Source organism: Sphingobacteriales bacterium (assembly GCA_016711285.1).
GTDB lineage: Bacteria > Bacteroidota > Bacteroidia > Chitinophagales > UBA2359 > JADJTG01.
In genome coordinates this window covers 692060-749730 of record JADJTG010000002.1, presented here as the reverse complement: position 1 = coordinate 749730, position 57671 = coordinate 692060, and the positions used below count along the sequence as shown (strand labels likewise).

Here is a 57671-nt window from a genome sequence, read left to right as displayed (position 1 = left end):
GAACAACCGTGCCGAATCACGGAACAACCGTGCCGAATCACGGAACAACCGTGCCGAATCACGGAACAACCGTGCCGAATCACGGAACAACCGTGCCGAACAACGGAACAACCGTGCCGAATCACGGAACAACCGTGCCGAATCACGGAACAACCGTACCGAATCACGGAACAACCGTACCGAATCACGGAACAACCGTACCGAATCACGGAACAACCGTGCCGAACAACGGAACAACCGTACTCACCTAATGTGATTGATTTTTAATAGTATGTAAGAAAATATCTCATCTACTTCCAATATAGTACCTGCCTGAGCTGCTTGTACTGTACTTTTAAATGGTGCTAATGCTTGGATTTTTTTAACCAATTATACACAGTTGTATGGCTAATCACAATCTTTGCGCTTATAGTGTTGTGTAGCACTTACATTGTTGCCATTTTTCACTATATTTATGCCGCTGCATTTATGATAACACTGTAGGTTTGACTTATTATTTGGTTTTTCTTTTTTTGCAAAAATACAAGGTTATCAACTAATTATTAGCACCGCCACTTTTAGTTTGCCAATACATAATCTACTACATATTGCATTTCTTCTAAGTTTTCAAACACGGAAGGAATGGTGTTTTTGCTCACAAAATAGCGGTAAATATCGCGTTGGCGGTTTTTGAGGTCTTGCGGTGTGCTCAGGTCGTACTCGTCCATAAACATTTTGAGGTAGTTGTAAGTATGCTTGAATTTTTCGTTGCTGATATGCCTCAATGCAGCAGACTCAACGACAACAGTATTGTTGCTTTTTTCGGTTTTTTCGGCAGTAGCAGGGGGCTTTGAAGTTTTTGTATGGCGTTGTTTTTCCACGCGCTCTATTTCATTCTGTATATCGTCAATAGACGGTGCAATGTAGCCTTTTGGAAATACAGCCGCCGGTAGTGGGGTTTCTACATTTTCGGTTTGGTACTGATTGATGGAAGAAGGCAGCGTTTCGTATTGTTGTTCATCATCATCGGTGGGGGAGGCTGCCGCCGAAAAATATGTTTCCTGCTGTTTTTCCTCTTTGCGGTTTCCTGTCTGATGATTTTTTGAAGTTTTATTTTCTTTAAAACGCAGTGCACTCAACTCTTCCAAAAGCTGTTTTTTAAAATTTTGTACAGCACTGTATCGCAGAGAGGAAGGATAAGATAATATTTTTACCAAATCTTCGGCAAGCGTATCTGCGGGTGAAATTTCATCGGTATGCACCAACAACAGCGGTAAGCCACTGCCACTGCGATAGCCCAATACAAAATATGCCGCTGCTCCCAAAGCACTGATGTCGCACAAGAGCAGGTCGTAAGATGCCAGCATATCGACACTGAGAGTTTGGTGCGGTTGCAACAGCACCGACTCCCACTGTGCTTCGCGGAGGGTTTCTGTAAGTATTGCCGAAACTTCATCGTTGTCGGCAGTATTGGCGGCTATCCATACCGCACACAAGGGTAATAATTTTTTTTTCTCGTTATTTGCCATCATTTCAATGGGCTTTCTCAGGTTTTTTATTGCTGTGAGTGCAAAATTATTTCAAGCAACAACGCACAAGTTATTGTTGCTATCTATCAATTATTGTTGCTCAATAAATCGCGCAACAAATCATCTATATTATCATCTTCATCGCTATGTTCTACCAATTTTACCGCTTCTTTTGGTTCCATATCGGCATATACAATTTTCAAAACACCAATGGCGTACTTGTCCACTGTCTGGATATTGGCGTGTATCAGGCAACGGATTACTTCTTCGTTCACAGCTCCGCCATCGGTATTCATGGTAGATTTATAGCGCAATTCGCCGTCTTCAAAATCCATTTCAAAATTACCAATAATCAAGCCATAGTTGGCGCGGGTAATAAATTCTGCCACTTCGTGCCGTTTGTTGGAAGGCACATTAAAAGGTAATAAAGCATAGCAGCGCAAAATATCACGGTCTTCTTGTACATGAATAATTACTTCTAACTTACAGTTGCGCATAGCTACGCCAAAACGCACCAACTCCCTGTCTTCGTCTAAACGAAATTGAAAATTAATAGATTTTAAATGACTGATAACCAAATCTAAAGTGTACGACATAATCTGAAATGGGTTTGACGAGTAAATTACAAGTTCAAAATAAACTAAAAGTAGGAAATGTTGTGCATTTTGGTAATTTTTTTTTTCACATCTTCATTTCTTTTATCTTTGCTGTCTTATATATGGCACGTTATTTAGCAATAGATTATGGAAAAAAAAGGAGCGGTATTGCTGTAAGCGACCCCCTTAAAATCATCGCAACAGGGCTTTGTACGGTGGATACTGCTGCGCTGATGGATTTTTTGAAAAGATACATACAACAGGAGGCTGTTGAATTGTTTGTGGTGGGTATGCCCACGCAATGGGACGACTCCGACACCCACGCCACACCTTTGGTGCGTGCTTTTATCCTTGATTTGCAACGCAATTTTCCCGATATTCCGGTAAAAACGGTGGACGAGTGGGGCACTTCGCGCGATGCCCTGCGCACCTTGGTACAGAGTGGCGTGCCAAAAATGAAACGCCGCAATAAGGCATTGCTCGACGAAGTAAGTGCCACTATTATTTTACATGAATATATGAGCCGCTGATGCGGCGAGTTTTGTGCTTTTCTTTTAAAAAAACGGCACATTATTCGTTTATTGCCCGCTTTCACGATATATTTGTATTTCCAATCAATAAAAAGCCGCCAGCTATCTTATGTTCAAACGTTACTTTTTTGCGATTTCGCTCGTTTGGAGTGTTTTCTGCGGTGCTGTATATGCCCAGCAAGACAGCCACTACACGGGCTATCAGTTCAATCCTTTGGTTATAAATCCTGCTTATGCGGGCAGTCGCGGTGTGCCGGGTGTGCTGGCGTATTATCGTCATCAGTGGGTCAATATCAATACTGCGCCGCAAACAGGGGCTTTGAGTTTTCAGATGCCGATGCGACAAGGAAAAATGGGAGTGGGCGCACATATAGAAAGCGACTGGATAGGCGTGCATAACCGCATTAGTCTTTTTGGCGATTATGCTTATCGGTTGCATTTTCAGCGCGGCACTTTGTCTTTGGGCTTGCAGGCGGGGCTGTTGTATTATCGCTCCAATTTCAGTCAGGTTGATATTATTGATAATCTTGACCCTGTGTATGCTCAAGACCAAACGCGCCTATTACCCAATTTCGGAACGGGCATTTATTATCATAATCGCCGCATGTTTTTGGGGCTTTCGGTGCCACATCTGCTCAATAATGACCTGAGCGAAGTAGATGCCCGCCAAAGTCGCCATTATTTTTTGAGCGGCGGCTATACTTTTGCTGTAGCCGACAATATTTTATTGCGTCCTACTTTTATGCTGAAATATGTAGCCAATGCGCCGCTTTCGGCTGATGTAGATTTGATGTTGATTTTGAAACAGCGTTTTTGGATAGGCGGTGCATATCGCTGGAAAGAGTCGGTAGATTTGCTGCTGCAATATCAAAGCAGCCCGAAATTGCGTTTTGGTTATGCTTATGATTATCCGCTCACACCCTTATCCAATATTTACGGCAGCCACGAAATATTTATAGGCTACGAGTGGGGTTTCAGTGAAGACCGTATCCTCACACCGCGCTATTTTTAATGCTCCGTAAATCGGTAGCCCACGCCGCGCACCGAATGAAAATACACCGGATTGCGCGGATCTTCTTCAAAATATTTGCGGAATGCCAGAATAAAATTGTCAATGGTGCGGGTAGAAGGAAACACATCGTAGCCCCACACATATTGCAAAATCTGCTCCCGCGATACTACCTCATTTTTGCGCTCAATGAGTAATTTTAGTAAGCGCACTTCTTTTTTTGTCAAATGCAGCGATTCTTGGTTGTAGGTGGTGGCTAAATAAGTGACAAAGTTGATGCTGTTGTTGCCGAAATGATACCACTGCAAAGTGTCGTCATCTTGTTTGTGGCGCAGGCTTCGTTTTGCCAATACTTTTACGCGCAACAATAATTCCTGCAAATTGAAGGGTTTGGTGAGATAATCATCTGCTCCTTTGCGCAAGCCCAATAATTTATCCTGTGTGCTGTCTTTGGCGGTGAGGAATAAAATAGGCATATCGGTATTTTCCAAACGGATTTTTTCACATACTTGCAAACCGTCAATTTCGGGCAGCATTATATCCAAAACCGCCAGATTAAAGCGTTGTTCATCAAAGGCTTTGAGTGCCTGCGTACCGGTGGTGGCACTCACTACTTCGTAGCCCTCCAATTCTAAGTTGAGTTTGATGAGTTCTAATAAAGAAGGCTCATCTTCTGCCAATAAAATCCGAATATCCATAAGTTTTAATATAAAAAGGCGTGAATAATATAATAATACAACAGTGTATATACAAAGTTTGGGCTAAAATGGCAAACTTTTTTCAATTCCTTCATATCTGAAAGAAATATGACAAAGTCATGATAAACAACAAATTTTACAGGTGTGGTTCTAACACAAAATGCGCCCAAGAACCTTGCATAGTCGGCAGTTGATTATTACGGAGGAGCATTTTAAGAAAAAGGCTGCGCTGTAACATCGTTGCTCCCAAACGCTCTAAATGGGCGGTGTGCATTTGGCAATCTACCATTGAAAATTGCTGTTCCTGTGCCCATTGTGCCAGCATAATAAAAGCGGCTTTTGAAGCATTAGACACCTTCGAAAACATAGACTCTCCAAAAAATGCCTTGCCCAAAGATACTCCATACAAGCCGCCCACCAATGCACCGCTATCCGCCAAGCGCACCTCCAAAGAGTGAGCATAGCCCAACTCGTGCAGCTTGCAATATGCTTCAATAATTTCTTCGCTAATCCAAGTGGAGTCGGAATATGCTCGCGGGGCTTGGCACAAACGTATTACCGTTTCAAAATCATTATCAAAAGAAAAAATAAATTGCCCGCGCCGCAGCACCTGCCGCATACTTTTGGAAATAAGCACTTGCGAAGGCAACAACACACAACGCGGGTCAGGACTCCACCACAAAATCGGCTCATCGGGATTGAACCAAGGAAAAACTCCCTTTTTGTAAGCCAATAGCAAGCGTTCTGTACTTAAATCTCCTCCTACGGCGAGCAGTCCGTCTGCTTCGGCATAGTGAGGTGGCGGAAAAGCAAGGCTTTCGTTGAGCAGAAATACGGGCATACAAGCTACGAAAAAAATATTTTTTATACAAAAGCCTTTAGCAATTCTTCTGCCTGTTTTCGTGCTTCAGCATCGCTTTGCTGATAATCGTCAAGTGTGGGCTGTGCTACAAAAGCAGTGCGTTGCAGGGTGTTTTCAATGAGGCGCGGAATATCCAAAAACGCAATTTCATCTTTCAAAAAAGCCGCTACCGCTATTTCATTGGCGGCATTGAGTACGCAAGGCGCATTGCCGCCTCTTTGCAGGGCTTCAAAAGCCAATGCCAAACAAGGAAAAGTAAAAGTATCGGGTGTTTCGAAAGTAAGTTGGGGGTATTGCATAAAATCAAAACGCGGAAAATCGCTTTTCAGTCGCTGCGGATATGACAGGGCATACTGAATGGGCAATTTCATATCGGGCAAACCCAATTGTGCTTTGATAGAGCCATCGGTGAATTGTACCAACGAATGTATGATAGATTGCGGGTGTACCACTACTTCTATCTGTGAAGCCGCTACATCAAACAGCCATTTGGCTTCTATCACCTCCAAACCTTTATTCATCAAAGTAGCCGAATCAATGGTGATTTTTGCACCCATATCCCAGTTGGGGTGGCGCAGGGCTTCGCGTTTGGTGACGTGGGCTAAGGTTTCGCGGCTTTTGCCCCGAAAAGGACCTCCCGATGCCGTGAGAATAATTTTTTCAATAGCATTGTCCGTTTCACCGGTCAGGCATTGAAAAATTGCCGAATGTTCAGAATCCACCGGATAAATGGAGCAGTTTTTTTCCTGTGCTAATTTGCTGATAAGTTCGCCTGCCACCACCAATGTTTCTTTATTGGCTAAAGCTATTTTTTTTCCACTTTGCAAAGCAGCCACCGTAGGCAACAAACCCGCAAAACCTACCATTGCCGTCAGCACACAATCAATAGTATCCATTTGTACGGCTTCGCTGATAGCTGCACTGCCCGCCCGCACTTGAACAGGTAGGTCGGCGAGGGCGTTTTTTAGCTGCTGATAGTATCTTTCGTCGCCAATTACCACCACTTTGGGTACAAATTGCCGTGCTTGGGCAATGAGCAAATCTGCATTGCGGTGCGCCGTGAGTAACTCTACACGAAAATGATCCTGCTGTGCTGCTATTACTTCTAAGGCTTGTGTGCCGATAGAACCGGTAGAACCCAAAATAGCAATACCCTGTGGGCGAGAAAGGGAAAATTTCATCATGTATTTTTTTAAGTTCAGTATAAAAAAACAGGATTTACCTTGTGTGTAAAGATATTTTTTGAAACAAAAGTGCTAAAAAATGTTGAAACAAAATAAAAAACGGCTGCTGCTCTGTAAGCCGGGTTCTGTACTACATTTTTTATAGGTATAAAAAACATAGCCCTTGTCATTTATCTGGAACAAACATCGCTGCTTGTTTCTATCAACCTACCCGTTGCGGCGTACATTGCTGCACAAATGCCGAGCCGACATCGCTCACATTGCAAGCCCGCAACTTATTTGGTCTTTCAACCCACAAGGTTTACCCCTGCATTGCGTTGCCGAAATGCAGCCTTTGTTGGTGCAAAGGTTTTCACCGGAATTGTATAAAAAAAATTACACAACACCACTATTTTCTGTGGCACTGGCTGTCTTATTTCTTTTACAAAAAATAAGCCCTCCCGTTAGGAGGTGTGGTGCTCTGTGTTGCCCGGACTTTCCTCCCTGCCAATAGCAGAGCGACAAGGCAAGCAACAGCCGTGAGCAGCAAATATAGCAGAAATTTTATTTGCGGTTTGTTTAGCACATAAAAAAAAGAAAGGCTGCCCACCATGAGCAGCCTTTCTTTTTGTGTTATTTGATGAAAAAATGCAAAAATTACATTTTTATCAAAGATGCCTTTGCTATCATTTTTATTCCGGCACTTTGTAACAAAAAGTAAGTACCTGTAGGCAAATCCTGCATAGGAACTATAATTTGTTGTGTTCCTGATGTTATATCATTTTTCCAAAGTTGCTTGCCCACTATATCATACAATGTCAAAGTGCCGATTTCATTCAAAGGATATATTTGTACTTTGCACACATCGCTCACCGGATTGGGCAAAACTTGTAAAGTAAGCGTATTATTAAATGATTCAATGCCTTGTATCGGTGTCACTTGTACCACTAAATTGGATATATTGGGTACTATGGCACTTAAATTCACCAATTCTAAATCATTTTGTTGGTAATTATTGGATTGTATCTCTAAATTATAAGAGCCTAGTGGCACATTACTAAAACTAAAAGCACCATTGGCATCGCTGGTAGTGGTGGCAACAGTTGTATCATTGCTCACCAAATTGATAGTGATATTGGCAACGGGTGTGTTGTTTTCTCCCAAAATACTGCCGCTGATATTACCGCTATTTACTGGTAAAGTGATGTTGAATACTTGACAACTTTGGTCGCTGCAACTACCTTGATTATTCAAAGCTGTTACGCAAACGGTGTATGTTCCCGAAACAGTATAAGTGTGAGTAGCAGTACTGCCAATATTACTTAGTGCAGTGCCATCGCCCCACATTACAAAAGTGCTGTCGGCATTAGCAGAATTATTTACGATTGTAACAGTAGCTCCGGTTACATTGGCTTGAAAAGCTGCTTCGCAATCCGGATTTCCGATAATAATTGTTTGGCAAGTGGTTTGCAAACAGCCATTGCCATTGCTGGCAGTAAGGCATACTTCGTATTCGCCGTCACCGGCAAAGGTATGTGAGGTATTGGCGGTGTTAGCGGTAACTCCGTCAGAAAAGACCCAAGTATAAGCAGTGGCATTGGTGGAAGTACTTGTAAAAGCAACGGTATTGCCGCTTACGTTGTAAGTGAAAGCGGCTGTGCAATCTTGCTGAGGGTTGCCGATGGTAATGTTATCACAATAGTTGGCAGTGCAACCGTTGTTGGCAACAATGCTTACACATACATTATATACTCCGTCTGTTGTATAGGTATGGGTAGGAATTTGGATATTCGCCGTATTTCCGTCACCAAACTCCCATAGCCATTGACTAATCTGAGAAGCAGAGGGTGATACAAATGTGGAAAATGAAATAGTATTATCGTTTAAAGAATAACTGTATTGCACAAAACATTGTGCTTGTGCAGCTACCCCGAATACAAAAAAGGTGCAGAGCAGAAGTATTAATTTTTTCATTGTATAAAAAATGTATGGTGTGTGTAGTTAATAAAATTTTCTTTTTGATAAAAATATTTTATGTTATTAAAGCAACAAAGATAATACAGATGCAATAAGTACAGAAAATAAATGCTGTTTTGAGCTGTATTTATACAAATTTTAACAACAAAATACTATTTTATGTCTTAATTATCTTATGTGTTTTTTTTAAATTTGGCATAAAAAAAAGTGTTGATACCAATAAGCCGTATAGCTTATAAAGTATCAACACTTGAGATTAGAAACTACGTTTAATATTTATGCTCGTATGTTCAAAAAATTAATTGGTCAATATCATCATTTTAGTATCTAATATTGTACCGTCTGCCACCAAACTGTAAAAATAAGTACCTGCCTGCAAAGCACCCGCATCTAAATGCAAAGAGCCTTCGCCGTTTTGAGCCAATGCCAATACTTTTACTACGCGACCTTGAATGTCCACTATCTGCAATTCGGCTTGGCGATAGGTGTCGGGGATATAATATTTAATAAGTGTATTTTGATGAAACGGATTGGGTATATTTTGCTGTAAAGCAGCAACACGTTGTATTGAATTTGAAGTGCCATCTTGCATTTTGTGTGCTGTATTTGCCTGCGACAACATTTGTTTGATTTGTTGAATTTCACTGCTCAATTGTTCATTTTGTTGTTTTAAAGTCGCAATTTCATGGTGCTGTCCATCAAGCATAGTTTGCTGCTCCTGAATAGCACGCACCAATACCGGTATCAAATCGGAATAATAAACACCCAAACGCTGAGAGGCTTGGCTTTCCCATGTTTTTTTATCTTCATTCCACGACCATTCTTTATCCTCTACCGCCTCTTTTACTACTTGTTGTACCTCTTGCGCTATCAAACCCACTTTTTTACCGATTTGTGGTTGTGCTTTCCATTCATACATCACAGGGCGCAAACGCAACACTTCTGCCAAACCATATTGCAGATCTTGTATGTTTTGTTTGTCTCGGGCATCAGAAGTGTTGATAGTGCCGTAAGCCGCCCATATCAAACTCCAACGATTGCTACTTGTACCCAAAGAGCGATTAGCATCAGTGCTGGGGGCTACCAGCCCGTTTACCGAAAATGTAGTAGAACCCAAAGCTTCAATTGTTACTGTAGAGCCGAGTTTGATTTTTCCATATACATGCAACAACTCGCTAGGGGTGTTAGTACCAATACCAACGTTACCGCTTTTAAGTATAGTAAGTGCATTTTTACGACTTGCAGAGGAAGTACCGCAACCAACAGTAAACAGGCGATCTTGGGTATTCCAATTGACGGTAGAGAAAGCATTGGCATAAACATTGTACCGACCTATTGCTACTTCATAAGCCGATTTTGCCACTAAATTGTGTCCGATAGTAGTGGCGTAAGCTCCTGTGGCTACGTTATAGCTTCCAATAGAGGCACTTGTATTGCCCGATGCCACACTTCCTTTCCCAAAAGCTATGGAAAAACTGCCCACATTGGCATCGTCCCACGAAGTACCCACTGCATAACCGCCGCGCAAAGCCCCTTTGCCGTCAATCCACATAAAACGTGTTCCACTTCCGGAGGCGGGCGTAGTGCCGCTTAGAGCCGTCAGTGTATCAGCGGCTCCTGTAGCCAACATAGAACTGTTGTAAATGGCGAAATCTTGGGCTTGGAGTGCAACAGGCAAAGCCACACCCAACATCATAGAGCATAGTAATTTTTTCATTGAAAAATTAAAGTTTAATAGTTTAAGTTAAAAAAATATGTGTACAAAAAGCGATATTTTTTTTAAAAACAATAATAAAACCGCCCGACTTATAACAAAATATTATATGCTTACTCCTTTAAAAAAGAGCAATAAAAACACTACAAGAACAAGGATTTGTTCTCTTAACAAAAGATATTAAATGTATTATTTACAATAAGCTTGGCGACTTATATAATATACTGATTTTATAACAGGTATCTATAATTAGATGTTTACAAAATTAAACTATTTTTAAATATAAAATATCAATTATGAGCCAATATATATAAAATTTTTTTCAAATATTTATAATTGTTTTATTTGAATATATTAATACATTAACAAATGTGTTATGTTTTAATTGATTTTGTGAATATTATAAAAGTACAAGCTCTGAATATCCGCAAAAAAAACTTAGCCCTTATAAATTTGCATACATATAGTTATAAAAATTTCAGCATAAAAAAATGAATATTGGTGCTTTTGATAAGGAGGGGCTATTTCTGTGGGATTGTAGATGTATCAATATATTTTTAAGATGAGAGATAAATTTTAAATGAACTCTTAAACTATAATGCTTGTATCTTTGTATAATATTTTTCAGTGAATTATTTTTTTAAATATGGCTAAAAATACCAGCAAAAAGTGGCTTTGGATCTTAAGTATATTAAGTATCTTGCTTTTGATAACAGGGCTTTGGGCTAAAAAACAAGGTTGGATTGGCAAAAAAATACTGACTAAAATCAGTGTAGAAACGGCTTCGCAGCGAACTATCATAGAAACAGTATCGGCGAGCGGCAAAATTTATCCTGAAATAGAAGTAAAAATTTCGCCTGATGTGTCGGGCGAAATTGTGGACTTGCTGATAGAAGAAGGCGACTCGGTGGCAGCAGGACAACTATTGGCGCGTGTGAAACCCGATATGTACAACAGTATGGTGGAGCAGGCACAGGCTACCGTCAATTCTTCGCAAGCCAATGCCTCGAACGCCGCCGCCCGTATCAAGCAGTTGGAAATACAAAAAGCACAGCAGGAGCGCGACCTCAAACGCCTCCAACAACTCTACGATGATCAGGTTATTGCGCGCACCGAACTGCAAACCGCCGAAACCGCTTTGCTCGCCACGCAAGCTGAAATAGAAGCCTCGAAAGATTTGGTGTCGGCGGCACGCTACAACACCGCCGGAGCCAGTGCCAACTTAAAAGAAGCAAAAAATAACCTGAGCAAAACCAATATTTACGCACCTATGTCGGGGATTATTTCGCGCTTAGATGTAGAAAAAGGGGAACGCGTGGTGGGTACTTCACAATTTCAGGGTACTGAGATGATGCGTATCGCCAATTTTAAAGTGATGGAAGTACGCGTAGATGTGAGCGAAAACGACATCGTGAAAGTAAAACTCGGCGATACCGCTATTGTAGAAGTAGATGCTTATATGAGTAAAAAATTCAAAGGTATCGTTACACAAATTATGAACGCTAATGCTTCTACGGCGGCGGCGGCGGCGGTTGCTTCCACTACCGATCAGGTTACTAACTACACCGTAAAAATACGGCTGATGAAAGACACTTATCAGGAATTGATGAATAAGGAATCTTCTTTTCCGTTTCGTCCGGGTATGTCGGCATCTGCCAAAATACAAACCAAAACACTGCGCAATATTCTCACTGTGCCTATTCAGAGCGTAGCCACCCGCGAAATAACAGACTCGTTGAAACAGCAACACTCAACAACAACACCCAACAAAGCAGATAATGAAGAGGATATGTTGGAGGTGGTATTTGTACATGACAACGGCAAAGTGTATCAGCGCGAAGTGAGCATCGGAATTCAGGACGAGCAATATATAGAAGTGCGGCAGGGGCTAAAAGCCGGAGAACAAGTTGTATCGGCTCCGTATAGTGCCATTACCAAAACCCTCAAAGACAGCACCGCTGTAGAAGTGGTAAAAAAAGAAGACCTCTTTAAAACAGGAGATGAAAATAAGGACGAAATAAAAGATGTGCCTGAATAAAAAGATGTTTTAATATTAGACTTCTTTCAAAAGTACTTTTAATTGGTATCTAAATAAAAATAATTATATTTCATAGCAGGTGCGTGATTATTAACAGACACTATCTCCGGCAGTGTTAATAATTGGTTGATAATATTGTATTTTTGCAAAAAAAAGAAAAATCATATAATAAGTCAAAACCTACCAGTGGCATGAATATAGTGAAAAATGGCAAAAATGTAAGTGATACACAACACTGTAAGTGCAAAGATTGTGATTAGCCATATAACTGTGTATAATTGGTTAAAAAAGAAGCCCAAGTATTCGCACCATTTAAAAACACAGTGCAAGCAGGTACTGTATTGAAAGTAGATGAGCGATATTTTTTTTATATACTATTAAAAATCGATTTTTTATAAAAAATAGTGACGCTTTCTTTAAACTTTTATCTTAATAAAGCATCTTACATAAGATTTCTTTCGTTTTCTTTAAAAAACGATATTTTTTAAAACGTATTCAATTTATAAAGCTATATTTTAAAAATCATTAAACAAATGAAAAAATTATTCTTTTTGTGTTTTTTCCTGATAATAGGTGCTGTAGCTGTACAAGCTCAAGAGAAAAAAACCTCTTTTTATGAAACCGACGAAGGCGAAATTATAGAAACCGCCAAACCTATTTTTAAATTCAATGAAGAAACTTTTAATTTCGGCGAACTAAAAGAAGGAGACCCTTACACGCACGAGTTTTTATTTACGAATATCGGTAATGAACCTTTGATTATCACCGATGTAAAAGCGAGTTGCGGCTGCACCACTCCCGACTGGACTAAAGAAGCAATTCCGGCGGGCGGCACAGGCATTATCAAAGCTACTTATAATACAAAAGGTCGCCCGGGCAAATTTACCAAAGCTATCACTGTCACTTCTAATGCCATCACGCCTACAAAACGCCTCTTTATTGAAGGAGATGTGATAACAGAACCGACAGCTCCCGCCGAACAAGCTCCTGTTGTGCCGGTAGTAGAACCCGAACACAAATAATTTTTTATAAAAGATATTTTTCCCGACCACCCGTTGAGCAATACCGCTCGGCGGGTGGTTTTTTTTGATATTGAAAACAGCATTTTTTATTAAATTTTTAATAGCCTCTCTCATAATTTGTTGTAGGTTTGCAGTCCGTTTATCGTTTTTTTTTGATAATGAATGAAAATAGTTTTATTACTCAACGGAAAAACAAGTGCCGCTTATTTGAGCGAAGGCATAGAAATGTACCGCCAACGCCTGCAACGCTACGGCTCTTTTGAAATACAGGTGCTGCCCGACATCAAAAATGCAAAAACTTTGTCGGTGGAAGAACTGAAACGCCGCGAAGATGCTCAAACCCTCGCAGCATTGGAAAGCACCGATTGGGTAGTTTTGTTAGATGAGCGCGGTGCGGCTTATAGTTCGGAGCAGTTTGCGGCGCAAATCCAAAAATTGCAGTTGCAGCGCATTAAACGCTTGTTTTTTGTGGTGGGCGGTGCGTATGGTTTCGGCGAAGCAATGTATCAGCGTGCCAACGGAAAAATTTCGCTGTCGGCAATGACATTTTCGCACCAACTAATCCGTCTGCTGTTTATGGAGCAGTTGTACCGCGCCTTCACTATTCTTAATAATGAGCCTTATCATCACGCATAAAAATTTTCAATATTTTATGAATAAAAAAAATATCCTTTTTGACATTTCATTAGACGAACAAAAAGTTCCTGAACAAATCGTGTGGAGTGCCTCCGACAGTCCGGTGGAAGAGCCACAATCCTGTGCCGCTATTTCCTTGGCGATGTGGGACGCTACCGCCAAAACTACGATGAAATTTGACTTGTGGACAAAGGAAATGACCGTAGAAGAAATGAATTTTTTTATATTTCAATCGCTATATACCTGCGCCGACACCTTAGAGCGCGCCACCGGCAACCGCGAAGAAGCCAACGCTTTGCGCCACTACGCCAAAGCCTTTGCCAAACGCACCAAAGTAGTAGAATAAAAAATCAAGGGCGGCGACTTTTAATTTCTTTTTTTGACAATTATTCGCCCCACTGATAGCAAGCCAAAAGGCGGTCAGCCCAATCGCCGCGCGCCCTATAATACACCAAAATCTGATATACGAAGCCTTGCTCATAAAAATCGGCTTCTAAAATGCCGTCTTTGCAGTCGGTATTGTCGCTATTGCACAGCACATAGCGATAATTGTACAAACCCTGCTTGAGCCACAGCGTAGCATTGTAGCACATTTCGCGGGTATTGTATTGCATTTGGTAGGGGCTCGTCAAACTCCAGTTGCTGAAAGCACCGCTTACATACACATTGCCATCGGCGACTTCGGGCGCGAAAAGTTTAAAATGTACGCGCCAATATTGAGCATCTTCAAAAGAAAGGTTTTCAAACAAACGCCCCGTTACAAATTTACCGTCCAAATCTTCGTAATAGGAATAAGCTTTGCGATAATCAATGGAATCGTTGGGCAACAGCAGATGTACGGTATCGGCGGCGGCGGCCAGTTCGCCGCGCGGCGGTGGAATCATGCGGGTATCCAAATACCTAAATTCTTTACCGCCGCCGAACAAAGAAGCCTCATTTAGCCAAAAATCCATAGTGTTGCGTGTAACAAAATTGGGTTGCAGATTGTATTGTGCATTATCCCACCTGCCATTTTGCAACATACATACTCTGGTGTTCAGTGTGGGGTCAAAAGGGAGCAAATCGTTAGGAAAAGCTACAGAAAAACGAACTTCGGGGCGCAAAGGAAAATGACGACTGATGGCGGTATTGATGCGTACATTTTGCACCGCCACCGCCGACTCATACACTACAAAACGCCGCGTGAGAATGGGTTGGTCTAAATGATAATTATCATATACAAACAGCACATAATTTCCTGAATATTTAAGTTGCATACCTTCATCTGGAAGGTGGGCTTCGTAGTGGATATATTTGGGAAAAGTACGAAAAGAGTAAGAAAACTGCCTGATTTCGCCTTCGGTAAAGCCTTCAAGATAGTCAAAAGTCTGGAGGGCGGAACGATTCCACTGTGCATCGCAATGATAAAAAGTGTAGGTGTAGCGATGTGGAGTTTCGCTGAGGTCGTCAAAAGAAAGCCACACCCCATCTTCGCTTCCCAAAGCAATGGCTGGAAAAGCAAAATAATCATTTTCGCCATGCAACCACACACTTTGAATGGTGCTGCTGTAATTGCGCTCCGAAGTATCAAAATCTTGCTGTGCTTGCAGCGAAAATGTTTTTATCATTATACCACCACTCAGCAATAATAAGCAGCACCCTATCCACCTCATTTTTAACCACCTCATAGCAATTTTGTGTATCATTCAACAAAAATATAGTTTTTGGGAATGTAAAGCAGACGTAATTTGAATAAAACAAAAAAAGATTTTTTGCCGCATCATAAAGAATGTAAGGCAAAAAATCTTTTACATCACGCAAAAAAAACAAGAGAATAAAAACGTAAACTAACACAGATTTCTTATCCCTGAAAACCAACTTTATCTATCAAATCTGCTTTCAAAAAAACAAGTGCAATATTTTTTTATTCAAAAAAATTACTCTAATTTAAATACAATCGGCAATACAAAGCGCACTGCTACGGCTCTGCCGCCTTGTTTGCCGGCTTTCCATGCGGGCATGGCACGCACCACGCGCAGGGCTTCCTCATCGCAGCCGCTACCAATGCCATTAATTACTTTTACATCGGTAATAGAGCCATTTTCGCGCACCACAAAACCGACAAATACTTTGCCCTGTTTTTCGTTTTCAACGGCGAGGCGCGGATATTTTAGGTTTTTTTGTAAAAAGCGGAACAGTGCTTCATTGCCGCCCACAAATTGCGGCAGTTCTTCGGAAAAGTCCAATATTTGCGGTGGTGGGTCTGCGGCGGGCGGCTCTACTACAGCAGTACCCGAAGCGTTGCCGGCGGGCAAAGGATTTTCAACACCGCTCGTTGCCGCTGTTCCGCTTTGGTCGCGGTTGGAAGGTGTAGCAGAAGCCAAAGCTCCTTGTGTCGGCGGAATTTCGGTAGATTGTGCGGGGTCGGATGTCGACTCCAGCTCTATAAATTTTTTGAGGTCGCTCGCTGTTTGCGGGACAACAACTGCCACAGCGTTTTGGAGCTGTGGTTTGGGTAGCGGCTGAGGCGGCTGCACTTTAAATTGAGGAATGGGTTGCAAATCCCACACTGTATCGGGCACTGCTGCTACCACCTCCGCTATATCTCTTTGTGAAATGCCATAGGCCGCACCGAGCAATAATCCGAACAAGCCCACCCCCGACGGCATAGCACGCAGCAAGTGGCGGAGATAGTGTTGGCGCAAATCGTAAGCACCAAAATCGCGGTTACGTCCTGCAAAAACGAGGTCGTCCAAACTAAAATTTTGATAATCTTTCATAATCTAAACAGTTTAAAAAATAATAAAATGTACTGCTTAGACGTATGCAGGCGGCTAAAATTGTAAAATTGTTAAAAACATCATTGAATTTTACAATATGATGACAAAGTCGTTTTTTATATAAAAAAATCAAAACATTTTACCGCCTTTGGGCACTGCACGCTCCGGCTGCAATAATACTACTTCGCCTGTTTCGTCGGGCAGCCCCAGCACCAACACTTCCGACATAAACTTACCGATTTGGCGCGGCGGAAAATTGACCACCGCCACCACTTGGCGATGCAAGAGGCTTTCGGGCGTATAGTGCTTGGTGATTTGTGCCGATGATTTTTTAATGCCTGTCGCCGCACCAAAATCTATCCACAACTGGTAGGCGGGTTTGCGGGCTTCGGGAAAAGGGCGCACTTCTATAATTTCGCCCACGCGAATATCCACCTGCTCAAAATCCGAAAAAGTAATGGTTGTCGTCATTTTTTTTGCTGTTCGTTGGTATTCTTTTCTATTTTGCGTTCAAACCACACCTGCGTTTCATCTTCCGAATTTCCGTTGTAATTGACCAATATTTCTTCGCCCTGTGCAATATCGCCGATAGCAATAAATTCAAGGAGGCGTTGTTCTACATGGCTCACATATTGCGCATTGGGCTGATAGGAGTGGTTGTAAAGCGAGCCGTAGCCGAGTGCAATGGCGGCATCTTGTTGAATATCGTCCCAAAGAAAATAATAATCGTACAAAGTAGTAGTGTCTAAGGCGGGGCGTTGTGAGCGTGGCACTATCAGCACCGGACACATTTCTATTGTGTCGCCCGCCGCAATAGGGTGTGCCGCAAAAACCCCGCGTCCGTGTTCGGGGGTTTCGGCTACAAATAGGTGCGGGCAATGTAAAGAGGGGGGAATGATGATTTTCAAACGAAAAATGATTTATTTTGTAGCTGTAAAAAAATAAAAGCACAATTTACTATCAAGTTTTGCATATTCGCAACATCATTCTTTTTTCAAAAATAAAAAATAAAAAAAATGGATATAGAAGCAATACGCAGCTATTGTATGGCAAAAAAAGGCAGCAGCGAAAGTTTTCCTTTTGATGAAAGCACTTTGGTGATAAAAGTAATGGATAAAATGTTTGCTCTTATTTCGTTGGACAGAACCCCTTTTTCTATGAATCTCAAATGCGAGCCGGAATATGCTTTGGAATTGCGCGACCGCTATAATTGGGTGCGCGAAGGTTATCACATGAACAAAAAACACTGGAATACCATTGACCTCGAAGCGGGCAATATACCCACAGCTTTGTTATATTCGCTCATTGACCACTCTTATAATTTGGTGGTGCAGAGCCTGCCCAAAAAAACACAAGCGGCTTTGTCGGAAATGGAGTAAAAAAAAATCTGCGTGAGAAAATAAAAAACGGGCAAAAAATTATTGTCTATACAATGATTTTTTGCCCGTTCGTATTGTTTCTCTTTCTTTTTTACAATTGACTCAAAGTGCTTTTTACTGCTTCAAAATTGGGCAAGTCGCCGGCACTTTCCAGCACTTCGGCATAGCGCAATACACCTTCGCTGTCTATCACAAAAGCGGAGCGGCGGGCAACACCTTTCATATTGAACACAAAATCTTCGTAGTATGCACCGTAGGCTTGGCATACTTCTCTGTTAAAATCCGACAATAAATCAAAATTGAGGTGCTGGTCTTTTTTGAATTTATCCAAAGTAAAAAGAGAATCTACCGAAACCGCCAAAATAACGGCACTCAGTTGCTCGTAGTCGGCGATGCTGTCGCGTAGGCTGCACAACTCGGCAGTGCATACCCCCGTAAATGCCAAAGGAAAAAACAAAAGCACTACATTTTTACCGCGAAAATCAGAAAGTTTTACTTCTTTTTTGTCTGTATTAAACAATGAAAAATCGGGAGCTGCTTGTCCAATTTGTAAAGGCATAATGATTTATTTTTTTTGTTAAATAGTATAAAAATATAAATATGTTTGAAAGGAGCTTACAAGTGGGTATTTTTTTTATTATTTTTCTTCTGTTGTTTTAAAAGTTGGCGGTGCTTTTGTTCCTCTTTTCCATAAGGACAATGCTTGCAGCCATTGCCACAACAATAGCCACGCTGCAAAAGGTAATGTGCCGTAAACACAAAAAGCCCCTGCTCGTTGATATAAAAATCAATGCCCTGCTTCAAAGCCGTCATGTTTTGCTAATAACAACAAAAAACGTAGGAGGTTCATAGATTTTTATTTAATCATCGTCGCCGTTATCAGTATTTTCGGTGTTCAAATCGCTCATCAGGTAGGCTTTTATGAAGGGGTTGAGTTCGCCGTTGAGTACGGCATCGGTATTGCCGGTTTGGTGTCCGGTGCGGTGGTCTTTCACGCGGCGGTCGTCGAGCACATAGCTGCGTATCTGCGAACCCCATTCTATTTTGCGCTTGCCACTCTCCAATTTCGCTTTCTCTTCATTTCGTTTTTTTATTTCTAACTCATACAACCTCGATTTAAGGGCTTTGAGCGCAATTTCACGGTTGCGTATTTGGGAGCGGTCTTCCTGACATTCTACCACAATACCTGTGGGAATATGCGTAAAGCGCACGGCACTTTCGGTACGGTTCACGTGCTGCCCGCCCGCGCCACTCGCCCTGAAAGTATCCACGCGCACATCGCCCATATTCAAATCTATCTGGATAGAATCGTCAACAAGAGGGTGCACAAATACCGAAGCAAAAGAGGTTTGCCGTTTTCCCTGTGCATTAAAGGGAGAAATACGCACCAAACGATGCACACCGTTTTCGCCTTTGAGATTGCCGTAAGCAAAGGCACCTTCAATGGTTAGGTTCACCGATTTATAGCCCGCCACGTCACCTGCCACCGTCCAGCCGGTGCGTACTTTGTAGCCATTTTTTTCGCCCCACATAATGTACATACGCATCAGCATATCCACCCAGTCGCAGGCTTCAGTGCCGCCGGCTCCGGCATTAATTTCAAGCTCGGCATCTAAAGCATCTTCTTCGGCATTGAGCGTAGAGCGAAACTCGGCATCTTCGCACATCGCCAAAGTATGCTGATATTGAGCCTCCACTTCCGCTTCATCGGCTTCGCCCTGTTCATAAAATTCATACAACACCTGCAAATCATCAAAAGTCTGTTGCAAATTTTGGTACAATGCCAGCCAGTACTGATGTGATTTGATTGTTTTTAGGGTATTTTGTGCTACTTGTGCTTGTTCCCAAAAATTGGGGGCTTGGGTAGTAACTTCGAGTTCTTCGAGGCGGTGTCGGCGGTTTTCTACGTCAAAGATACCTCCGTAAAGCATCGAGTCGCTCTTGCAGCGGTTGGAGTTGCTCGGCTATCATAGACCTGTATGCAGGTTTTATTTTCTATGTTTAAAGTGATAAAATGAAAAAGTCCGCCCTGTACAAAAAGGCGACACTTGCTGTCGGGGGCAAAGATAAGCGATATAAATTCAATTATTTATAACCAATACGATAAACATAGTCGCAAATTTTTATTTTTATGAACATCTATGCTTTTTCGGGCTTTTTATAAGTGCGTATTTTGTCCAATAAAATATTGAGTTGTGCGGCTTCTTCCAAAGTAAGTGCCGACGCTAAGTTATCCAAGTCCTTATTTTTATGTTCCAATAATGCCATTAATGCCAAACCTTTTTCGTTGAGCAGCACATCTACAAAGCGGCGGTCGGTGGTATTAGGTGTTTTATTGAGCCACCCCTTTGCCAGCAAACGATCCACAATACGCGACACGTCCGACATTTTGTCGAGCATACGTTGTCGTATATCCTGAGTAGAAATGGGAGCAGGATAACTACCTTTTAAAATGCGTAATACATTGTATTGTTGAGGGGTAATACCATATTCATTTAAAATATTACGAATACCTTCTAACAGCCAGGGATAAGTATATAAAATATTTACCAATACGCGCTGCCATTCATTGCGTATCCTCTTGGATTGAATATCTTGATCAATAGACATAATACATATTTATTTTACAACTATACACAGTGATGTGTATCAAATTAATAAGCAAAAAAGCCTCCGGAAGTTTTTATCTTCCGAAGGCTTAAAGAAAATATATTAATTTGAGATTGGGTGCTTTAGTATTGTAATATTTTAGACAAATATTTATTTTTTTTGAAATTCTATGGGTAAAGTGATGCGTACTTCGTCACCTACCACCATACTGCCCGCTTCTGTGAGGCTGTTCCAACGCAAATTATAGTCAAAACGGCGAATAGTGGCACTTGCTTTAAAACCAGCTTTGATATTGCCCCAAGGGTCTTTAACAGTACCGCCATATTGTACATCAAAAGTTACGGGTTTGGTGACATCTTTAATCGTCAGGTCTCCGCTCAGAGCATATTGGTTGTTGCCCGTTTTTTTGAAAGAGGTGCTTTTAAAATACATGGTTGGGTATTTTGCAGCATCAAAAAAATCTTCACCTTTCAAATGCTCATCGCGCATGGTATTATCAGTATCAATGCTGCCTACTTCTACCGTAAAATCAACTTTTGCATCACTGAAATCGTTGTCACCTGCACTTTGCAGCGTGCCGTCGAATACTTTAAATTTGCCCTCAGTTTCAGAAATTACCAAATGTGATACGGCAAATTTTACACTTGAATGGCTTTTATCCAAAGACCACTGTGTGGTTTGTGCATTTATTATTACAGCAGGACACAAAACCATTAAAATAAAAAGAAAGTATTTCATATAATTTTTGATATTTTTTTCAGGTACAAATCTATAGCTAAAATTCAATGTTTAAACATTAATTTAAAAAATTTAACACATTTTAATACTCAAGTATATATAAGAACTAAATTTGGGTAAAAAAAACGGCAGAACTTCTTTGTTCTGCCGTAGTGATAACAAGCATGTGATGTGAGCTATATATGCTTTTTATTATTTGATAAAACAAATAATTGAGTGCGAATTTAAGACTTTTAAATGAATTTTTACAAAAAATCATTTAAAAAATTATTTTTATTTATTTCCAACGTTTGTATTGGTTGATGAGCGCATTGGTAGAGGCATCGTGGCTGTGTATCAAATGTTTGCTTTGCAATTCGGGCAAAATACGCGAAGCTAATTGTTTTCCTAACTCTACGCCCCATTGGTCGAAGCTATAGACATTCCAAATAATGCCCTGCACAAAAATTTTGTGTTCGTACAAAGCAATTAATGCGCCGAGTGTATGTGGCGTAATGCGTTTAATCAGCAATGAATTGGTCGGGCGGTTGCCTTTAAAGATTTTAAAAGGGGTCAAAAAATCAATTATCTGCTGCGAAGCCCCTGATTTTTTGAGTTCCTGCACTACTTCGCGGCGGCTCTTGCCGTTCATCAGTGCCTCTGTTTGTGCAAAAAAATTAGCCAATAATTTCGGGTGGTGGTCGCCCAGCGGATTATGGCTTTGGGCAGGAGCAATAAAATCGCAAGGAATGAGTTTAGTGCCTTGATGAATAAGTTGATAAAAAGCGTGCTGCCCGTTTGTACCCGGCTCGCCCCAAATAATACCCCCACTTTGATACAACAGGGATTTTCCGTTTCTGTCCACACTTTTACCGTTGCTTTCCATATCTCCTTGTTGAAAATAAGCCGCAAAACGATGTAAATATTGGTCATAAGGCAGAATAGCGTGACTTTCGGCGCGATAAAAATTATTGTACCATACTCCCAGCACCGCCATCAATACCGGAATATTGCCGTTTAAAGGTGCAGTACGAAAATGCTCATCGGCAGCAAAAGCTCCTTCTAACAATTGCTCAAAATGCTCAAAACCAATAGCACAGGCAATGGATAATCCTATCGCCGACCACAGCGAGTAGCGACCGCCCACCCAATCCCAAAAACGAAACATATTCTGCGTATCGATTCCGAAGCGGCTCACTTCTTTTTCGTTGGTAGAAATTGCCACAAAATGTTTCTTGATGTCGTTTTCTGAGCCGCCTTTTTCCAAAAACCACTGCCGTGCACTGTGTGCATTGGTCATTGTTTCCTGAGTAGTAAAGGTTTTAGACGCAATTAAAAAAAGTGTGCTTTCGGGCGGGCATTGTCGGAGTGTTTCGGCTAAGTGTGTTCCGTCAATATTAGATACAAAGTGTAATTGTAAATGCGGGTGCTGATAGGGTTTGAGAGCCTCTGTCACCATCACCGGTCCCAAATCAGAGCCGCCGATACCGATATTTACCAAATGTGTGATGTGTTTGCCGCTGTAGCCGCGCCAAGTACCGCCGGCAACCGCGTCCGAAAAACGGCGCATTTGCTCCAACACTTCGCGCACTTGCGGCATTACATCAGTGCCCTCGCTGAAAATGGGGACTTGGTTGCGGTTGCGCAAAGCTACATGCAATACGGCTCGCTGCTCGGTGGCGTTGATGGCTTCGCCGGCAAACATCGCCGCTATTGCTTTGGGTACTTCACATTCTTTTGCCAAATCCAGCAATAAATCAAGCGTTTCGGGGCGTATTAAATTTTTGGAAAAATCGAATAAAATATCATCGCCCAACCTGCAAGAAAAACGCTCAAAGCGTTGCGCATCTTGCGCGAAAGCGTTTTTCATAGAAAACCGCCGCATCAGACGATATTCTGCTTGTAACTTTTTCCAGGCATTGGTTTGGGTAGGGTTGTGATGAGGGAGCATATATTTTTTTCAGGGGGTTGAAAAGTAAATAAACTACATTGTTTTCAGTAATTCTTTTTTTGCAAAGAAAACACAAGAAAATCAACTTTTCAAACAAAAAAATATAAAAAAATACCTACCACGAGCCGCCGCCGCCGCCGCCAAAGCCGCCACCTGAAAAACCACCGCCACTGCCGCCGCTCCACGAGCCGCCACCCTTAGAAGGCGGTGTGCTGGAAAAAGCGTTTTCTATATTGCGCACGCCACCCTCAAATTTATCGGCAAAGTCGCCCATAGAAAAGCCGCCGCCGTGACCGAAATAGCGCGGTCCGTAGGCATTACCCACATACCAAGTGGGCGGCTCCAAGAGCAAGCCGTCAAATTTTTTGCCCCATTCTTTTGCATAGCCAAATACCAAAGCATAAGGAAGGGTTTTTTCAAAATAATTGGGATCATCTTTGAGCAAACGCTCTAAACGGTCTTTTTCGGCGGCTTTTACAAACATTCTGAAACCAAACAACTGCTGATACAAAGTATTGCCATGCATGGAACGGCGCAGCATCGGTTTTTTTATAAAAAAAGTGAGAATACCACAGAGTATAGCTGCTATTCCACCCGTTACAGAGCCTAAGAAAAAGATAATCAAAGCACCTGCTCCTATCATCGCCATAGCAATAAAAGGAATGAGTTCGGAAAGTTCGCTGGATTTGGGTGTATAATATTTTTGTGATTTTACATACGCCATCAAATTGCTCTGCGCACTGCTGAGTGTCGTGTAAAAATTGTTTTTTAAGCTATTGATAGATGTTCTGTTGCTCCGGCTGAATAACCCGTTGAACATAATTTGTTCGTATCGCGGCACAGAGGCGGGTAGGTCTTTTATTTTTTCCAATTCATAATCCAGACTATTGAACAATAAACTGCTTTTACCTACCTCGTACATTTTAATATATCCGTTGGCTGCCCAAAAAGGAATGAGCGCAATTAAATCGCGGTGGTCGTTGGTATCGTCAATGAGTACGCCGGCTTCGGCGGGCGGCAGTTCGGCGGGCGGATAAAATTCAACGGCTTGAATGATGGGTTCGTCTTTGCCGTGTTTTTGCCACAGGCGATATACAAAACCGCCAAAGCCCGCAACTATCAATAGCGGCAATGCCAAGAATCCGTATTTGCGCCATAGCAGCTCTAATTCGCTCGGACGATTGATATACGTTGTTGGTAGGCGAAGGGCGAGCGTGAGAGCTTCGTGCGGGGCGAGTGCCTGCGTAGTAGCACCGCGCAGCGCAGTGCCGTCAAACTCATAAGTGGCGTTTCGTTCGCGCACACCATAAGTGCCGGTATAAAGTCCGATGTCGCTGTCTTGCAGCGTAAGTGCTTCGGGTAATTCTACTAAAAAAGAAGCTTTTTTGATATAAGTTTCCCAGCCGTCTCCAATCAAATTCCAATAAAATTCGCTGTGTGCTTCGGCAAAAATAAAGGCGTGCCGCACCCGATAGCGGATAATATATCGTTGCGCTCCGTTGATATAGCGGTTCGGATTGCCGATACGGATAACATAGTTGCTGTTTTGTTGAGATACTTTAAAATCTTGCCCTTCCACTTCTATATTGTCAATACTAATGTCGTATCGCTCGCCGTTGAGGTTGTATTCGTAAGGAATATTGCGAAAAATACCGCGCCTTTGTTCGCTGAATGTCAAGTCAATGGTTTCCTGCACTTCAAAATAAGCCTCTTTGTGTACACGAATTACGACATCAAAATTATCAATAGTAAACGCTTCGGCGTGCAACGCAGTATCGTTGCTGATGCAAAAAAGCGCGGTCAGGAGTGATATAAAAAGCAGTTGGGCGAATTTCATGAGAAATTTGAATATAAAAAAAGAAGAAGGAAAGAGAAAAAAAGAACAGCGTTAAATGCTAAAAAAATACACATTCAACGCTGTTGGAACTTATTTTTATATTTTTTAAAATTGTACTTGCACGTTTTGACGTTCTGCGGGGTCTTCTATTTCAAAGTATTCGGCTTTTTTGAAGCCAAAAGCGTTGGCGATGAAAACAGAAGGGAAAGTTTCGGTGGAAGTATTGTAGTCGCGCACTACGGCGTTGTAGTAGCGGCGGGAACGAGAGATTTCGTCTTCTGTTTGAGCCAAAGTATTTTGGAGTTGGATAAAACTGGTGTTGGCTTTCAAATCGGGGTAGCTTTCGGCAATGGCGAAGAGTTGTCGCAAAGCACCGCCAAGTTGTTTTTCGGCGGCTACTGCTCCGGCGATGTCGCCCGAGCGCACCGAGGCGGCGGCATTACGCGCTTGTATCACACGCTCCAAAGTGGCACTTTCGTGCGCGGCGTACCCTTTTACGGTATTCACCAAATTGGGAATGAGGTCGTAGCGGCGTTTGAGCTGTACATCAATACCACTCCACGATTCCGACACCTGATTGCGGAAGCGCACCAAGCGGTTGTACATACCAACAACCCACAATACCAACAGCACAATAATACCCAAAATAATTAAAGAGGTCATATTAAAATATGTTTTTTGATTTATATTTTTCTGAACACTCAAATATCAATAAAAAAATGATTTGAAAAGTTCCAAAAAGCAAAAAAATAGGAATCATTGCAATAAACCCACAACAAAAAATACAAAAGATATTTTTAAAACTAATTAGACAACAATATCGTATCTTTGAAAAACAACAAGTCGTTTTTATCATTCAATGATACACAAAAAAAAACATCCCTGGAGAACCCAAACCAACAAAAATTCCAAATCGAATATTTACAATCTAAATCCCCTTTGGTACTTTAATGCTTTTGCTGAATTTTAATTATTTTTACGATATTTTTATTAACAATTCATACTTTCATCAAATATACACAATGGTTTATTGAGTATGAGTTCTCACACACCTTTATCTGTTTCGGTCATCAAAATTTTGGCAATGCAGATGCACGCCACCACGTCAGCGGAAAATCTTTGTATGTAGATGACCTGCCGCTTGCCGAAGGAACCTTATTGGTAAAAATCATAGATGCCGCCATTGCACACGCCAAAATCAAAAAATTGGACTACGCCGCCGCCGAACAGGTGGAGGGCATCGTAAAAATATTTTCGTACCGCGATATTACAGGCGAAAACCAAATCGGCGGTATTTTCCCCGACGAGCCGCTATTGGCAGAAGATGAAGTACATTTTTGGGGGCAGCCGGTTTTGATAGTCGCCGCCGAAAACGAAGATGCTTTTGAAGCTGCCCGTAGCAAAATCGTCATCGAATACGAAGCCTTACCCGTCATCACCACCGCCCGCGAAGCGTTTTCGCAGGGCAAATTATTGTCACCTTCGCGGCGGTTCGTACTCGGCGATACCGCTACTGCATTTACCCATTGTGCGCATATCATTAAAGGCTCTTGCGAAGTAAATGGTCAGGAGCATCTGTATTTAGAAACTCAAGGGGCTTATGCTTTTCCGGCAGAACACAACAGCGTCAAAATTTTTTCATCTACACAAGGACCTACCGCCGTACAACGCACAGTGGCGCGGGTGTTGGGTGTAGGAATGAACCAAGTGGAAATTGATGTGAGCCGTTTGGGGGCGGCTTTGGCGGCAAAGAAGACCAAGCCTCCACCTGGGCTGCTATGGCGGCATTGGTAGCGTGGACGCTCAAACGCCCCGCTAAGTGCATTTTGCACCGCATGGAGGATATGCGTATGACCGGAAAACGCAACCCATACAGCAGCGACTACTGCATCGGATTTGACGAAAACCTGAATATCTTGGCTTTTGAAGCTACCTATTACCAAAATGGCGGTGCTGCCGCCGACCTTTCGCCTGCCATTTTGGAACGCACGCTTTTTCATGCCACCAACAGCTACGCCATTCCTCACATAAATATTATCGCCCACTCCTGCAAAACCAACCTGCCGCCCAACACTGCTTTTCGTGGCTTCGGTGGTCCGCAAGGCATGTATGTAATAGAATGTGCGCTGCATCAGGCGGCTCAAGAAATGGGGATTCCCGTTTTTGAACTCCAACGCCGCAATTTAATGGACGAGGGTATGGAATTTTCGTATGGTCAGGTGGTGGAGCATTGCGAAGCAAAAAAATGTTGGGATACCTTGGCGCAACAAGTGGATATAGCACAAGTAAAAGCAAATACAGAGGCTTTTAATGCGGCTCATCTTTTTGTGAAAAAAGGATTTTCGCTGATGCCTATTTGCTTTGGAATTTCTTTTACGAATACGATGATGAACCACGCTCGCGCTTTGATACATATTTACAGCGATGGCACAGTGGGCGTGAGCACCGGCGCAGTAGAAATGGGGCAAGGGGTAAATTCCAAAATGATACAGGCGGCGGCGTGGAGTTTGGGTATTTCGCCGCAATTTATCAAATTAGAAAGTACCAACACTACGCGCGTTGCCAATACTTCGCCCTCGGCAGCATCAGCCACCGCCGACCTCAACGGAACAGCTGTATTCGATGCCTGTCGCCACCCCAATGACACTTTGCACAGCGTGGTGCGCCAGTTGTTGCAAGCTCCCGACACGGCGCGAGTGGCGGTATGCGAGGAAAAAGTATATATCAATGACTCTCCCACCGACCTCACTTGGAGGCAGTTGGTACAGCAGGCATTTATGCGCCGTTGTAATTTGAGTGCCAAAGGGCATTATGCCACGCCCCGTATTCATTTTGATAAAAGCAAAGAAAAAGGACACCCTTTTGCTTATCACGTTTACGGAACGGCTCTCACCGAAGTAACTGTAGATTGCTTACGCGGCACTTACGAAATAGATGCCGTGCGTGTGGTACACGATGCCGGCGTATCTATGAATATTCCGGTGGACATAGGGCAATGCGAAGGCGGTATTGTGCAAGGTATCGGTTGGATGACGATGGAAGAAATAGTATATAATGAGCAGGGAAAATTATTGTCAAATGCTTTATCTACCTATAAAATTCCCGATATTTATTCTGTTCCTAAAAATTTAGAAGTTCGTTTTTTAGAAACCAACAACGATAATTTGGCGATTTTGAAATCAAAAGCGGTAGGCGAACCGCCGTTGATGTATGGCATCGGCGCATATTTTGCCATTCGCAATGCGGTGCTTGCATTTAATCCGAAAGTGGCGAAAAGTGGCATTTTTCCTTACTCTGCCCCTATTACACCCGAAAAAGTTTTAATGGCTTTATATGCTTCGGAATAAAAACAAATGTTTTTTTTTGACAATAAATTATCTGTTCTGATTTTCTTTATGCTATCCCATACGATTGCTATTTTTACAATTAAATTTTATTTTTTTATCTATTTTTTTATAAAACGCTGAAAATCATTCTATTTTAAACCAGATATAAAAATAAAGTAAAATATTTTTATATTTAAAAAATCAGAAATTCAAACTGCCTCTTTCAGGAAAGTCAACTTTTTTGAAATATATTTGAACATACAAAAAAAATGCGCTCGCTGCTTTGAGATATTTAAAATTTTTAAAAAAAAGTCATTCTTTCGCTATCGGCTTGGTGTTGGTGCTGCTCAATGTATTGTTGGCAATAGGAGCTTATTGCATTATTCCCGACAATTCGCCGGCAGCCAACCGTCAGCAGCTTTCTTTGGCATTACAAGCTCCGGGGTTCAGAGCCGATTTTCTCAAAATTCCTTTAGACAGTGTGCCGCCGACTTCGGCGTGGCGCACTTTTTGGGGTGGGGCAGTGCCGCAGTATCGCGAAATTCCTTTGGGCAAGTACGAACGACAGGGCGACCGCCTCGTGGTGTGGGAGCGCGACAAAAGCAAAGCCGATACGCTGCAATGGCAAGCGGGCATTGGCACCGAAAGCCGCACCTTTTATTTGGGTACAGACAAATTCGGGCGCGATAATTTGAGTAGGCTCGTTTTGGGAGCGCGGGTATCGTTGTCGGTGGGTTTGGCGGCGGTGTTGGTGTCGTTGTTGGTAGGCGTAGTGTTGGGAGCAATAGCGGGTTATTTTCGTGGGTGGGTGGATATGGCAGTACAATGGGTCATTAATATTTTTTGGGCAATGCCTTTGTTGCTGTGGATTTTTGCGTTGCTGATGGCATTAGGGCGCAGTTTTTGGCAAATTTATATTGCAGTGGGTTTGGCGATGTGGGTGGAGGTGGCGCGTGTGGTGCGCGGGCAGTTGTTGTCGTTGCGCGAAAAAGAATTTGCCGAAGCCGCCCGCGCTTTGGGATATTCGCATTTCAGGATTTTGTTCAGACATTTGCTGCCGAATACCTTTGCGCCGGTGGCGGTAATTGCTGCCGCCAACTTCGCTGCCGCCATTGTGCTGGAGGCGGGTTTGAGTTTTTTGGGCATCGGTATAGAGCCGCCGCAGCCTTCGTGGGGGAGCATTTTGCACGAATACTACGAATTTATAGGCACCGACAAGGCGTATTTGGCACTGATTCCGGGTATATTATTGATGCTGGCAGTATTGGGTTTTAATCTTTTGGGCAATGGTATCCGCGATTTATTAGATGTACGATTATAAAAAACCGCGAGCAATTTTTTCAATATATCATAATTTTTATGTGCAGATTTTCTAGGTTAAAGATTCTTTCAGTAATAAAAACCCTAACTGAACTAATCCGATAATTACCCCCAATACCAAACCGACCAACTCAATAAATTTAAACTCTTTATCCAAAATACCGTGTAGGATAGCTTCCATTTTTTCTGCCGAAAAAGACGTTACTTTATCACTCACTGTTTTTTGAATATCAATACGATGCCCGATATTATTCATATATTCGTTCACTACGTCGGGGGCTAAAATGCGCATTTCTGCCATAATCTCATTTTTGAGGGTGAGTTTGGTTTTGCTGCTCGTAAAAAAATTAATCCAAGGGTGACGTTGCGGCATTTTTATATTTAAAAAATCATCTACCTGTGTCTCCATACGGCTGATGATATGCTCTATTTCGTCTTCGTTGATTAAGTTTTCCTTTATATCATCAATAGAAAACAATTCAGTAGCCACTACTACCCCCAATTTTTCAGCCAAGGCTCTTTGGCGTTTGGGAAATACGCCCTGAAATTTGAACAAAATAAAATCTTTTTCTTCGCGCGGATTGAAAAGCATTTTGACGGCTAACCAGTTCGTGAGCCACCCCACTACGCCGGCTACTACAGGAAAGGATAAATAAAATAGAATATCTACAAAAGAAACTAATGTCAAGAAATGTATCATGGGGCAAATGTTCAAAAAATAATCTGCAATAGCAAACAAAACCACCATGAAAATAGTGCCTTATGCCGCCGAAAAGTGTAATTATTGTGTAGAGAGGCGATATATTTTTTTATTTTTTCTGATGTATGCGCTCTATCAGCCACAATCTATCCACCAACATTTCAGTTTCTTTCACCTGCTGCTCTATTTTGGATAGTTTTGTATTATTGCCGCGCTGTACACTCATAATTTTTACTACCAATTTCACAAAGTTCATATAGCCCGTTTTTTTATTGGCAGCCATCACTTTATTGCGGCGCAAGTACACTTCAAAAGATTCTGTCAGGGAGAAGAAAGCATCTGTTTCGTTGGTGGTATAATATACTTTGAGCATCAGTAATTTTACTTCGCAGGTATAAAACAAATCATCAAACACGACTAAATTCAGCCATTTGAGCGTATCGGCGTAGTTTTTATCCTGAAAACACAAATATGCTTTATTGAAATAATAACAATTATCGCGTAGGCGCGGGTCTATGCGCTCTTTGTATTGTTCGGCAAAATCGCTGCCCCACTCCAAACGCCCCAACCGCGAGCTGCTTCGGATAATATTGGTATAAGTCCACGGCGACAAATAGCCGCTGCCGTCATAGGCATAGTCGCGCTCCAACATAGTTTGGTACAATTCCAGCATATCGTGTCCGTATTGCAATATGCCCTGGTGAGTTTTTATGGCGCAATAGTTACAGGCGTATAAATACAAGCCGCGTGCTTCGCCTTTGGGTAGGATATGGTCGTATTGGAGCAGGAGCGTTTTGAGTTGTTGAAAAGCCGCTTCGTTGCCTTCTTGCATTTGGAGCGAGCGCAACACAGCGGCGTAAATACCGATAACGGGTACTTCATAAAATTTATCGTGCAACGAATCCAACAATTCATTGACGGCATCTATTTGGTAACGATGAGCGAGTAAATTGTGCCGGTTTACGATTTCGCTGCTGTATCGCAATTTTTCTGACAAATAGTACTTATCCAACTGGTCGGTGGAGTGCTGCAAACTTTCGTCAAAATCGTGTTTGCGTTGTCGGTCGAAGTGCAGGTTTTTTGCCACACTGAGCAAGTAGCTGTAAAAAAAATACTCTGAATTGCGATACGGAAAAGCCTCCAAAGCTATATTAGCTTCGCGCAATATTTTTTGAAAAGAAGTTTCCAAGCCCAACTCTGTGTAAGTATCCAGCAAAAAGGTCTTTTTTAGAAGCGTTTTTTTATTCAGGTGTTCTATGGTCAAAAATTCTTCCAGCAAAGTATTCAAATCACTGAGCCAATATCCTACTTCTTTTTTTGAAAAAGGGGTGTGCGGCAATACGGCTTCAAAAACTTTTTCGTAAGAGAGGGCAATCAGGTCATCAAAGTCGGGATAAAAAGTAATTAAATACTTAAAACAAACGAGGAGTTCTTCTTTTTTGTTAAAATAGGGCGATTCAATGAATGCCGCCAAGCGTTTGAGGTCTTTGCGGTGTATTTTTTTGAGGGTTTGGATAAACTTTGAATCGTACATAAGTGTATCACAAAAGATGATAGGAGCATCAATGATGCGTCACAAAAGCCTGTATATTTATGCCATAAAATACCTGTATTCTATATCCCCGAAATTGCACTTCATTATACAATAGCATACTTGTTATAATAAAAAAAAATATACATAACGTGAAGATAATAAATATTTTTTAAAAATTATCAGCAAAGATAGAAAACAGTTATTTTATTTTTATGAATACTTTTTCATCGTATGGGTGCGCGGGATTTAAAAATCCAAGGTTAGGCGCAGATTGAGGCGGCGCGTGGTGAGGCGGTTGGGAATACCCCACACTCTCCCCGAAAAATCATTCACCCAAGAATAGGACACCGTATTGGGTACACCCAGCAAATTAAACACTTCCAAAGCTATCCACGCTTTTTCGAAGCGATTGAGCAGGTGGCGTTCGGGCAGCTCTTTTTTGCCCCGCTGATGTAGCAATGCCGAAAAACCAATATCTACCCGACCATAGATAGGAGAACGGAAATCATTGCGAAAACGCACACTCCCCGGCGGGCTGAAAGGTAGTGGACCACCTAAAATCAAAGCCAAATTGACTTTAAAATTCTCTTTCCCTCTTAGATAATCCTGAAAGAAAATCGTAAAGTTATAGTGCTGGTCGGTAGGACGCGAAATAGCTCCGGGGGTCACCAAAAGTGTATCGGCAAACAGAGCGGGATCGGAATAGCCCACAAAAAGTTCATTGCCTTCGGCATCAAAATATTGGTAATAAAAATCGTCTTTCAAATCTTCTTTGGTGCTCAACAACGAAAAAGTAACCCAAGATTCCACGCCCTGTACAAACTCCCCGTTGAGCCGCATATCCAAACCCGCGGCATAGCCTGTGGCATCGTTTTTTCCCGAATAACGAATGAGTACATTTTCAATTTCGTAGCTCACCAAATCCCACAAACGTTTATAATATACTTCGGTAGTAAATTTGAAAGGGCGTTGCCACATAAAAAACTGATAATCCATTCCTGCCACCCAGTGCCACGATTTTTGGGCTTTCAGATCGGTGTTTACTACGCCCTGCCGATTGCGCATTTCTCTGAAAAACGGCGGCTGATGATAAAAACCGCTCGACAAACGAAACACTAAATCGGTGCTGTCGTTGCGCAAATTGGGGTGAAAAGTAAATTGAGTACGCGGCATCAACAATAATTCATTGTTCAAATCACCGAAAGAAGCCCGCAGTCCATAAGTAAGTATATAAGTATCATTTTCGTCAAAACTCCAACGATCTTGTACAAAAGCATTCACACGATTTACTTGAATATTGGCAACGCTTTTGAGTACGCGCTGCAAAGTAATGCCATCTTCGCTTTCGTAAATGGAAAACGGCAAATTATAATCTGCTGAATCTACACGATTCCATTCATTGAGTTGGTCTTCAATCCATTCTTTTTGCACAGTCAGCCCTGCATTGATGTAATGATTGATACGGTCGTATCCGGCACGCAAGCCCATATTGGCTACATTGGCATTGAGCTTATTGCGCGCCCACGAATGATAAGAACCTACACCAAATTCGCGCACTACCTGACCAAACTCCTCTTTGCCCAAATCACTTTCTACTTCGCCGATAAAATAGCTGCCGATGATATTAAAACGCTCCGTTTCGCGGCTATTGTAAGCAGATGCTAACATTTTGAGGCTGAAACGATTGTTGGAAGAAGTATAAAGAGCCGAAACTCCCGCCATTTGAGAAGCAAACTGATCCTGCTCCTGACCATCAAAAGCTACCCGCAAACGCAAAGGCAAAGACACTGTGCCAAAGCTGCTTTCTAAAGATTCAGGAATGAATTGGAAGCGATTAAAAGCATAATTTCCGATAAACTGCAACTGCCAGCGCGGTGTAAGGCGATAGGTAAGATAAGATTGAATATCATAAAACAAAGGTTGGTAGCCGCCGCTTGTAGGCAAGGCATTGAGCAGGTAGCGGTTGCTTTTGTTGCGAAAACCCACCAAATACGACAATTTTTTTTTCAGAGCCTGCCCTTCGAGGTGTGCCGAAAATCCCAACAAGCTCCCCGACACTGAGCCGCCAAACCTCTGCGGATTTTTGTATTTCACATCTAATACAGATGATAATTTGTCGCCGTAGCGTGCTTCAAAACCTCCCGAAGAAAAAGCCAAAGACCCCACCAAATCAGGGTTTACAAAACTCAAACCCTCCTGCTGCCCCGAGCGTATCAAAAAAGGGCGATATACTTCAAAATCATTGACATAAATGAGATTTTCGTCAAAATTGCCCCCTCGCACGGAGTATTGTGCCGAAAGTTCGTTGTTGGAAAAAACCCCCGGCTGCGTGAGCATAATAAGTCGCTCAATATTTCCTGAAGGGTTGGGGAGTTTTTCAAATTGTTTGGGGTCAATACGGTTGATATTGCCGGTATTCAGGCGGCGGTCTTTTACTACAAAAGGATTGATGTTGATGCTGTTAGCCGCCAAAATAACATTGACCTGCTTTTTTTCTTTTCCGAAAACAATTACTTTTTCCTGATGCGGCATATACCCCACAAATCGAAAAGTAAGCGTAGTATATTCATCGGCAGGAAGTGGTATTTCATAGTGTCCGCGCTCATCACTTTGCACAATGCGATGGTGCAGCGAATCGCTGATATATGCGCCAATAATCGGATCATTATTTGTATCGCGGATAGTGCCATATACACTTTGTGCTTGTAAAGAAGCAGTAAAAAATAAAATAAAGCACAAGAAAACAATACGACTGATACAGAAATTTAAACTATGCATGCAAAAGAAGAAAAACTCAAAAACGATATAAAAATGTAAAATTATACAAATGAACGGCTATTCTTATATTGAGATGAAAAAAGTAATAAAAAGGTTAGGTAAAAATATAAAATTTATACTGCAACCTTCACTTATTCATCAAATCAAGATAAAAGCGAGGAATTAAAATTTGTACAAAATTAAAAATAAAAGTATCTTTGCAGCCGCTTGAAATAAAAAAACGGGATGTAGCTCAGTCCGGTTTAGAGTACTCGTCTGGGGGGCGAGTGGTCGCTGGTTCGAATCCAGTCATCCCGACTTTCATGCAAAAGGTTTCAACAAAAACAATTGTTGAAACCTTTTTTTATATATCAATACAAGAGTTTAAAAAATGTGCTGTGGACACTATCCCGCAAAGTGTGTAAGTTAAAAAGGTTGGGTTGGGGTTTTTTACAATTTGAGTCTTGAGTCAAAAATAATCATAAATTGGTTAAGAATAATACCTCAGTTTCTGATAGGCATAGACCATTTTTTGGCAGCCTCCTCAAAGCAAGAAAAACTGACTTCAATACGGTATCATCTGAAGGAAATGACATTTTATTTTTGGTGTATTTTCGGATTTTACCGTTGAGATTTTTTATTAAATTGGTGGTATAAATGATTGTGCGGATTTCCAAAGGGAAGTCGAAAAACACAGTCAGTTCGCCCCAATTGTCCCGCCATGACCTTATTCGCTGCTCGCCCCTAAAACTGCGAACGGCGACTCGCCAAACTGCTCAGTACCAATCCCAAGCCGCCTACCATTAATATCAAAATAATCAGCAAATCAAAGGCACTCGTACCCTGAAAAGTAAAATTGACACTCGTAATAATCCCGAAAATGAGCATTACCAAGGAGCCGATAGCCAAAAACCACCCCAATATGTTGCGATAATTATAAAAAATCAAACCCACCCCAAACATAAAAGGAATGAGGATATAGCCGGTGGTAATGTTGGCTCCGCCCACACGAAACAACCCATAGCCCCAACCGAAATTGTGAACGGCTACCGAGCGCAGCAGCAAATAAATGCCGCCCAAAAACATAATCATACCGATAAAATACCTGCCCACGCCGCCCGGTGTGCCGCCTGCCCCGCGATAGGGTACTAAATCACCACTGTAATCTCGCCGACTCATATTGTTATTTGCTGTTCCGAAAAATGAAAAAATAATATAATAAATAATTGCGCTCAATACCGCCACTACGCTAATAGTAATAAGCGTATCGCTGCTAAAAAAAGACTGCATAATAAAACTTAAATTGTGATGTGATATAGAAAGAAATATAACCAACACGGTGTCTGTTAATATTTACTAATGTGCGAGTGCCTTGCTCTTGCAAACCAACCTGCTGTTTTTAATCCTTTCTCATAATCAGCCAAGCCACAAAATACAGGACTATCAGGGCAAAGGTTTTTATTTTTATAAAAGGAACTAAACCTAAAAATAATAAAGCATATATAATGCGCAACAGGGTGGCATCGGTATTGAAATGACGCGCCAAACCCGCTAATACACCGCCTAATTTTGCATTGCTTGTATCTAAAGTAAGTGCCATTATTTAAAAATTGTTTTTTTGTTTATTTATTTGCATAATGAATACAAAACAAAATAAAATAGTTCCAATTTGTTAAAAAATAGATATTTATATATTCGTGTAGGCAGATAATGAAACTGCTTTTATAAAGAGGGCAAACCCAACAACGGACGTATATCGTGCAAAGTTTGTGCCGCAATTTCGCGTGCCTTTTCCGAAGATTCGCGGAGGATATTTTGTACTGCTCCCGTATCTTGCAGCAATTCGGCTTTGCGCCGTTTAAAAGGTTCTGTCAGTTCTACAATGGCATCGCCTACCGCCGTTTTCAATTTGCCGTACATCAAGGTGCCGCCATAAAAATCATTGGTGTACTGCTGATATTCGCTTTCTTTGCCGCAAGCCCGCAGCATCTCCAACAAATTTGCCACACCCGGAGCCATTTCGCCGCCGCTTTCGCCGGTGGCAGTCACCGCCTTGCTAATTTTTTGGCGAATACTTTTCTCGTCCTCAAAAAGCCCTATCCAATGTTTTTCGCCCAAACTTTTACTCATTTTTTTGGTGGGGTCGGCGAGCGACAATACTTTGGCTGTGGGCGTAAAAAGCGGTTCGGGCAACTCAAAATATTCGCCAAAACGATAATTGAACCGCTCGGCAACGTTGCGCGTAAGTTCGAGGTGCTGCCTTTGGTCTTGACCCACCGGCACATACTTTGCCCTATATACCAAAATATCGGCAGCCTGCAATACCGGATATGTAAACAACCCCGTAGAAATAAAATCGTTGCCGCTTTCCTGCGTCACTTTATCCGACTTTTCTTTAAATTGTGTTTGGCGTTGTAACTCGCCATACGAAGTAATACAATTAAAAATCCAAGCCAACTCGCTGTGCTGAGGCACTAACGATTGTATGAATAAAATAGAACGTTCTGTATCAATTCCGCAAGCCAGTAGATCTATTGCCAAATTGAGCGTATTGTTGCGCAATGCTTCGGGTGTATATGGAACAGTAATAGCGTGCAAATCCACAATTCCGTAAATACAGTTGTATTTTTCTTGTAAGGCTACCCAATTTTTTACCGCACCGAAATAATTACCCAAGTGCATTTCGCCAGTGGGCTGTATGCATGACAATACTTCATATTTTTTATTTGTACTCATACCATAAATATGTTTTTGAAAGGCACAAAATTACAAGTAAAAGGCATTTCAAGCATTAAAAATATGATATTTCTCATAATTTTATTGAAAAAACGGCGATGTTTGTCTATTCTGCTTTCTTTCAGTGTGCATCTGTACAATAGAAAACAGTATTGTGTTTTTTCATAATTTTGTCAAAAATTGCTCGCTTTGCACAATTTAAGGGGTAGTTTTTTTTAAAAGATGTAATTTTATAATCTATTTTATCGGTCATTTTTTTTATAATAAAAATATGGTGGTAGTTTTTGGTATAAATATTCAATGCGAATTTCGCAATTCTGCGTTTCGCTGTGCGGCAGTTGTATTATCGTTGCTGATATTTTCGGTTCATATAGCGGCACAGGTGAGCTATTATCAGTCGCCGATACAAAAAGTGCCGCGTGCTGCCCAAATAAATGCGCGCTCCATTCGCAGCGACTTCGGTACTCGGGTGATGAATTTGGAAGCTCCCGCTCCTGATGGAAAATCCTACAACAGCTATTTGCAACAACTGAAAAAAAACATCATTCGCCAACCATTTGCACCCCAATCATCGCACAAAAGCACCGCCGCCGCGCTGCCCACGCTGCTCTTTGAAGCCGATGGCGTATTTGATACCGGCAGCACTCCCAACGACAACGATATTGCGGTTTCAAAAGATAATTGGGTGGTGTATGTTATCAATTCCAAAATCAACATGTTCAACACCGACAGCACCGATGCCGAACCTGTCACCGTATCTCTCGAAGGATTTACCGCCGCCCTCACCGATATTTCGGCTTCGCGCTACGACCCCAAAATTATATACGACCCTGCCGCCGACCGTTTTATTTTTATCTGTCTGGCGGGCTACGATTCGCAAAATACACACGCCATTGTGGGTTTTTCGCTCACCAACGACCCCACCGCCGACTGGAATTTGTTTGCACTGAGCGGCAACCCCCACAACGACAGCACTTGGTCGGATTTTCCGATGATTGCCCTCACCGAAAAAGAACTCTTCCTCACCCTGAATTTGTTGCAGGACGGCGAAACGTGGCAGGAGGGTTTTCGGGGAACTATTATTTGGCAAATACTAAAAGACAGTGGTTTGCAAACGGAGCTTACTACCGTATTTTATGACGATATAAAATACAATGATAATTTTATACGCAATCTGTGTCCCGTAAAAGGCGGCAGCCGTCTGTATGACCCGAATATGTATTTTTTATCCAACCGCAATTTTGCCGAACAAAACGATACCGTTTTTTTAGTAGAAATTGATGACTGGTTTTTGAGCAATCCCCAAATGCACATTCAGGCTTTGGTGAGCGATACGCCCTATCGTGTGCCCCCCGATGCCCTGCAACCCAACAATCAAAAATTATCCACCAACGATGCCCGTATTTTGGGAGCTTTTTATGAAAATGATGCCATACAGTTTGTAAGCAACAGCAGCAACGAAAACGGGCAAGCTGCTGTATATCACGGCATCATCAACAATGTAAGCGGAACGCCCTCAGTGAGCAGCACTATCATCAGCGATACATTGGATTTCGGCTATCCCAACCTTGCCTACGTCGGCTCCGGCGAAGCGGGCGATGAGCGCAGCATCATTTTGCTCAATTATGCCGCCGCCAACACTTATGCGGGTATGGGAGCTATGTATTTTGACGGAATGAATTATTCGGAATTGTTGCAATTAAAGCAAGGAAATAAAACCATTGATATTATCAACGGAGCTGACCGCTGGGGCGATTACAGCGGCGCACAACGCGACTACAGCAATGGCGACCGCGCTTGGCTGGCGGGTACTTACGGCAAAAATGTAGCCTTCGGACCAGGCAGTATCAGCGAAAGCGGCACTTGGATAGCACAGGTAGAAAGCCCCCCTTACGAAAATACTGCTGCTATCATACCCACAATTCCGCCTACTACTATATCTTTATTTCCAAATCCCGCCCATTTTTCTGATATAACATTGGATTTTGAAATAAACGCCGCCCAAATCTTACGCATAGCACTATACGATATGCAAGGCAATATAGTGAAAATATTATTACAAGATAAAATAAAAAAAGGAAAAAACCGCCTTACTTTTTCGCCGCAGTCTTTGGTAAGTGGCACTTATATTCTGCATTTGAGCGATATGCAAGGCAACACGGTTATTTCGCATCAAGTAATTGTACAATAATATAAGTCACCGTTGATAGTAGTTTTGCTTTTTTTTCTGCATTAATAACAATTTTCGTACTGAACATACTTTTTTTAATAAAATAACATTACATCTTTCCATTTTAGAGATAAACCGTAACTTCGCAGCAATAAAATGCTTCTTTCACCCCTCAATCTCTGTTGAGTTGTAGCGATATGTCAGTTGAAAACCCCAAAAATACCTTCGCCGCTTTGTCGTTTGATAATACCCAAACTGCCTTTGAAGGAAAAACAGACACAGATTTAAAACACGCCTATCGTTTGTTTTCGTTGATGAATAATCCCGCTTTGGTGCGCACCGGCAGTATGCTCACCGAATGGGCTTTTCGTTGGCAACTGCCCATACAAGCGATTGTGCGACACACTATTTTTGAGCAGTTTTGCGGAGGCGAAACTATGGAGCAATGCAAAAAGCCCATAGAAAAATTGGCACAATACAGCGTAAAAACCATTTTGGATTACGGTGCAGAAGCCAAAGAAAACGAAGAAGAATTTGAAAAAACAGCACAATTTTTAGTAAAAAACCTGCGATATGCCACCGATAACCAACATATCAACATTATCAGCAGCAAAATAACCGGACTGTTGCGCTTTGAGTTGCTGGAAAAAGTGAGCGCGGGCAAAGAACTCACCAAAGAAGAAAACGAAGAATGGCTTCGTGGTAAAAGGCGTGTAAAATTTGTGAGCCGCGCCGCCTACGATGCCGACGTATGCCTTTATTTTGATGCCGAAGAAAGCTGGATACAAGCCGCTATTGACCAGATTGTTACCGAAATGATGGCTTTTTACAACAAAGAAAAACCACTTATTTACAATACTGTTCAACTCTATCGCCACGACCGCCTCGCCTTTCTCAAAGAAAGCTACGAAAAGGCACGTCAAGGCTCTTATTTTTATGCCGTAAAATTGGTGCGCGGTGCATATATGGAAAAAGAACGCGAACGCGCCCTTGCCAAAGGCTATCCATCGCCCATACAACCCAACAAAGCTGCCACCGACCGCGACTACAACGCCGCTTTACTGTTTTGCTTGCAGCATATCAAAGATATTGCCCTCTGCAATGCCACCCACAACGAAGAAAGTTGCTTGTATTTGTGCCAATTGATGCAGGAAATGCAGTTGCCGCCGCACCATATACACGTCATTACGGCACAGCTCTACGGTATGAGCGACCATATTTCTTTTAATATGGCAAAGGCGGGTTATTCGGTGGCAAAATATATGCCCTACGGACCCGTTAAAGAAGTAGTACCTTATCTGATACGCCGCGCCAAAGAAAATACCTCCGTAAGCGGGCAAATGGGGCGCGAGTTGTCGTTACTGAAAAAAGAAATGGAACGCCGCAAACTTTTATAGTAGATAGTTTTTAAAATTTTCTTTTTGAAAAATTTGCAAAGACCAAAAAAGCACTTAACTTTGCACTCACTTTTCGCAGAAGTGGCGGAATTGGTAGACGCGCTGGACTCAAAATCCAGTGATACTCAAATATCGTGTGGGTTCGATTCCCACCTTCTGTACAATAGGCACGAATTGCATAGATAATCAATAACTTATCGCAATTCGTGCCATTTTTCTTTTTTATAGTCGTGTCAAAGAAATAACATTTTATTATTATGCTAAAATATATTTTATTATCGGCGATGTTATGGATTAACACTTGTTCTAAAATGAAAAAAACGCTGCCCGCCGCAAAAGAGGAAACCTCTCTTCAAAAAGAGCAACAAGAGACTGCTCCCTGCTCCGAGTTGCGCAAAGGCGAAATTATGCGGGGCAATTTGCACGCCTACCTCTCCATCGAAAAAATCAGTCAAAACGGCGATGCGCTGCTTTTAGATGTGCGCTATACAGGCTGCGCCGATGATACTTTTGATTTGGTATGGAATGGTGCTGCCGCAAAGTCGCTGCCGCCGCAAACTACCGTAGAAATACAAAGAGTGGAAACCGATAAAAAACCCTGCCGCGAAGAACAGCGCAAACAATTGTGTTATCAGTTGAGTGCCTTGAAACCGATGGGAGCAGTGCGCGGTTTTCATCTGCATTTTACACAGAGTCAGGAGGATTTTATTTTTCAGTGGAAAAATGAAGAAAAAAAATAAAAATATCATTGTATCTTTTTGTCTGCTCTTCTTGATTTTGCTGAATGGTGGGCAAATACAGGCACAGTCTGCTGCTGCTGTTTCGCCACGAAATGAGGAGGTATCTGAAAAACGCAATGCTTTTTTGTTTCCGATAGGTTTTGGGTTTCAGTTGCCCGTCGCTGATATGGCGAAACGCTTCGGCTGGAGCGCGGCAATAGGTGGGGCGATTTGGCGAAAAAATAAAAATAATTTTATCATAGGTGGCGAAGGGAGCTATATTTTTGGTACGACCATCAAAGAAGATTCATTAGCTTATTTTCTTTATAATCCGCAAGGGAATATTACCAATACAGTCGGTCGTCCGGCAAATATAGAGTTTCGCGAAAGTGGATTTTCGTACTCCATACGCGCTGGAAAATGGTTTCCGTTCAATACAAAACGTCCGGCGGGAGGAATTGTAGCGATGTTGGGAGGTGGTTTTTTGCAGCACAAAATTTTTATTCAGGAAATGGACAATGCCGTGCCGCAGTTTTTAGGCGATTATATAAAAGGCTACGACCGCCTTACCAACGGAATGGCACTTACACAATTTGTAGGCTATATGCACCTCAACCCGCGCAAACGTGTGTATTTTTTGCTGGGTATTGACGCTACCGAAGCCTTTACCCGCAACCGCCGCAGTTATACGTTTGACCTCCAACGCTCCGAAAATGAAGCGCGTTTAGATGTGCTGCTGGGTTTGCGTGCTGCGTGGATTTTGCCCATTTTTACAGGTATCGGCAAAAGCGATTACTTCGTAAACTAAAAATCGCATTATATTTTCTTTTATAATAAAGAATCGGTATTCTATTGTATGATGCACGGCTGCAAAAGCAGCAGGAGCAGCGTTTTTATTTTGGCTCTTTATTAAAGTTGGGATTAAACCAAGCCATAGGTATATCTGCCTCAAAAGTACCGTCTGAATTTTTTATTCTCCGTTCCAATCGTCCTTCCGTGCTAAATCCAAGATTTTCGTACATTTTTATTGCTTTTATGTTGGATTCTCTCGCAATTAACTCAACTCTGAGAATATCCTTTCTATTTTGTACGATATAATCAAGGAGGGTTTGAAACAGCAATTTACCCAATCCTTTTCCTTGATAGTCGGGGTCTATTGCAATGGTTAAATCGCTGAATATATGCCCAAATACACCTGCTTCGGGTCGGTAGCAATGAATATCGCCAATAATTGCCTCATTGTTGGTTGAGCTGATGACAAACTGCACTCCATTTTGTGCCGATTTTTGCATAAAATTTTGAATATAACTCGCCGTTATTTCAGGTTCAACTCTGGCAAGACCTCCAATTTTTTTGCTGACACGTTGGTATAATTCAAAAATTTTGTCAAAATCAATATTTTCAGCCTGCCTGAAAAAGAATTTATCAGAACTCATTGTTGGGTGCTGCTAATGGTATTATTTTTCTTTATTTCACATTTTCTAACACCACCGCATATCCTTGCCCTACACCTATACACATCGTGCAAAGCGCATATTGTGCTTGCTGTTGTTGTAATTGCAGGGCTGCTGTGAGCAAAATACGCGCTCCCGACATGCCGAGCGGGTGTCCTAAAGCAATAGCACCGCCATTTGGATTGATGCGTGGGTCTTTGTCGGCGATGCCCATCGTGCGGGTACAAGCCAACACCTGCGCTGCAAAAGCCTCGTTGATTTCTATAATATCCATATCTTTGAGAGTCAATCCTGCTTTTGCCAAGGCTTTGCGGCTCGCCTCCACCGGTCCGATGCCCATAATACGCGGCTCTATACCCGACACACCATTGCTCACAATACGCGCCAGTGGTTTGATGCCATACTGCGCCGCGCCGCGCTCCGAAGCCAGCAACAAAGCCGCCGCCCCGTCATTCAGCCCCGAAGCATTGCCGGCGGTTACGCTGCCATCTTTGCGGAAAGCGGGTTTCAGGGCTGCCAGAGCTTCTAAAGTAGTATCAGGTTTTATAAATTCATCGTGCGCCACAACAAGAGCCGCACCTTTTTTTTGCGGAATGGATAGCGGGGCAATCTCTTGCGCCCAACGTCCGTGTTGTTGAGCCTGTGCCGCCTTTTGTTGGGAGCGATACGCAAAATCGTCTTGGTCTTCGCGCGAAATTTGGTACATTTCGGCTAAGTTTTCAGCCGTTTCGCCCATAGCATCAGTGCCGTATTGTGCTTTCATCAAAGGATTAACAAAACGCCACCCGAAAGAGGAGTCGTACAGTTGTACATCTCTGCCGAAAGGAGCAGCACTTTTTGACAATACATAAGGAGCACGCGTCATGTGTTCTACACCACCCGCCACATATAAGTCGCCATCGCCTACCTGCAAGGCACGCGCCGCCTGCACAGTGGCTGCCATACCCGAAGCACAAAGGCGATTGACGGTTTCGGCGGGTACGCTCACCGGATAACCTGCGAGTAATGTCGCCATTCGTGCTACATTGCGGTTGTCTTCTCCGGCTTGATTGGCGCAACCCATTAATACATCAGCGATATGCTCGGCAGGTAAAGAGGGGTGGCGTAACAGGAGTTGGCGCAGCACAAAAGCCGCCAAATCATCGGTGCGCACTTCGCTCAAAGCACCATTTATTTTTCCGACCGGTGTTCTGATACCATCTAAAATATAGGCGTTCATATAAAATAAAGAGAAATCGATTGAATTGAAAGCTCAAAAATAAGACACTTTTTTAAGAATTTGCGGTTTAGCAACGGAAGTGTCTTTCTGTTTGAGCCAAAAAAGCGTATCTTTGTTGTTTCTAATATAATGGTTATATGAAAAAAGACGCAATATGATGTTATCATCGTGGGCGGCGGCTTGGCAGGACTTACGGCAGCGATTCATTTGCAAAATGAAGGTTGGAATATCAAATTAGTAGAGGCTGAAGACAGGGTAGGGGGGCGTATCAAAACAGATGAGGTGAATGGTTTTTTATTGGACAGAGGTTTTCAGGTATTGTTGAGTTCTTATCCCGAAGCGCAGGATATTTTAGATTATGAAGATTTGGGCTTAGGGTTGTTTTATCCGGGAGCTTTGGTGCAATATCAGGGAAAATTATATCGTTTGGCAGACCCTTTCCGCGAGCCTTTGGATTCTTTCAATTCCTTGTTTAACCCACTTTCCAATATCGGCGATAAAGTAAAAATTTTGGCGTTGCGCAACCGTGTGCGTCGTTTTTCCATAGAAAAGATTTTCCAGCAACCCGAAACAACAACAGCCGAATTATTGGCTTCGTGGAATTTTTCTGACCGCTTTACTCGCACTTTTTTTCGCCCTTTTATGGGGGGCATATTTTTAGAAAACGAATTGCGCACCACCAGCCGCGCTTTTGAGTTTGTTTTTAAAATGTTTTCTTCGGGCTATGCCACTTTGCCTAAAAATGGCATGGAGGCAATTCCTAAACAATTAGCCAAAAAACTTAAAGAAGATACTTTTTTGCTCAATACTCGTGTAAAATCGGTAGAAAACGGAGCAGTAACACTGGCAAATGGCGAAACTCTCACTACACGTTTGGTATTGTTGGCAACTGATGCACCTGCGGCGGCACGTTTATTGAAAGGGAAAGGGGATATTTCAAACGCTGTAAATGGTGTAAAATGCTTATATTTTTCCGCCGACAGCAGTCCTGTTAAAGAGCCGGTACTGGTACTCAATGCGGCGGTTCAGCGCAGTTCTTTGGTAAATAATTTGTGTGTTCCGAATTTAATACAATCTTCGTATGCGCCTGTCGGAAAATATTTAATTTCGATAACGATACTCAAACCTTTCTCCGGCAGCGAAGCTGATTTGACCGAGGCGGTTCGCGAAGAATTAAGGGATTGGTTTGGCGAAGCAGCCTGCGAATGGGAGTTTTTGCGCTGCTACGATATTCCGGCGGCTTTGCCTTTTCAGAAAACGGTGAGTTATCCGCACAAATACGACATCAAACCCTTTGCCGATGGTATTTATATTTGCGGCGATTATTGTCACGATGCCTCTATTAATGGTGCATTGCGCTCCGGCAGAATTACTGCTGATGCCATAGCTTGGGATTTGTCGTTGCATAGCAAAGCATAATATTTTTTTAGATAAAAATAAAAAAAGAGTTGGCAAATATCCGCCAACTCTTTTTTATCAATATATATTGTATTCAAAAAATACTATAACTTATTGAATTTTAATAGGTGGGTTTGTCCGTTGTTTTCTTGAATATGCAACAAATACAGCCCTGCTTCCAACATAGCAATATCCAACTGATTGTTGTTGAGAAGGGTATTATTAAACACTTCTACAATTGTGCCCTGCATATCTACAATGTACATTTGTTGAATGGCTGATAATTGAGCCTCCGATATTGCCAAACGAATTTGGTGGTAGGCAGGATTGGGCGATATGGTCCAAAGGGTAGGGTTGTTGTTTAAATCGGCTTCGCCGGCGCATACTTCTACCTCAACGGCAAGTGTGGCAGTATTGATGCAACCATTGGCATCGGTGGCACTTACTGTATAAGTTGTACTCATTTCGGGGCTTGCCACCGGATTGGCAACATTGGCATTATTCAAACCCTCAACAGGCGACCAATGATAATTCTGTCCGCTGGAAGCAATCATCAAAACGTGTTCTCCTGCACATATCGTATCGGCAGCAACTTGTGCATTGATATCTTGATTTAAAGCATTGATAACAACGGTTGTTTCACCCACACATTTATCGGCATCGCTTACTTTTACGTTGTAGCTGCCTACTGCCAGATGGTCGGCAGTTTCGGTATTTAATTCGGGTTTGCCGTTCCACTCAAAATTATAAGGAGCAGTGCCGCCGCTTACTGCTATGGTAGCAGCACCGTTTTCGGATTCCTGACAAGTGTTGGTGATTTGGGTAGAACTTACAGATAAAGCAGTGCTTTCGTTCTGAATGACCATTGTATCTATTTTTACACAGCCCAAAAAATTGCTGGCGACTACCCAATAAGAACCGGTATCTAAGCCGTCAATCTCTGCCAAAGTATCGCCTGTACTCCAGTAATAGTTCACCTCGCCCGCCATTTCTTTGGGTTTGGCAACAATACTTCCTTTGTTTTCACATTTTACAGCTGTAATCTGCGGCTCGTTCATAAAAGGCTCAGGCTCGGTAATAACCACTTCGCGCGTAATAGTACAACCATCGGGGTGTATGACGGTAGCGGTGTAAGTGCCGGCTTTCAGGTTTTCGGCGGTATGAAAAGCCGTACCATCGCTCCATTGAAATACACAGCCGCTAAACATACACTGGCAGCCACTGCTCGCAATAGTAGCCTTACCTGCTGCTGCACCATTGCAAATATTATCTTGTGCAGTAACAGTTACCAAATACTGGCTTTCGCAATCTTGTGCGGAAGCATATATAGAAACAAAAAAGAATAAAAGTAAGTAGTTAACCCATTTCATAAGTTGCTGTATTAGTTTTAATATTCAGTAAATGATAGCAAAAATTATTCCATACTAAAGATTTTGATAAAAGCTTTGGTATTTTACCAATAAATAATGGTAAAATTATAGTAAATTTTTTATAAAATAAAAAAAACACCTTTAAAATAAAGCATTTTTTAAAAAAAACATAACAAATTTTATAAATATATTCTGCTATACGCCCGTGTGCCCAAATCCCCCTGCTCCGCGCTGTGTATTTTCCAACACTTCCACTGTATGCCATTGTATGCACTCGTAGCGGTGTATTACCATTTGCGCAATGCGCTCCCCATCTTGAATAAGCACAGCATCTTGCGACAAATTAATGAGCAGTACTTTTATTTCGCCGCGATAGTCGCTATCAATAGTACCCGGACTATTGAGCAATGTGATACCTTTTTTGAGAGCCAAACCACTGCGCGGGCGAATTTGAGCCTCTAAACCCTGCGGCAAAGCAATAAACAAACCCGTGGGCACTAAGGCTCGCCCCAAAGGTTGCAGCAGGAGCGGCTCCTGCAAAAAAGCCGTTAAATCCATACCTGCCGAACCTTCGGTTTGGTATTGGGGCAGCGGGTGGGGCGAAGTATTGACGATGGATATTTGCATAAAAACAGGATAAAAAACAAAAAAATCAAGAAATGATGAAAACGTGCAAATGTAAGATTTTTGAGACAAGTTTCCATTTTTTCAATCCAATCCCGATGAAATAGCCGCTCGACCTGCCACATCAAAACTATTTTTTTTGTGTAATTTAAAATATGATAAAAATGTGTTTTATCTTTCGTAACTAATATGCTAAGTTGTTCTTTTTTATCATCTTATATAAAATTTCATGAAACCATTCAACCAGATAATAACTTTATTATTGTTGTCAATACAACTGCTCTGTACAATGCCCGTTTGTGCACAATCGCTGCCTTATACGCAAAAACTCTACAACTATAAACTATACAGCGATATTCCTTATGGCACTGCCACCGATTATGCAGGGGAGTCCGTTGAATTGAAGTTGGATATTTATAAACCCCTCAACGACCAAAATTGCCGCCGCCCGATTTTTATAATGGTGCATGGCGGTTCTTTTATTGGGGGGCATAAAGCGGAGGGTACTATTCCGGCAGTATGTGCAGAAATGGCACAGCGCGGCTATGTAGTTGCGAGCATCAATTACAGACTCGGTACACACAAAGCCGCTTCCTATCAGCCCTACGCTTTATGTGGCAATGGCACTGCTTTAGATGTGTTGCCCGGTGCAAAATGTGCTTATAGTGCCGACAGTTTGGAGTTTATACGCGGCTATTATCGCGGTGTACAAGATGCAAAAGGTGCAGTACGTTATATGAAAAGCCGTGCTGCGATGGACTCCACCGATGTCAATAATGTGTATATCGGCGGCGAAAGTGCCGGTGGTTTTATTGCTTTGGGCGTAGGATACATGGATATAGAAAGCGAAAAACCTGCCGCAGCTTATGCTCTTGCCGCCGCCCCCACACCCGACACCGATTTGTTGTCTTGTCTGCCGTCTTCTTACGATTTGTCGCGCCCCGATTTGGGCAGTGTGGAAGGAATGCTCAACACCACAAACCCCAATATCAACAGCCGTGTGCAGGGGGTGGCTAATTTTACGGGTGGTGTGATATGGAATTTGTACGAAGGCAACAGCAAGCCGCCTGTTTATTTGTATCATTTAACAGCCGACCCCGTCGTTCCCTGCAATTATAATAAAGCTTATGCCGGATTTTCTGCCGCTATTAATTCTATTAATTTATGCCAGCCTATCAATGGATTACTACCGCATGTGTATGGTTCTTGTGCCATTGCAGATTATTTTGAATCGCTGGGTACGGCAGCACCTATTTTTATAATGATATTGTAAATAATGGTGCTATGATTACCGATGTTATTAATTTAGTGAATAAACCTTCTCATTATATAGAAAATGTTCCTTTGCACATTGCCAATATGAGCAATTTTTTTGCTCCGTTTATTGTAACCAACGGCAATGGCGGCGTTTCTGCCAATTGCGAAGTGGGATTATTGCCTGATTACATCAATACGGTGGCAATTTCGGTGCAACCCAATCCTTGCAGCGGTACTTTTTATTTCCAATTGCCTCAATTTCATACACAGGTGCGTTGCCAATTATTGGATATAAACGGTGGTGTACTTGATTTGATTGTACCTGAAACGACTGCCGACACTCAGCAATACCGCGTAATGCTGCCGAATAATCGGAGTGCGGGCATTTATTTATTGAAAATATTAGCAGATAATCAAAATTATTATGCTAAAATTGCAGTAAATAATTAATTTAATAATGTATGCTGGCATCACAAAGAGCAATTTTTAATCAACATTTTACGCCGCAACGTTACGAAGCGTTTCTGGCAGATTTGAGTAATGATTTCAATTACAAGATTACGTTCAGGGTAGCAGAAACACCTGTGTTTATTCCCGCCGATTTTCGCGACCAACTGCTGCAAGCCTCGCAGGATATTGTGCGGTTTTTATTGCGCGATGATTTTAAAACGCTTACTGAACGCGCTATTCCGCAAGGGCTGAACGTACCCAACGAAGATGCACATACCCAAATGCTGGCGTTGGATTTTGGGGTATGCAAAGGCGAAAACGGCACTTTGATACCGCAACTGATTGAAATGCAGGGTTTCCCGTCTTTGTATTTTTTTCAGCATTGGTTGGCGCAAAGGTATCGGCAACATTATCCCGAATCGCTTACTGCCGATTTTTCGCATTTGTTTGGAGGCATTAGTGCCGAGCAGTACGAAGCGCGTTTTCGTACATATTTATTGGGCGAATATGCTCCCGAAGAGGTGATTTTGTTAGAGATAGAACCGCAAAAACAGAATACAGCCATTGATTTTTTGGTGACGGAGCATTTTACGGGTATTCGTGCGGTATGTATCAGCGAAATTATCCGCGAAGGCAGGCAATTATTTTATATGCGTGATGGCGTAAAAACCCACATCAAGCGTATTTACAACCGTATTATTTTTGATGAACTGCTGCGCCGTCCCGATTTACAGCGCGATTTTAACCTCACCGAAGCGGTGGACGTGGAGTGGGCAGGACACCCGAATTGGTTTTTTCGCATCAGTAAATACACGATGCCGCTGATTGAGAGCCGCTATATTCCCGAATGTCGTTATTTGAGCGATTATGGCGGCAATTTTCCGAGCGATTTGGAAAATTATGTACTCAAACCGCTTTTTTCTTTTTCGGGGCAAGGAGTGAAATTCAATGTTACTGCTGCCGATATTGCGGAAGTGCCGCTTGCCGAGCAGCACAATTATATGTTGCAGCGCAAAGTAGAATATGTGCCGGTGGTAGAAGCGGCAGACGGCGGTGCTGCAAAATTGGAGATACGCTTGCTGTATTTGTGGGAAGCCGACCGCCCGCAGCCCGAATTGTTGGTGAACTTGTGCCGCTTGAGTCGTGGTGAAATGATAGGCGTGCGCTACAATAAAGATAAAACTTGGGTAGGCGGCTCGGTGTGTTTTTTTGAGCAATAACAAAGAAATATTGTGTGGCAAATAAAAATCATTTGTTTATCAAATGATTTATGTTGTTACACTTCCTATTGGTTGTAATTACTTTGTTATTTTCTTTTAAAAGGAAAACAAGGGCGTGCATTTGAAAAAAATGCACGCCCTTGTTTTATTTTTTATCGCTTGTTTTTTTTAAAACGAATCATCAGGATTTTTTCTTTCTGACGGCTCTTTTGGGTTTGCCGCCTAACTCTACGGTTTGGCGATATTGTGGTGCTGTGATATTCCGAAAACCCGCCTCTTCCAAATGCCCCTGATAGGCTTGCATGGATTCTTCTTCGCCGTGTACCAAAAATAGTTGTTGTACTACCTGCGGATTTTGGCACGACAAATATTTTATCATCTCCTCGTAATCGCCGTGTGCGCTGAAAGCATTGAGTATTTGCACATCGGCTACTACCGGATAATATTCGCCGAAAATGCGCACTTCTTTTGCTCCGGCAGCCAACTGCCCGCCCAAACTACCTTTGGCACTGAACCCTACCATTAAAATCGTATTGCGGGGGTTGCCGATGCTGTTTTTAACGTGGTGTTTTACGCGCCCGCCCTCTATCATACCCGAAGCAGAAATAATGATGCAGGGGTCGTCGATGCTGTTGAGGCGTTTGGATTCTTCTTCGCTGCGAGTGTAGGTAAGTCCGGCGAAACCGAAGGGGTCATTGTCGTGTTTCATACGCTCGCGGAAGGCATCGTTGTAGGCATCGGGGTGGCGGCGAAATATTTCGGTGGCATCAAACGCCAGGGGGCTGTCCACATATACCCGCACACGCGGCAGCTTACCGTCTTCGTGGAGGTCGTTTAAAATATTCACCACTTCTTGGGTGCGCCCTACGCTAAACGCCGGAATGATGAGTTTTCCTTTTTTTTCCACACAAGTATAAAGAACGGCTTGGAGGAGTTTTTCTTTGGCACGCGGCGGCTTGTCGTGGAGGCGATTGCCGTAGGTGCTTTCGGCAATGAGATAGTCGCATTGCGGAAAAGGTTGCGGCGATTTTAGGATACGGTTGGTGTAGCGACCGATGTCGCCCGTAAATCCGATGCGGCGATATTGGTTGCCATCTTTGATACGCAAACTAACGGCGGCACTGCCCAAAATATGTCCGTTGTCGTTAAAAGTAAGCTCTACTCCTTCGGCGATGCTGGTTTTTTTGTTGTAAGGAACGACGTGAAAATACTGCATACAATCTTCGGCATCTTCTATGGTATAGATGGGTTGTATAGGTGGCAAACCTTTGAGCTTGCGTTTATTGTTGATATATTTTATATCGCTTTCCTGAATATGCGCACTATCCAAAAGCAACACTTCGGCGAGGTCGTAGGTGGCGGGGGTGCAAAAAATAGGACCCTGAAAACCCTCTTTCACTAATTTTGGCAACAGCCCGCAATGGTCAATATGGGCGTGAGACAGCACCACCATATCAATTTCGCGCGGGTTGAAGCCGAAGTGTCGGTTGTGTTCTTCTACATCATTGCCGCTACCCTGAAACAATCCGCAGTCGAGCAAAATACGCATACCATTGTTGAGGGTTAATAAATGTTTGCTGCCGGTTACTTCGCGTGTGGCTCCATAAAAAGTAATGTGCATAAAAATTATCTGATATATAATGAAATAAAGCCAAAAGTACACATTTATAGCCATTCGGCAGGTACAATTTTTTGAAAATGACGGCTATTTTTGTTTTTTTATAAAAATGTATCACTTTATTGATTGCTTTGGAGCAGTTTTTTTTTTATTATTTTTATCACAATCTTTGCGGCGCAATTCTTTAGAATATCTCTTAAAAAAAATCAGATATTTTGCCACTTGGTATTTTTTTTGGGGTAATTTTTGTTAGCTTTTTATTGATTAATATAAACAACAGCGATTAAAATATGCGTATTTTAAAATTTAATTTTGAAAATAAAGCATTAGACTGGCGTTTGGAAGAGATTACTCTCAACAGGATTACACTCTTAGTGGGTGCTTCTGGGGTAGGAAAAACACAGATATTGCACTGTTTGACGGATTTAAAAGATATTGTTGAAGGAGCTTCTATAAATGGAGTTTCTTGGGATATAACATTTGAAACTTTAGAGAATGTAAGATATATTTGGCAAGGCAGCTTTGAAAACAGACAGATAAGTGCAGAACTTGGAAATGATAATAGCGGTCTTATTGATTATAAATCAAAAATTATATTTGAAAAAGTTTATTGTAATGATAAATTGATAGTAGATAGAACAACAGATACCATTATATTTAATGATAAACTCACACCAAAACTTTCCCCGCAAAAAAGTATCATTCATTTGTTACAAGAAGAAAACAGCATACAGGCAGCTTATCATAGTATTAGAAAAATAAAAATTATAGATAATTCCAATGCTCAGGAACATACCAACTTGCGCTTTAATGTTTTAGGGGTGAGTAGATTGGAAGAATCATATAATACTTTAAAAAAAATTCGTGAAAGCGAATTACAAACAATCCTTAAACTATATCTTTTACAACAGGCGGATAAAAAGACTTTTAATCTGATACAAACACGTTTTTTTTATATTTTTCCGCAGGTAGAAGATATAAGAGTTGCTACACCAGACACACAGGATAGCTCAATTCGCGGATTAAAAGATTTCTTGTTTATACAAATCAAAGAAAAAGGTGTGCAACACTGGATACACGACAACCGTATTTCGTCGGGTATGATTAAAACCCTAATTCAATTAAGTGAATTGTATGTGTGTGCTGAAGGAACAGTATTTTTAATAGACGAATTTGAAAACAGTTTGGGTATTAATTGTATCAATGAAATTACACAGGATATTTTAGTATCTAAACGAAAATTGCAATTTGTACTCACCAGTCATCATCCTTATATTATTGATGCTATCGGTTATCAAAATTGGAAATTAGTGACCCGCAACGGCAATATCATCAGAGCACAAAATGTGGATAAATTTCGCATCGGTCAGTCAAAACACAGTGCTTTTATGCAACTTATTCAATTAGAAGAATACCAAACAGGACAGGAGCTATGAATGTTTACTTCTTAGTAGAAGGCAGACGAACAGAAATGAAGGTGTATCCAAAATGGTTATCTTTGCTTGTACCCGAGTTGGAACGTGTAAAATATGTTCAGGATATCACAACCAATAATTATTATATTTTCAGTGGGGGAGGTTTTCCGGCATTGCTCCATAATCATCTACGCAATTGTATCAGTGAAATTAATGCTTGTGATACATTTAATTATTTAGTGTTGTGTTTAGATGCAGATGAAGAATCTATTGCCGCTCGTCGCCAAGAAGTAATGGACTTTATACACAATGAAAAAATAATTATCAATCCTTTTACGCAATTCGAGATTATTGTTCAAAATAAATGTATAGAAACTTGGTTTTTGGGGAATCGTAAAATTTTTAAACAGAATGCAGAAAGAAGTCTTTTGCGGAATTGTATTGCTTTTTATAATGTAAAAGAAGAAGATCCGGAATTAATGAACAAACCTGCTGATTTTGATGCTTCTGTTTCGGTGTTCCATTCTGTTTATTTACAAGAAATTTTAGCGGAAAGAAATATACACTATAATAAAGCAAACCCACACGTTGTGACGGAACAACATTTTTTGGAAAAAATAATTGAACGCCACCATAAAACCGGACATATTGCTTCTTTTAAGCATTTTATTGATTTTTGCCGCCAAATTCGTATTAAAATTCAAGAACAACAGCCTTTTTAGAATAATACTGTAATAATATTTTTTTATAAGTAAACAAACTGATACAGAAATACAACAATGATAGTTCTCAAATTTGGAGGTACTTCGGTAGGCAGCGTTGCCGCCATCGAAACGCTTAAAAATATCGTTGCCGACACCCTGCGCCATCACAACAACGCCGTAGTGGTGGTATCGGCGATGAGTGGCATTACCGACTTGCTCATCAACTCCGGCAAAGCCGCCGAAAACGGCGACAAAGCATTTGAAACCAACCTCCTCCAGTTGCGCCTACGCCACGAAGAGGTGATTAATATGCTGCTGCACAAGCAAGCTGCTGCCGCCCACGATTTTCTCAACGAACAATTGCAACTCCTCCACGACTTGCTCAATGGGGTGCTTTTGCTCAAAGAAATGTCGGCACGCACATTGGATTGTATTGCTTCTTTCGGCGAAGTGATTTCTTCCAAAATCGTCACTTTGTATATGCAGGAGCATTTTTCTTCGGTGGCGCATGTAGATGCCCGACAGCTCATTCGCACCGACAAAAACTTTACCGCCGCCCGCGTAGATTTTGCCGTTACCGATATGCTCCTCCGGCAAGCGATAAGCCCGCAAACGCATTTGTATGTGATGGGGGGCTTTGTGGCTGCTACTGCCGAGGGCGTAACCACCACGCTGGGGCGCGGTGGCAGTGATTATACCGCCGCTATTGTAGCCGCCGCCCTCGATGCCGATTTGCTCGAAATATGGACAGACGTAAACGGCGTGCTCACCGCCGACCCGCGCAAAGTGAAAAAAGCCCTCACGCTGCCGCAAATGACCTACGAAGAAGCCGCCGAAATGTCGCATTTCGGTGCAAAGGTGATCTATCCGCCTACCATTCAGCCGGCTATGCGCAAAAATATCCCCATTCGCATTGCCAATACTTTTAACGCCACCCATGCAGGCACGCTCATCACACGCCGCAGCCACGATACGGCTCCGGTAAAATGTATCAGCTCTATCAGCAATGTGGCTTTGGTGAATATTCAGGGTACGGGTATGATAGGTGTAAGCGGTGTGGCAGCGCGTATTTTTAAAACGATGGCTTTGCAGGAAGTCAATATCATCCTTATCACACAGGCATCATCAGAACATTCCATTACTTTTGCCATCAACCCGCAAGATGCTGCCAAAGCCCAGCAAGCCCTTCAGGAAGAATTTGATTACGAACTCAAAAACAACTTGCTCAACGAAATTAACATAGAGCAGGATATGTGCGTGGTGGCGTTGATAGGCTTCAATATGCGCCGCAGCATCGGCGTAAGCGGAAAAATGTTTGGTGCTTTGGGCAAAAATGGTGTAAATATTCGCGCTATTGCGCAGGGGTCTTCGGAAATGAATATATCGGTGGTGGTGGACAAAGCCGAAGAGCGCAAAGCCCTGAACACGCTCCACGATGCTTTTTTCTTGTCGGATATTACGGCTCTGAATTTGTTTTTGGTAGGCGGCACGGGCTTAATCGGCTCTACACTTATTCGGCAAATTCAACAACACGCCGCTTTTTTGAAAGAAAAACAACAATTTGAAATAAAATTGGTGGGTGTAGCCAACAGCCGCACCCAATATATCAACGAAGAAGGTGTGGACTTAAACGAGTATCAGGGAGTATTGGAGCAAAAAGGAGAAAAACACGATTTGGCTGCTTTTATACACGAAATGATTGCGCTGAATTTGCCCAACAGCATTTTTATCGACAGCACCGCCAGCCCCGAAGTCATCGCTTTTTATGATGATATTCTCAAAGAAAGCATTTCGCTCATTACGCCCAACAAACTCGCCAACAGCGGCAAATGGCAGGATTACGAAAATCTGCACGCCATCGCCCGTAAGTTTGGCGTACAATTTTTGTACGAAACCAATGTAGGAGCGGGCTTGCCGGTTATTTCTACGCTCAAAGGCTTGCTCAACAGTGGCGATGAAGTGCTGAAAATAGAAGCGGTGCTGTCGGGGTCAATGTCGTTTGTGTTTAATAATTTTAAAGATGAAATAAAATTCAGCGATATAGTAAAAGAGGCGCAGGTGCGCGGCTACACCGAACCCGACCCGCGCGAAGATTTAAGCGGGGCTGATGTGGCGCGCAAAGTGCTGATTTTGGCACGCGAAATGGGCTTGCCACTGGAAATCGGCGATATTGTCATTGAAAATATTCTGCCTCAAAGTTGTATTGCCGCCCCGCATGTAGAAGCTTTTTTCAGGGCTTTGGAAAACAACGAAAATCATTTTGAACAACTGAAACAACAAGCGCAGCAGAATAATAAAGTGCTGCGTTTTATTGCCGAAATAGACCCCCAAGGGGCGCGTATCGCTTTGCGCGGTGTGGCTGCCGACAGTCCTTTTTACGCACTTTCGGGCAGCGACAATATGATAGTATTTACAACCGCCCGCTACAAAGAACGACCTTTGGTAGTAAAAGGTCCCGGAGCCGGAGCCGAAGTAACCGCCGCCGGCGTATTGGCAGAAATTGTGAGCGTGGGCAATTATTTGAGTTAAAACAACACCAAATTTCCCCTTTTGAGGGTGTAAGGGGGTGTAAGGAGCGGTTTTTAACTTTGACAAAGTTCCAAATTTTGTCAAAGTTGGAACGCTCAAGCATTGGTGCGTGCCTACCAAGCATTGGTGCGTGCCTACCAAGCATTGGTGCGTGCCTACCAAGCACTGGTGCGTGCCTACCAAGCACTGGTGCGTGCCTGCCAAGCCTGGTGCGTGCTTACCAAGCATTGGTGCGTGCCTACCAAGCATTGGTGCGTGCCTCACAAGCACTGGTGCGTGCCTACCAAGCACTGGTGCGTGCCTACCAAGCACTGGTGCGTGCCTACCAAGCACTGGTGCGTGCCTACCAAGCATTGGTGCGTGCCTACCAAGCACTGGTGCGTGCCTACCAAGCATTGGTGCGTGCCTACCAAGCATTGGTGCGTGCCTACCAAGCATTGGTGCGTGCCTACCAAGGATTGGTGCGTGCCTACCAAGCATTGGTGCGTGCCTACCAAGCATTGGTGCGTGCCTACCAAAGCACTGGTGCGTGCCTACCAAACCTGGTGCGTGCCTACCAAGCACTGGTGCGTGCTTACCAAGCATTGGTGCGTGCCTACCAAGCATTGGTGCGTGCCTACCAAGCATGGGTGCGTGCCTACCAAGCACTGGTGCGTGCCTACCAAGCACTGTTGCGTGCCTACCAAGCATTGGTGCGTGCCTACCAAGCATTGGTGCGTGCCTACCAAGCATTGGTGCGTGCCTACCA

51 protein-coding genes, 2 tRNA genes, 1 other RNA gene and 2 pseudogenes (2 of these 56 running past the window's edge) are annotated in these 57671 nt (G+C 42.4%); 24 read left to right on the top strand and 32 right to left on the bottom strand.

Annotated elements, in window-relative coordinates; genetic code table 11:
* Positions 1–251: the final stretch of a hypothetical protein gene (locus tag IPL35_03475; GenBank protein MBK8442519.1), read on the top strand. It extends 487 nt beyond the left edge of the window; only the last 251 of its 738 coding nucleotides appear in the window; the start codon falls outside the window, past its left edge; the stop codon is at positions 249–251.
* Positions 252–557: 306 nt separating this feature from the next.
* On the opposite strand, the gene IPL35_03470 is transcribed toward IPL35_03475, so the two are convergent.
* Together IPL35_03470 and IPL35_03465 are read right to left on the bottom strand one after the other, a co-directional pair.
* Positions 558–1511: a hypothetical protein gene (locus tag IPL35_03470; GenBank protein MBK8442518.1), complete on the bottom strand. Its 954-nt coding sequence runs from the start codon at positions 1509–1511 to the stop codon at positions 558–560.
* An 83-nt stretch (positions 1512–1594) separates the two neighbouring features.
* Positions 1595–2104, bottom strand: coding sequence for a YbjN domain-containing protein (locus IPL35_03465; GenBank protein MBK8442517.1), 510 nt, complete (start codon positions 2102–2104; stop codon positions 1595–1597).
* A gap of 122 nt (positions 2105–2226) precedes the next feature.
* Here IPL35_03465 and ruvX point away from each other — a divergent pair, with 122 nt between their 5' ends.
* Both ruvX and IPL35_03455 read left to right on the top strand, forming a co-directional pair.
* Positions 2227–2634 carry a Holliday junction resolvase RuvX gene (ruvX, locus tag IPL35_03460; protein MBK8442516.1) on the top strand — a complete coding sequence of 136 codons (408 nt, stop codon included), beginning with the start codon at positions 2227–2229 and terminating at the stop codon, positions 2632–2634.
* A 109-nt stretch (positions 2635–2743) separates the two neighbouring features.
* A complete protein-coding gene (locus IPL35_03455) occupies positions 2744–3646 on the top strand; it encodes a type IX secretion system membrane protein PorP/SprF (GenBank protein MBK8442515.1) in 903 nt (300 codons plus the stop codon).
* Here IPL35_03455 and IPL35_03450 read toward each other — a convergent pair.
* The 6 genes from IPL35_03450 to IPL35_03425 all read right to left on the bottom strand — a co-directional run bounded on the left by IPL35_03450 (position 3643) and on the right by IPL35_03425 (position 10060).
* A complete protein-coding gene (locus IPL35_03450; protein ID MBK8442514.1) occupies positions 3643–4341 on the bottom strand; it encodes a response regulator transcription factor in 699 nt (232 codons plus the stop codon). The two genes, IPL35_03455 and IPL35_03450, sit on opposite strands and share 4 nt — an antisense overlap.
* 136 nt (positions 4342–4477) lie before the next feature.
* Positions 4478–5182: a leucyl/phenylalanyl-tRNA--protein transferase gene (locus IPL35_03445; protein ID MBK8442513.1), complete on the bottom strand. Its 705-nt coding sequence runs from the start codon at positions 5180–5182 to the stop codon at positions 4478–4480.
* A 23-nt stretch (positions 5183–5205) separates the two neighbouring features.
* Positions 5206–6384 (bottom strand): 1-deoxy-D-xylulose-5-phosphate reductoisomerase, encoded by a 1179-nt coding sequence (locus tag IPL35_03440; GenBank protein ID MBK8442512.1) that lies wholly within the window; start codon positions 6382–6384, stop codon positions 5206–5208.
* A 101-nt stretch (positions 6385–6485) separates the two neighbouring features.
* Positions 6486–6904, bottom strand: an RNA gene (gene rnpB, locus IPL35_03435) — RNase P RNA component class A.
* A gap of 119 nt (positions 6905–7023) precedes the next feature.
* A complete protein-coding gene (locus tag IPL35_03430; GenBank protein ID MBK8442511.1) occupies positions 7024–8340 on the bottom strand; it encodes a PKD domain-containing protein in 1317 nt (438 codons plus the stop codon).
* A 301-nt stretch (positions 8341–8641) separates the two neighbouring features.
* A complete protein-coding gene (locus IPL35_03425; protein MBK8442510.1) occupies positions 8642–10060 on the bottom strand; it encodes a tail fiber domain-containing protein in 1419 nt (472 codons plus the stop codon).
* Between the two features lie 643 nt (positions 10061–10703).
* Between IPL35_03425 and IPL35_03420 the strand changes: the two genes are divergently transcribed.
* From IPL35_03420 to gldC, 4 genes are all read left to right on the top strand, one after another.
* Positions 10704–12095, top strand: a complete 1392-nt coding sequence (locus tag IPL35_03420) for an efflux RND transporter periplasmic adaptor subunit (protein MBK8442509.1) — start codon at positions 10704–10706, stop codon at positions 12093–12095.
* Between the two features lie 533 nt (positions 12096–12628).
* Positions 12629–13117, top strand: coding sequence for a DUF1573 domain-containing protein (locus tag IPL35_03415; protein MBK8442508.1), 489 nt, complete (start codon positions 12629–12631; stop codon positions 13115–13117).
* Positions 13118–13279: 162 nt separating this feature from the next.
* Entirely contained in the window at positions 13280–13753 is a 474-nt protein-coding gene (rlmH, locus tag IPL35_03410) for a 23S rRNA (pseudouridine(1915)-N(3))-methyltransferase RlmH (GenBank protein ID MBK8442507.1), read from the top strand.
* 16 nt (positions 13754–13769) lie between these two features.
* Positions 13770–14099 (top strand): gliding motility protein GldC, encoded by a 330-nt coding sequence (gldC, locus tag IPL35_03405; GenBank protein MBK8442506.1) that lies wholly within the window; start codon positions 13770–13772, stop codon positions 14097–14099.
* A gap of 40 nt (positions 14100–14139) precedes the next feature.
* Here the strand turns inward: gldC and IPL35_03400 are convergent, their stop codons facing one another.
* From IPL35_03400 to IPL35_03385, 4 genes are all read right to left on the bottom strand, one after another.
* A complete protein-coding gene (locus IPL35_03400; GenBank protein MBK8442505.1) occupies positions 14140–15438 on the bottom strand; it encodes a DUF5103 domain-containing protein in 1299 nt (432 codons plus the stop codon).
* 231 nt (positions 15439–15669) lie between these two features.
* Positions 15670–16512 carry a TonB family protein gene (locus tag IPL35_03395; protein ID MBK8442504.1) on the bottom strand — a complete coding sequence of 281 codons (843 nt, stop codon included), beginning with the start codon at positions 16510–16512 and terminating at the stop codon, positions 15670–15672.
* Between the two features lie 129 nt (positions 16513–16641).
* Complete coding sequence (locus IPL35_03390; GenBank protein ID MBK8442503.1) at positions 16642–16983, bottom strand: tRNA-binding protein; 342 nt, start codon at positions 16981–16983, stop codon at positions 16642–16644.
* On the bottom strand, positions 16980–17408 hold the full coding sequence (locus IPL35_03385) for an SET domain-containing protein-lysine N-methyltransferase (protein MBK8442502.1): 429 nt from the start codon (positions 17406–17408) through the stop codon (positions 16980–16982). The genes IPL35_03390 and IPL35_03385 overlap by 4 nt, the downstream gene beginning before the upstream one ends.
* Positions 17409–17528: 120 nt before the next feature.
* Between IPL35_03385 and IPL35_03380 the strand changes: the two genes are divergently transcribed.
* Positions 17529–17891 carry an MmcQ/YjbR family DNA-binding protein gene (locus tag IPL35_03380; protein ID MBK8442501.1) on the top strand — a complete coding sequence of 121 codons (363 nt, stop codon included), beginning with the start codon at positions 17529–17531 and terminating at the stop codon, positions 17889–17891.
* Positions 17892–17982: 91 nt separating this feature from the next.
* Here IPL35_03380 and IPL35_03375 read toward each other — a convergent pair whose 3' ends face one another.
* The 8 genes from IPL35_03375 to IPL35_03340 form a co-directional block, all read right to left on the bottom strand.
* Complete coding sequence (locus tag IPL35_03375) at positions 17983–18450, bottom strand: redoxin domain-containing protein (protein ID MBK8442500.1); 468 nt, start codon at positions 18448–18450, stop codon at positions 17983–17985.
* A 56-nt stretch (positions 18451–18506) separates the two neighbouring features.
* Positions 18507–18704: a hypothetical protein gene (locus IPL35_03370; protein ID MBK8442499.1), complete on the bottom strand. Its 198-nt coding sequence runs from the start codon at positions 18702–18704 to the stop codon at positions 18507–18509.
* Between the two features lie 47 nt (positions 18705–18751).
* A protein-coding gene (gene prfB / locus IPL35_03365; protein MBK8442498.1) for a peptide chain release factor 2 occupies positions 18752–19862 on the bottom strand; the annotation gives its coding sequence in 2 pieces (ribosomal slippage) (positions 18752–19813 and positions 19815–19862; 1110 coding nt in all).
* Positions 19863–20030: 168 nt separating this feature from the next.
* Complete coding sequence (locus tag IPL35_03360) at positions 20031–20501, bottom strand: MarR family transcriptional regulator (GenBank protein MBK8442497.1); 471 nt, start codon at positions 20499–20501, stop codon at positions 20031–20033.
* Positions 20502–20651: 150 nt separating this feature from the next.
* Complete coding sequence (locus IPL35_03355) at positions 20652–21239, bottom strand: YceI family protein (protein ID MBK8442496.1); 588 nt, start codon at positions 21237–21239, stop codon at positions 20652–20654.
* 277 nt (positions 21240–21516) lie between these two features.
* A complete protein-coding gene (gene pgi, locus IPL35_03350) occupies positions 21517–23169 on the bottom strand; it encodes a glucose-6-phosphate isomerase (GenBank protein MBK8442495.1) in 1653 nt (550 codons plus the stop codon).
* Between the two features lie 115 nt (positions 23170–23284).
* On the bottom strand, positions 23285–25006 hold the full coding sequence (locus IPL35_03345) for a DUF2207 domain-containing protein (GenBank protein MBK8442494.1): 1722 nt from the start codon (positions 25004–25006) through the stop codon (positions 23285–23287).
* A gap of 105 nt (positions 25007–25111) precedes the next feature.
* Entirely contained in the window at positions 25112–25669 is a 558-nt protein-coding gene (locus IPL35_03340; protein MBK8442493.1) for a LemA family protein, read from the bottom strand.
* Positions 25670–26062: 393 nt separating this feature from the next.
* Here IPL35_03340 and IPL35_03335 point away from each other — a divergent pair.
* Positions 26063–28353, top strand: a pseudogene (locus IPL35_03335) (molybdopterin-dependent oxidoreductase).
* Between the two features lie 262 nt (positions 28354–28615).
* Complete coding sequence (locus tag IPL35_03330; GenBank protein MBK8442492.1) at positions 28616–29653, top strand: ABC transporter permease; 1038 nt, start codon at positions 28616–28618, stop codon at positions 29651–29653.
* Between the two features lie 51 nt (positions 29654–29704).
* Here the strand turns inward: IPL35_03330 and IPL35_03325 are convergent, their stop codons facing one another.
* From IPL35_03325 to IPL35_03315, 3 genes are all read right to left on the bottom strand, one after another.
* On the bottom strand, positions 29705–30352 hold the full coding sequence (locus IPL35_03325) for a DUF445 family protein (protein MBK8442491.1): 648 nt from the start codon (positions 30350–30352) through the stop codon (positions 29705–29707).
* Positions 30353–30461: 109 nt separating this feature from the next.
* Positions 30462–31886: a hypothetical protein gene (locus IPL35_03320; GenBank protein MBK8442490.1), complete on the bottom strand. Its 1425-nt coding sequence runs from the start codon at positions 31884–31886 to the stop codon at positions 30462–30464.
* Positions 31887–32132: 246 nt separating this feature from the next.
* Positions 32133–34625 carry a carboxypeptidase-like regulatory domain-containing protein gene (locus IPL35_03315; GenBank protein ID MBK8442489.1) on the bottom strand — a complete coding sequence of 831 codons (2493 nt, stop codon included), beginning with the start codon at positions 34623–34625 and terminating at the stop codon, positions 32133–32135.
* Positions 34626–34885: 260 nt separating this feature from the next.
* On the opposite strand from IPL35_03315, the gene IPL35_03310 reads away from it, so the two are divergent.
* Positions 34886–34961, top strand: a tRNA-Pro gene (locus IPL35_03310).
* Between the two features lie 186 nt (positions 34962–35147).
* On the opposite strand, the pseudogene IPL35_03305 reads toward IPL35_03310, so the two are convergent.
* The 4 genes and pseudogenes from IPL35_03305 to trpS form a co-directional block, all read right to left on the bottom strand.
* Positions 35148–35374: pseudogene (locus IPL35_03305) on the bottom strand (transposase).
* A gap of 13 nt (positions 35375–35387) precedes the next feature.
* Positions 35388–35822, bottom strand: a complete 435-nt coding sequence (locus tag IPL35_03300) for a hypothetical protein (protein ID MBK8442488.1) — start codon at positions 35820–35822, stop codon at positions 35388–35390.
* 220 nt (positions 35823–36042) lie between these two features.
* Positions 36043–36243, bottom strand: coding sequence for a PspC domain-containing protein (locus tag IPL35_03295; GenBank protein MBK8442487.1), 201 nt, complete (start codon positions 36241–36243; stop codon positions 36043–36045).
* A gap of 122 nt (positions 36244–36365) precedes the next feature.
* Positions 36366–37379 (bottom strand): tryptophan--tRNA ligase, encoded by a 1014-nt coding sequence (trpS, locus tag IPL35_03290; protein ID MBK8442486.1) that lies wholly within the window; start codon positions 37377–37379, stop codon positions 36366–36368.
* Positions 37380–37650: 271 nt separating this feature from the next.
* Here trpS and IPL35_03285 point away from each other — a divergent pair, with 271 nt between their 5' ends.
* From IPL35_03285 to IPL35_03265, 5 genes are all read left to right on the top strand, one after another.
* Positions 37651–39570 (top strand): T9SS type A sorting domain-containing protein, encoded by a 1920-nt coding sequence (locus IPL35_03285; protein MBK8442485.1) that lies wholly within the window; start codon positions 37651–37653, stop codon positions 39568–39570.
* A gap of 176 nt (positions 39571–39746) precedes the next feature.
* Positions 39747–40946, top strand: a complete 1200-nt coding sequence (locus tag IPL35_03280) for a proline dehydrogenase family protein (GenBank protein MBK8442484.1) — start codon at positions 39747–39749, stop codon at positions 40944–40946.
* Between the two features lie 75 nt (positions 40947–41021).
* A tRNA-Leu gene (locus IPL35_03275) sits at positions 41022–41107 on the top strand.
* 96 nt (positions 41108–41203) lie between these two features.
* Positions 41204–41686: a hypothetical protein gene (locus tag IPL35_03270; GenBank protein MBK8442483.1), complete on the top strand. Its 483-nt coding sequence runs from the start codon at positions 41204–41206 to the stop codon at positions 41684–41686.
* Positions 41670–42473, top strand: a complete 804-nt coding sequence (locus IPL35_03265; GenBank protein MBK8442482.1) for a hypothetical protein — start codon at positions 41670–41672, stop codon at positions 42471–42473. The genes IPL35_03270 and IPL35_03265 overlap by 17 nt, the downstream gene beginning before the upstream one ends.
* A gap of 85 nt (positions 42474–42558) precedes the next feature.
* Here IPL35_03265 and IPL35_03260 read toward each other — a convergent pair whose 3' ends face one another.
* Both IPL35_03260 and pcaF read right to left on the bottom strand, forming a co-directional pair.
* Entirely contained in the window at positions 42559–43101 is a 543-nt protein-coding gene (locus IPL35_03260) for a GNAT family N-acetyltransferase (GenBank protein ID MBK8442481.1), read from the bottom strand.
* A gap of 31 nt (positions 43102–43132) precedes the next feature.
* A complete protein-coding gene (gene pcaF, locus IPL35_03255; protein MBK8442480.1) occupies positions 43133–44338 on the bottom strand; it encodes a 3-oxoadipyl-CoA thiolase in 1206 nt (401 codons plus the stop codon).
* 168 nt (positions 44339–44506) lie between these two features.
* Between pcaF and IPL35_03250 the strand changes: the two genes are divergently transcribed.
* On the top strand, positions 44507–45757 hold the full coding sequence (locus IPL35_03250; protein ID MBK8442479.1) for an FAD-dependent oxidoreductase: 1251 nt from the start codon (positions 44507–44509) through the stop codon (positions 45755–45757).
* Between the two features lie 83 nt (positions 45758–45840).
* Here the strand turns inward: IPL35_03250 and IPL35_03245 are convergent, their stop codons facing one another.
* Positions 45841–47106: a T9SS type A sorting domain-containing protein gene (locus IPL35_03245; GenBank protein MBK8442478.1), complete on the bottom strand. Its 1266-nt coding sequence runs from the start codon at positions 47104–47106 to the stop codon at positions 45841–45843.
* Positions 47107–47301: 195 nt separating this feature from the next.
* A complete protein-coding gene (gene dut, locus IPL35_03240) occupies positions 47302–47733 on the bottom strand; it encodes a dUTP diphosphatase (GenBank protein MBK8442477.1) in 432 nt (143 codons plus the stop codon).
* Positions 47734–48019: 286 nt separating this feature from the next.
* Between dut and IPL35_03235 the strand changes: the two genes are divergently transcribed.
* Genes IPL35_03235 through IPL35_03225 form a run of 3 tightly spaced genes read left to right on the top strand, consistent with a single transcriptional unit; the run spans position 48020 to position 50657 of the window.
* The gene (locus IPL35_03235; protein ID MBK8442476.1) at positions 48020–49003 is read left to right on the top strand and encodes an alpha/beta hydrolase; all 984 of its coding nucleotides are present in this window, start codon (positions 48020–48022) and stop codon (positions 49001–49003) included.
* Between the two features lie 11 nt (positions 49004–49014).
* Positions 49015–49437, top strand: coding sequence for a T9SS type A sorting domain-containing protein (locus tag IPL35_03230; protein ID MBK8442475.1), 423 nt, complete (start codon positions 49015–49017; stop codon positions 49435–49437).
* An 11-nt stretch (positions 49438–49448) separates the two neighbouring features.
* Positions 49449–50657 carry a hypothetical protein gene (locus tag IPL35_03225; protein MBK8442474.1) on the top strand — a complete coding sequence of 403 codons (1209 nt, stop codon included), beginning with the start codon at positions 49449–49451 and terminating at the stop codon, positions 50655–50657.
* A gap of 181 nt (positions 50658–50838) precedes the next feature.
* On the opposite strand, the gene IPL35_03220 is transcribed toward IPL35_03225, so the two are convergent.
* Entirely contained in the window at positions 50839–52278 is a 1440-nt protein-coding gene (locus IPL35_03220) for an MBL fold metallo-hydrolase (GenBank protein ID MBK8442473.1), read from the bottom strand.
* A 287-nt stretch (positions 52279–52565) separates the two neighbouring features.
* On the opposite strand from IPL35_03220, the gene IPL35_03215 reads away from it, so the two are divergent.
* The 4 genes from IPL35_03215 to IPL35_03200 all read left to right on the top strand — a co-directional run.
* Positions 52566–53711: an ATP-binding protein gene (locus tag IPL35_03215; protein MBK8442472.1), complete on the top strand. Its 1146-nt coding sequence runs from the start codon at positions 52566–52568 to the stop codon at positions 53709–53711.
* Positions 53708–54412: a hypothetical protein gene (locus tag IPL35_03210; GenBank protein ID MBK8442471.1), complete on the top strand. Its 705-nt coding sequence runs from the start codon at positions 53708–53710 to the stop codon at positions 54410–54412. The genes IPL35_03215 and IPL35_03210 overlap by 4 nt, the downstream gene beginning before the upstream one ends.
* A 57-nt stretch (positions 54413–54469) precedes the next feature.
* On the top strand, positions 54470–56923 hold the full coding sequence (gene thrA, locus IPL35_03205) for a bifunctional aspartate kinase/homoserine dehydrogenase I (GenBank protein MBK8442470.1): 2454 nt from the start codon (positions 54470–54472) through the stop codon (positions 56921–56923).
* 86 nt (positions 56924–57009) lie between these two features.
* A protein-coding gene (locus IPL35_03200) for a hypothetical protein (GenBank protein MBK8442469.1) crosses the window boundary here: on the top strand, positions 57010–57671 show its start. The gene runs 754 nt beyond the window's last position; the window shows 662 of its 1416 coding nt (coding positions 1–662); the start codon lies at positions 57010–57012; its stop codon lies off the right edge, out of view.

Excerpts from the sequence above, each read along its gene's own strand:
- IPL35_03470 (MBK8442518.1), bottom strand. The coding sequence starts at position 1,511 with ATGATGGCAAATAACGAGAAAAAAAAATTATTACCCTTGTGTGCGGTA.
- IPL35_03465 (MBK8442517.1), bottom strand. The coding sequence starts at position 2,104 with ATGTCGTACACTTTAGATTTGGTTATCAGTCATTTAAAATCTATTAAT.
- ruvX (MBK8442516.1), top strand. The coding sequence starts at position 2,227 with ATGGCACGTTATTTAGCAATAGATTATGGAAAAAAAAGGAGCGGTATT.
- IPL35_03455 (MBK8442515.1), top strand. The coding sequence starts at position 2,744 with ATGTTCAAACGTTACTTTTTTGCGATTTCGCTCGTTTGGAGTGTTTTC.
- IPL35_03450 (MBK8442514.1), bottom strand. The coding sequence starts at position 4,341 with ATGGATATTCGGATTTTATTGGCAGAAGATGAGCCTTCTTTATTAGAA.
- IPL35_03445 (MBK8442513.1), bottom strand. The coding sequence starts at position 5,182 with ATGCCCGTATTTCTGCTCAACGAAAGCCTTGCTTTTCCGCCACCTCAC.
- IPL35_03440 (MBK8442512.1), bottom strand. The coding sequence starts at position 6,384 with ATGAAATTTTCCCTTTCTCGCCCACAGGGTATTGCTATTTTGGGTTCT.
- IPL35_03430 (MBK8442511.1), bottom strand. The coding sequence starts at position 8,340 with ATGAAAAAATTAATACTTCTGCTCTGCACCTTTTTTGTATTCGGGGTA.
- IPL35_03425 (MBK8442510.1), bottom strand. The coding sequence starts at position 10,060 with ATGAAAAAATTACTATGCTCTATGATGTTGGGTGTGGCTTTGCCTGTT.
- IPL35_03420 (MBK8442509.1), top strand. The coding sequence starts at position 10,704 with ATGGCTAAAAATACCAGCAAAAAGTGGCTTTGGATCTTAAGTATATTA.
- IPL35_03415 (MBK8442508.1), top strand. The coding sequence starts at position 12,629 with ATGAAAAAATTATTCTTTTTGTGTTTTTTCCTGATAATAGGTGCTGTA.
- rlmH (MBK8442507.1), top strand. The coding sequence starts at position 13,280 with ATGAAAATAGTTTTATTACTCAACGGAAAAACAAGTGCCGCTTATTTG.
- gldC (MBK8442506.1), top strand. The coding sequence starts at position 13,770 with ATGAATAAAAAAAATATCCTTTTTGACATTTCATTAGACGAACAAAAA.
- IPL35_03400 (MBK8442505.1), bottom strand. The coding sequence starts at position 15,438 with ATGATACACAAAATTGCTATGAGGTGGTTAAAAATGAGGTGGATAGGG.
- IPL35_03395 (MBK8442504.1), bottom strand. The coding sequence starts at position 16,512 with ATGAAAGATTATCAAAATTTTAGTTTGGACGACCTCGTTTTTGCAGGA.
- IPL35_03390 (MBK8442503.1), bottom strand. The coding sequence starts at position 16,983 with ATGACGACAACCATTACTTTTTCGGATTTTGAGCAGGTGGATATTCGC.
- IPL35_03380 (MBK8442501.1), top strand. The coding sequence starts at position 17,529 with ATGGATATAGAAGCAATACGCAGCTATTGTATGGCAAAAAAAGGCAGC.
- IPL35_03375 (MBK8442500.1), bottom strand. The coding sequence starts at position 18,450 with ATGCCTTTACAAATTGGACAAGCAGCTCCCGATTTTTCATTGTTTAAT.
- IPL35_03370 (MBK8442499.1), bottom strand. The coding sequence starts at position 18,704 with ATGACGGCTTTGAAGCAGGGCATTGATTTTTATATCAACGAGCAGGGG.
- IPL35_03360 (MBK8442497.1), bottom strand. The coding sequence starts at position 20,501 with ATGTCTATTGATCAAGATATTCAATCCAAGAGGATACGCAATGAATGG.
- IPL35_03355 (MBK8442496.1), bottom strand. The coding sequence starts at position 21,239 with ATGAAATACTTTCTTTTTATTTTAATGGTTTTGTGTCCTGCTGTAATA.
- pgi (MBK8442495.1), bottom strand. The coding sequence starts at position 23,169 with ATGCTCCCTCATCACAACCCTACCCAAACCAATGCCTGGAAAAAGTTA.
- IPL35_03345 (MBK8442494.1), bottom strand. The coding sequence starts at position 25,006 with ATGAAATTCGCCCAACTGCTTTTTATATCACTCCTGACCGCGCTTTTT.
- IPL35_03340 (MBK8442493.1), bottom strand. The coding sequence starts at position 25,669 with ATGACCTCTTTAATTATTTTGGGTATTATTGTGCTGTTGGTATTGTGG.
- IPL35_03325 (MBK8442491.1), bottom strand. The coding sequence starts at position 30,352 with ATGATACATTTCTTGACATTAGTTTCTTTTGTAGATATTCTATTTTAT.
- IPL35_03320 (MBK8442490.1), bottom strand. The coding sequence starts at position 31,886 with ATGTACGATTCAAAGTTTATCCAAACCCTCAAAAAAATACACCGCAAA.
- IPL35_03300 (MBK8442488.1), bottom strand. The coding sequence starts at position 35,822 with ATGAGTCGGCGAGATTACAGTGGTGATTTAGTACCCTATCGCGGGGCA.
- IPL35_03295 (MBK8442487.1), bottom strand. The coding sequence starts at position 36,243 with ATGGCACTTACTTTAGATACAAGCAATGCAAAATTAGGCGGTGTATTA.
- trpS (MBK8442486.1), bottom strand. The coding sequence starts at position 37,379 with ATGAGTACAAATAAAAAATATGAAGTATTGTCATGCATACAGCCCACT.
- IPL35_03285 (MBK8442485.1), top strand. The coding sequence starts at position 37,651 with ATGGTGGTAGTTTTTGGTATAAATATTCAATGCGAATTTCGCAATTCT.
- IPL35_03280 (MBK8442484.1), top strand. The coding sequence starts at position 39,747 with ATGTCAGTTGAAAACCCCAAAAATACCTTCGCCGCTTTGTCGTTTGAT.
- IPL35_03270 (MBK8442483.1), top strand. The coding sequence starts at position 41,204 with ATGCTAAAATATATTTTATTATCGGCGATGTTATGGATTAACACTTGT.
- IPL35_03265 (MBK8442482.1), top strand. The coding sequence starts at position 41,670 with ATGAAGAAAAAAAATAAAAATATCATTGTATCTTTTTGTCTGCTCTTC.
- IPL35_03260 (MBK8442481.1), bottom strand. The coding sequence starts at position 43,101 with ATGAGTTCTGATAAATTCTTTTTCAGGCAGGCTGAAAATATTGATTTT.
- pcaF (MBK8442480.1), bottom strand. The coding sequence starts at position 44,338 with ATGAACGCCTATATTTTAGATGGTATCAGAACACCGGTCGGAAAAATA.
- IPL35_03245 (MBK8442478.1), bottom strand. The coding sequence starts at position 47,106 with ATGAAATGGGTTAACTACTTACTTTTATTCTTTTTTGTTTCTATATAT.
- dut (MBK8442477.1), bottom strand. The coding sequence starts at position 47,733 with ATGCAAATATCCATCGTCAATACTTCGCCCCACCCGCTGCCCCAATAC.
- IPL35_03235 (MBK8442476.1), top strand. The coding sequence starts at position 48,020 with ATGCCCGTTTGTGCACAATCGCTGCCTTATACGCAAAAACTCTACAAC.
- IPL35_03230 (MBK8442475.1), top strand. The coding sequence starts at position 49,015 with ATGATTACCGATGTTATTAATTTAGTGAATAAACCTTCTCATTATATA.
- IPL35_03225 (MBK8442474.1), top strand. The coding sequence starts at position 49,449 with ATGCTGGCATCACAAAGAGCAATTTTTAATCAACATTTTACGCCGCAA.
- IPL35_03220 (MBK8442473.1), bottom strand. The coding sequence starts at position 52,278 with ATGCACATTACTTTTTATGGAGCCACACGCGAAGTAACCGGCAGCAAA.
- IPL35_03215 (MBK8442472.1), top strand. The coding sequence starts at position 52,566 with ATGCGTATTTTAAAATTTAATTTTGAAAATAAAGCATTAGACTGGCGT.
- IPL35_03210 (MBK8442471.1), top strand. The coding sequence starts at position 53,708 with ATGAATGTTTACTTCTTAGTAGAAGGCAGACGAACAGAAATGAAGGTG.
- thrA (MBK8442470.1), top strand. The coding sequence starts at position 54,470 with ATGATAGTTCTCAAATTTGGAGGTACTTCGGTAGGCAGCGTTGCCGCC.